The sequence below is a fragment of the Pontibacter populi genome, assembly GCF_040278685.1.
Lineage (GTDB): Bacteria > Bacteroidota > Bacteroidia > Cytophagales > Hymenobacteraceae > Pontibacter > Pontibacter populi.
On record NZ_JBEOKT010000010.1, the window covers coordinates 1 to 57,671 of the forward strand.

The 57,671-nt window shown below is 39.4% G+C and carries 49 protein-coding genes and 2 tRNA genes; 42 read left to right on the forward strand and 9 right to left on the reverse strand.

From position 1 onward, the window contains the following. The first annotated feature begins 30 nt into the window (after nt 1-30). From ABS362_RS12060 to ABS362_RS12085, 6 genes are all read left to right on the forward strand, one after another. Nucleotides 31-1,215 (forward strand): c-type cytochrome, encoded by a 1,185-nt coding sequence (locus tag ABS362_RS12060; RefSeq protein ID WP_434086524.1) that lies wholly within the window; start codon nt 31-33, stop codon nt 1,213-1,215. 272 nt (nt 1,216-1,487) lie between these two features. Further along, nucleotides 1,488-2,891 (forward strand): cytochrome c oxidase accessory protein CcoG, encoded by a 1,404-nt coding sequence (ccoG, locus tag ABS362_RS12065; protein ID WP_350412734.1) that lies wholly within the window; start codon nt 1,488-1,490, stop codon nt 2,889-2,891. A gap of 20 nt (nt 2,892-2,911) precedes the next feature. Beyond that, nucleotides 2,912-3,385, forward strand: coding sequence for a FixH family protein (locus tag ABS362_RS12070; protein ID WP_350412735.1), 474 nt, complete (start codon nt 2,912-2,914; stop codon nt 3,383-3,385). A 2-nt stretch (nt 3,386-3,387) separates the two neighbouring features. Continuing rightward, nucleotides 3,388-4,119 (forward strand): sulfite exporter TauE/SafE family protein, encoded by a 732-nt coding sequence (locus ABS362_RS12075; protein ID WP_350412736.1) that lies wholly within the window; start codon nt 3,388-3,390, stop codon nt 4,117-4,119. A gap of 338 nt (nt 4,120-4,457) precedes the next feature. After that, nucleotides 4,458-4,823 (forward strand): Crp/Fnr family transcriptional regulator, encoded by a 366-nt coding sequence (locus tag ABS362_RS12080; protein WP_350412737.1) that lies wholly within the window; start codon nt 4,458-4,460, stop codon nt 4,821-4,823. 126 nt (nt 4,824-4,949) lie between these two features. After that, on the forward strand, nt 4,950-5,777 hold the full coding sequence (locus tag ABS362_RS12085; protein WP_350412738.1) for an ion transporter: 828 nt from the start codon (nt 4,950-4,952) through the stop codon (nt 5,775-5,777). Between the two features lie 23 nt (nt 5,778-5,800). Here ABS362_RS12085 and ABS362_RS12090 read toward each other — a convergent pair whose 3' ends face one another. From ABS362_RS12090 to ABS362_RS12105, 4 genes are all read right to left on the reverse strand, one after another. Next, a complete protein-coding gene (locus ABS362_RS12090) occupies nt 5,801-10,102 on the reverse strand; it encodes a PAS domain S-box protein (protein ID WP_350412739.1) in 4,302 nt (1,433 codons plus the stop codon). A 251-nt stretch (nt 10,103-10,353) separates the two neighbouring features. Then, on the reverse strand, nt 10,354-11,712 hold the full coding sequence (locus tag ABS362_RS12095; protein ID WP_350412740.1) for a sigma-54-dependent transcriptional regulator: 1,359 nt from the start codon (nt 11,710-11,712) through the stop codon (nt 10,354-10,356). Nucleotides 11,713-11,941: 229 nt separating this feature from the next. Next, nucleotides 11,942-12,775: a DUF1206 domain-containing protein gene (locus tag ABS362_RS12100; RefSeq protein WP_350412741.1), complete on the reverse strand. Its 834-nt coding sequence runs from the start codon at nt 12,773-12,775 to the stop codon at nt 11,942-11,944. 55 nt (nt 12,776-12,830) lie between these two features. Further along, the gene (locus ABS362_RS12105) at nt 12,831-14,120 is read right to left on the reverse strand and encodes an acetyl-CoA hydrolase/transferase family protein (RefSeq protein WP_350412742.1); all 1,290 of its coding nucleotides are present in this window, start codon (nt 14,118-14,120) and stop codon (nt 12,831-12,833) included. A 196-nt stretch (nt 14,121-14,316) separates the two neighbouring features. Between ABS362_RS12105 and ABS362_RS12110 the strand changes: the two genes are divergently transcribed. Continuing rightward, on the forward strand, nt 14,317-14,901 hold the full coding sequence (locus ABS362_RS12110; protein WP_350412743.1) for a DUF4136 domain-containing protein: 585 nt from the start codon (nt 14,317-14,319) through the stop codon (nt 14,899-14,901). Nucleotides 14,902-14,925: 24 nt separating this feature from the next. Here the strand turns inward: ABS362_RS12110 and ABS362_RS12115 are convergent, their stop codons facing one another. Then, nucleotides 14,926-16,920, reverse strand: coding sequence for a monovalent cation:proton antiporter family protein (locus tag ABS362_RS12115; protein ID WP_350412744.1), 1,995 nt, complete (start codon nt 16,918-16,920; stop codon nt 14,926-14,928). Nucleotides 16,921-17,009: 89 nt separating this feature from the next. Then, nucleotides 17,010-17,666, reverse strand: a complete 657-nt coding sequence (locus tag ABS362_RS12120) for an HD domain-containing protein (RefSeq protein WP_350412745.1) — start codon at nt 17,664-17,666, stop codon at nt 17,010-17,012. A gap of 186 nt (nt 17,667-17,852) precedes the next feature. Here ABS362_RS12120 and ABS362_RS12125 point away from each other — a divergent pair, with 186 nt between their 5' ends. From ABS362_RS12125 to ABS362_RS12260, 28 genes are all read left to right on the forward strand, one after another. Next, on the forward strand, nt 17,853-18,641 hold the full coding sequence (locus tag ABS362_RS12125; protein ID WP_350412746.1) for a DUF481 domain-containing protein: 789 nt from the start codon (nt 17,853-17,855) through the stop codon (nt 18,639-18,641). Between the two features lie 133 nt (nt 18,642-18,774). Next, the gene (locus ABS362_RS12130) at nt 18,775-19,554 is read left to right on the forward strand and encodes a polysaccharide biosynthesis/export family protein (protein WP_350412747.1); all 780 of its coding nucleotides are present in this window, start codon (nt 18,775-18,777) and stop codon (nt 19,552-19,554) included. 27 nt (nt 19,555-19,581) lie between these two features. Continuing rightward, a complete protein-coding gene (locus ABS362_RS12135; protein ID WP_350412748.1) occupies nt 19,582-21,960 on the forward strand; it encodes a GumC family protein in 2,379 nt (792 codons plus the stop codon). 112 nt (nt 21,961-22,072) lie between these two features. Next, entirely contained in the window at nt 22,073-23,017 is a 945-nt protein-coding gene (gene fcl / locus ABS362_RS12140; RefSeq protein ID WP_350412749.1) for a GDP-L-fucose synthase, read from the forward strand. A gap of 103 nt (nt 23,018-23,120) precedes the next feature. Further along, the gene (gene gmd, locus ABS362_RS12145) at nt 23,121-24,233 is read left to right on the forward strand and encodes a GDP-mannose 4,6-dehydratase (protein ID WP_350412750.1); all 1,113 of its coding nucleotides are present in this window, start codon (nt 23,121-23,123) and stop codon (nt 24,231-24,233) included. A 115-nt stretch (nt 24,234-24,348) separates the two neighbouring features. Beyond that, nucleotides 24,349-25,203 (forward strand): ABC transporter permease, encoded by an 855-nt coding sequence (locus ABS362_RS12150; protein ID WP_350412751.1) that lies wholly within the window; start codon nt 24,349-24,351, stop codon nt 25,201-25,203. Nucleotides 25,204-25,284: 81 nt separating this feature from the next. Then, entirely contained in the window at nt 25,285-26,559 is a 1,275-nt protein-coding gene (locus ABS362_RS12155) for an ABC transporter ATP-binding protein (protein ID WP_350412752.1), read from the forward strand. Between the two features lie 160 nt (nt 26,560-26,719). Further along, nucleotides 26,720-27,697, forward strand: coding sequence for a hypothetical protein (locus tag ABS362_RS12160; protein ID WP_350412753.1), 978 nt, complete (start codon nt 26,720-26,722; stop codon nt 27,695-27,697). Then, entirely contained in the window at nt 27,694-28,932 is a 1,239-nt protein-coding gene (locus tag ABS362_RS12165; protein ID WP_350412754.1) for a glycosyltransferase, read from the forward strand. Before ABS362_RS12160 ends, ABS362_RS12165 begins: the two co-directional genes overlap by 4 nt. Nucleotides 28,933-28,956: 24 nt before the next feature. Continuing rightward, nucleotides 28,957-29,766: a glycosyltransferase family 2 protein gene (locus tag ABS362_RS12170; protein WP_350412755.1), complete on the forward strand. Its 810-nt coding sequence runs from the start codon at nt 28,957-28,959 to the stop codon at nt 29,764-29,766. Nucleotides 29,767-29,808: 42 nt separating this feature from the next. Beyond that, entirely contained in the window at nt 29,809-30,648 is an 840-nt protein-coding gene (locus ABS362_RS12175) for a glycosyltransferase family 2 protein (protein WP_350412756.1), read from the forward strand. Nucleotides 30,649-30,681: 33 nt separating this feature from the next. Then, on the forward strand, nt 30,682-31,812 hold the full coding sequence (locus ABS362_RS12180; RefSeq protein ID WP_350412757.1) for a glycoside hydrolase family 99-like domain-containing protein: 1,131 nt from the start codon (nt 30,682-30,684) through the stop codon (nt 31,810-31,812). A gap of 37 nt (nt 31,813-31,849) precedes the next feature. Further along, the gene (locus ABS362_RS12185) at nt 31,850-32,779 is read left to right on the forward strand and encodes a glycosyltransferase family 2 protein (RefSeq protein ID WP_350412758.1); all 930 of its coding nucleotides are present in this window, start codon (nt 31,850-31,852) and stop codon (nt 32,777-32,779) included. Continuing rightward, nucleotides 32,780-33,730 carry a nucleotide-diphospho-sugar transferase gene (locus tag ABS362_RS12190; RefSeq protein WP_350412759.1) on the forward strand — a complete coding sequence of 317 codons (951 nt, stop codon included), beginning with the start codon at nt 32,780-32,782 and terminating at the stop codon, nt 33,728-33,730. Next, the gene (locus ABS362_RS12195) at nt 33,727-34,581 is read left to right on the forward strand and encodes a glycosyltransferase family 2 protein (protein ID WP_350412760.1); all 855 of its coding nucleotides are present in this window, start codon (nt 33,727-33,729) and stop codon (nt 34,579-34,581) included. Before ABS362_RS12190 ends, ABS362_RS12195 begins: the two co-directional genes overlap by 4 nt. After that, nucleotides 34,560-35,465 carry a glycosyltransferase family 2 protein gene (locus ABS362_RS12200; protein ID WP_350412761.1) on the forward strand — a complete coding sequence of 302 codons (906 nt, stop codon included), beginning with the start codon at nt 34,560-34,562 and terminating at the stop codon, nt 35,463-35,465. Before ABS362_RS12195 ends, ABS362_RS12200 begins: the two co-directional genes overlap by 22 nt. Beyond that, nucleotides 35,462-36,622, forward strand: coding sequence for a glycosyltransferase family 4 protein (locus ABS362_RS12205; protein WP_350412762.1), 1,161 nt, complete (start codon nt 35,462-35,464; stop codon nt 36,620-36,622). The genes ABS362_RS12200 and ABS362_RS12205 overlap by 4 nt, the downstream gene beginning before the upstream one ends. 59 nt (nt 36,623-36,681) lie before the next feature. Continuing rightward, entirely contained in the window at nt 36,682-37,620 is a 939-nt protein-coding gene (locus tag ABS362_RS12210; RefSeq protein WP_350412763.1) for a glycosyltransferase family 2 protein, read from the forward strand. A 32-nt stretch (nt 37,621-37,652) separates the two neighbouring features. Then, the gene (locus tag ABS362_RS12215) at nt 37,653-38,600 is read left to right on the forward strand and encodes a glycosyltransferase family 2 protein (protein WP_350412764.1); all 948 of its coding nucleotides are present in this window, start codon (nt 37,653-37,655) and stop codon (nt 38,598-38,600) included. 2 nt (nt 38,601-38,602) lie between these two features. Next, nucleotides 38,603-39,820, forward strand: coding sequence for a glycosyltransferase family protein (locus tag ABS362_RS12220; protein WP_350412765.1), 1,218 nt, complete (start codon nt 38,603-38,605; stop codon nt 39,818-39,820). Beyond that, nucleotides 39,799-40,575: a class I SAM-dependent methyltransferase gene (locus ABS362_RS12225; protein ID WP_350412766.1), complete on the forward strand. Its 777-nt coding sequence runs from the start codon at nt 39,799-39,801 to the stop codon at nt 40,573-40,575. The genes ABS362_RS12220 and ABS362_RS12225 overlap by 22 nt, the downstream gene beginning before the upstream one ends. A 147-nt stretch (nt 40,576-40,722) precedes the next feature. Further along, complete coding sequence (locus ABS362_RS12230; protein WP_350412767.1) at nt 40,723-42,012, forward strand: glycosyltransferase family protein; 1,290 nt, start codon at nt 40,723-40,725, stop codon at nt 42,010-42,012. Beyond that, a complete protein-coding gene (locus ABS362_RS12235; RefSeq protein WP_350412768.1) occupies nt 42,005-43,162 on the forward strand; it encodes a glycosyltransferase family 4 protein in 1,158 nt (385 codons plus the stop codon). The genes ABS362_RS12230 and ABS362_RS12235 overlap by 8 nt, the downstream gene beginning before the upstream one ends. A gap of 12 nt (nt 43,163-43,174) precedes the next feature. Then, nucleotides 43,175-44,542, forward strand: a complete 1,368-nt coding sequence (locus ABS362_RS12240) for a hypothetical protein (protein WP_350412769.1) — start codon at nt 43,175-43,177, stop codon at nt 44,540-44,542. 9 nt (nt 44,543-44,551) lie between these two features. Further along, nucleotides 44,552-45,532: a glycosyltransferase family 4 protein gene (locus tag ABS362_RS12245; RefSeq protein WP_350412770.1), complete on the forward strand. Its 981-nt coding sequence runs from the start codon at nt 44,552-44,554 to the stop codon at nt 45,530-45,532. Continuing rightward, entirely contained in the window at nt 45,532-46,683 is a 1,152-nt protein-coding gene (locus tag ABS362_RS12250; RefSeq protein WP_350412771.1) for a glycosyltransferase family 4 protein, read from the forward strand. The genes ABS362_RS12245 and ABS362_RS12250 overlap by 1 nt, the downstream gene beginning before the upstream one ends. A gap of 7 nt (nt 46,684-46,690) precedes the next feature. Further along, nucleotides 46,691-47,254 (forward strand): WcaF family extracellular polysaccharide biosynthesis acetyltransferase, encoded by a 564-nt coding sequence (locus tag ABS362_RS12255; protein WP_350412864.1) that lies wholly within the window; start codon nt 46,691-46,693, stop codon nt 47,252-47,254. A gap of 17 nt (nt 47,255-47,271) precedes the next feature. Continuing rightward, nucleotides 47,272-48,015 (forward strand): glycosyltransferase family 2 protein, encoded by a 744-nt coding sequence (locus ABS362_RS12260; RefSeq protein WP_350412772.1) that lies wholly within the window; start codon nt 47,272-47,274, stop codon nt 48,013-48,015. Between the two features lie 121 nt (nt 48,016-48,136). On the opposite strand, the gene ABS362_RS12265 is transcribed toward ABS362_RS12260, so the two are convergent. Both ABS362_RS12265 and ABS362_RS12270 read right to left on the reverse strand, forming a co-directional pair. Then, nucleotides 48,137-48,210: transfer RNA gene (locus ABS362_RS12265), tRNA-Asp, on the reverse strand. A gap of 56 nt (nt 48,211-48,266) precedes the next feature. Next, a tRNA-Asp gene (locus tag ABS362_RS12270) sits at nt 48,267-48,340 on the reverse strand. 224 nt (nt 48,341-48,564) lie between these two features. Here ABS362_RS12270 and ABS362_RS12275 point away from each other — a divergent pair. The 6 genes from ABS362_RS12275 (at nt 48,565) to ABS362_RS12300 (ending at nt 53,118) form a co-directional block, all read left to right on the forward strand. After that, nucleotides 48,565-49,515, forward strand: a complete 951-nt coding sequence (locus ABS362_RS12275) for an acetyl-CoA carboxylase carboxyltransferase subunit alpha (RefSeq protein ID WP_350412773.1) — start codon at nt 48,565-48,567, stop codon at nt 49,513-49,515. 189 nt (nt 49,516-49,704) lie between these two features. Beyond that, nucleotides 49,705-50,547, forward strand: a complete 843-nt coding sequence (locus tag ABS362_RS12280) for an MBL fold metallo-hydrolase (RefSeq protein WP_350412774.1) — start codon at nt 49,705-49,707, stop codon at nt 50,545-50,547. Between the two features lie 3 nt (nt 50,548-50,550). Next, on the forward strand, nt 50,551-51,315 hold the full coding sequence (locus tag ABS362_RS12285) for a patatin-like phospholipase family protein (protein WP_350412775.1): 765 nt from the start codon (nt 50,551-50,553) through the stop codon (nt 51,313-51,315). A 149-nt stretch (nt 51,316-51,464) separates the two neighbouring features. Continuing rightward, complete coding sequence (locus tag ABS362_RS12290) at nt 51,465-52,091, forward strand: autotransporter domain-containing protein (RefSeq protein WP_350412776.1); 627 nt, start codon at nt 51,465-51,467, stop codon at nt 52,089-52,091. A 92-nt stretch (nt 52,092-52,183) separates the two neighbouring features. After that, entirely contained in the window at nt 52,184-52,735 is a 552-nt protein-coding gene (locus tag ABS362_RS12295) for a 1-acyl-sn-glycerol-3-phosphate acyltransferase (protein WP_350412777.1), read from the forward strand. A 32-nt stretch (nt 52,736-52,767) separates the two neighbouring features. After that, complete coding sequence (locus ABS362_RS12300) at nt 52,768-53,118, forward strand: MmcQ/YjbR family DNA-binding protein (RefSeq protein ID WP_350412778.1); 351 nt, start codon at nt 52,768-52,770, stop codon at nt 53,116-53,118. Nucleotides 53,119-53,360: 242 nt separating this feature from the next. On the opposite strand, the gene smc is transcribed toward ABS362_RS12300, so the two are convergent. Further along, nucleotides 53,361-56,882 (reverse strand): chromosome segregation protein SMC, encoded by a 3,522-nt coding sequence (gene smc / locus ABS362_RS12305; protein WP_350412779.1) that lies wholly within the window; start codon nt 56,880-56,882, stop codon nt 53,361-53,363. Nucleotides 56,883-57,061: 179 nt separating this feature from the next. On the opposite strand from smc, the gene ABS362_RS12310 reads away from it, so the two are divergent. Beyond that, entirely contained in the window at nt 57,062-57,562 is a 501-nt protein-coding gene (locus ABS362_RS12310; RefSeq protein WP_350412780.1) for a hypothetical protein, read from the forward strand. Nucleotides 57,563-57,671: the final 109 nt, after the last annotated feature.

Genomic DNA, 57,671 nt, shown 5'->3' on the forward strand with positions numbered 1-57,671 from the left:
AGGAGTAAGACAATGAGCTCTTTAAAGAAAATGATCAGAAACAGCAGCCTGGCATTTGTAGCCGGATTACTGCTGATGGGCAATGCCGCTCAGGCGCAGGATGCCATAGCCGGTAAAGCCATATTTGAAGGTAACTGTACAGCCTGCCACAGCATAGATGCTGATGTAGTTGGCCCGGCCCTGAAAGATGTTCACAAACGCCGTGGCGATGAATGGCTGGTGAAGTTTATTAAGAACTCCCAGGAACTGGTTCAGGCAGGCGATAAGGATGCCGTTGAGGTTTATGAGAAATTCAATAAAGTGCCGATGCCTGCTTTTGGAACGTCACTTTCTGATGAGGATGTTGCTAACGTAATTGCCTTTATTAAAGCAGAAAGCGAGAAGCCAGCTGAAGTAGTAGCTGAAGTCCCTGCAGCACCTGCCGCCGATGCCAACGCTGAAGCAGCTGCAGAAACCGAAGTAGCTTTTATGGATCTTCCTCCGGTTTTATTGTTCACATTCGCGCTGGCTGCTGTCATTATCCTGTTAACCATTTTGGTGTTGGTAATGATGTTCCGCCTGTTCGTGCCAATGCTGGGTGACTCTATTTATGATGAAGATTTCCGTTCTTCTTTTGCAGGCAGAGTATTGTTTTTAGTGCGCGGTGATGCTACATTAGTTACAGGTAAGGCTAAGAATGAGATACACTCAAACCACGATTTCGATGGTATACAAGAATATGACAACGATCTGCCGCCTTGGTGGAAAGCAATGTTCTATGTATCTATAGTTTTTGCGGTGGGATATATGCTGCACTACCATGTGTTTAAAACAGGTGCTTTGCAAACCGAAGAGTACGAAGTGGAAATGCAGGAAGCTGCCCTGATCGCTGCTAAAAATGTAGATGACCCGAATGCAGTAACCAATTATGAAGTATTAACGGAAGCTACGGCACTGGAGTCTGGTAAGGCGTTATTTAACACAAACTGTGCTGCCTGCCACGGCCAGGATGGACAGGGAACTGTAGGGCCTAACCTGACTGACGAATACTGGTTACATGGTGGTGACGTGAATGACATTTTTAAAACAATAAAGTATGGCGTGCCGGCTAAAGGTATGGTGCCTTGGCAAGGTAAGCTTACAAAAGACCAGATACTCGAGGTATCCAGCTACATCCTGAGCTTGCAGGGAACAAACCCGGCAGGTGCGAAGGAGCCGCAGGGAGAAAAGATGTAAGTATTGATTTGAAAACGAGAATTAAAAAGTCGCAGACACTTAAACGATAGTGTTTGCGACTTTTTAATTTCTGGTAGGCCTTGTAACCGCGGCTATAGTTAAATCAACAACTATAGTTGATTTCAATCACCATGGTTTATGACTTAAGTCATCTTTTTGCAGGGCTTGTTTTCGGAATTTTGTAAAAGCAGATTTAACAGATCTCTACAATAACTATATTTTTTATACATACATAACAGGCAGGACTAATCTCCGCACAAATTACCACTGCCATGGCACTTAAAACTAAACCAACCGATGAATTTCGGGACCACATCTCAACTGTAGATGACCAGGGAAAACGTATTTGGGTGTACCCCAGAAAACCGAAGGGCAAACTATACGACTACCGCAAATATGTAAGTTATCTGCTGCTGGCGCTTTTGTTTGCCGGACCTTTTATAAAAATTAATGGCTTGCCCCTGCTCATGCTGAATGTAGTGGAACGCAAGTTTGTGATCTTTGGCGTATTGTTTTGGCCCCAGGACTTCTTCATTCTTGTGGTAGCCTTCCTAACGCTGGTTGTCTTTATTATCCTCTTTACGGTGGTATACGGCCGCATCTTCTGCGGCTGGGTTTGTCCCCAAACCATTTTCCTGGAAATGGTCTTCCGCAGGATAGAATACGCCATAGAGGGAGATTATAATAAGCAGCGCGCCCTCGACAGGATGCCCTGGAACACAGAAAAGATATTAAAGAAGAGTGCAAAGACAGCCGTTTTTCTGCTGATCTCTTTTGTTATTTCGAACCTGTTCCTGGCGTATGTTATAGGGATTGACGAACTGCAGAAAGTCATAACCGAAGGACCATTAAACCACATGGTTGGCTTTGGTGCCCTGCTCGCATTTACTGGCGTATTTTACTGGGTATTTGCCTCGTTCCGGGAGCAGGTTTGTACTATAGTTTGCCCTTATGGCCGTTTGCAGGGTGTAATGCAGGATAAAAAGACTTTGGTTGTAGCCTACGACTACGGTCGTGGCGAACCGCGTGGTAAGTTAAGAAAAGGGCAGGAGCGCACTGAGGGTGACTGTATAGATTGTAACCAGTGTGTGCAGGTTTGCCCGACAGGTATCGACATCCGTAATGGTGCGCAGCAGCTGGAGTGCATTAATTGTACGGCCTGTATTGATGCTTGTAACGATATTATGCGCATGATCGATAAGCCCGAAGGTTTGATCAGGTATGAATCAGAAGAGGCAATTGAGACCGGTAAAAAGTGGACCTTCTTTACCTCGCGGGTTATGGGATATACTGCTGTGCTGGCAATACTTATGACAGCACTAACAACTTTGCTGTTAACCCGCGATGAAGCAGAAGCAACTATACTGCGCACACCGGGCCAGCTTTATCAGAAAACGGAGCAGGGCCATATTAAAAACCTTTATAACATTTCTGTTATCAATAAGACCAACCACGACATGCCGCTTACATTAAAGCTGCTGGATAAGAGTGGAACTATAAAAGTTATAGGTAACGAGCTGATATTGCCGGCTCAGGGTATTGCAGAGGGCGTTTTCTTTACGGAAATAGCGAATGAAGACCTGACGGGTATGAATTCTGAAATTGAGATCGGGGTGTATCACGGGGATGAGCTGATCACTACCACCGAAACCAAGTTCTTAGGGCCTGCAAATTAATTATCAAAGGAGATATCATAATGAAAGATACAGCTAATAATAAAAGTTTCACGCTTTGGCCTTATGCCATTGTGGTATGTATGATCTTATTTATGGCTTACATTGCCATGTTCGTGTACAAAGCTATGAAACAGGATGTTGGCCTTGTAAGCAAGGATTATTATGAGCAGGAAATTAAATACCAGGACCAGATAGAGCGTGTAAAACGTACACAGGCGCTCGGCGATGTGATGGTGAACTATAGCGCTGAAGACAAAACAGTGTTGCTGCAAATGCCCGCCACTTACAGAGAGAAAAACCTGACTGGCACCATTACACTTTTCCGCCCGTCAAACGACAAACTTGACAAGCAGTTACCACTGGAACTGGGACGTGACCAAAGCCAGTTGCTAGACACTAAAGACCTTGAAAGTGGCATATGGAAAGTACGTGTGAGCTTTAGTGACGGCGAAGAAACATTTTACTCAGAGAAAACAATCCAGATACAGGAATAGGCATGATCTGGGCTGGGTTCATATTCGGAATTGTAGGTAGTTTCCATTGTGTAGGGATGTGCGGCCCGATAGCAATGGCACTGCCCTTTGTCGGGAGTACCGGCTGGCAATACTATGCCGGCCGGCTCCTGTACAATAGCGGACGTATAGTTACATATGCGTTGCTTGGTGCATTAGCTGGTGCGTTCGGAGAATCGCTTCAAATGGCTGGTCTGCAACAAACTGTTTCTATTGTTTCTGGTATCCTGATTCTTTTACTACTGGTGCTTCCTGCTGCTATAAAAGGTAAATCTGCCAGCCTACTTGGTACGGATAAATTAATGATCTGGGTGAGACAAAAACTGGGATACTATTTCCAGAAGAACTCGCTGGGTGCTTTGTTTATGGTCGGTCTTTTAAATGGCCTGCTGCCGTGTGGTTTTGTTTATATTGCCTTAGCGGGAGCTATCAGTGCACCTGGCATTACCGGGGCTATGCTTTACATGGCTTTGTTTGGGTTAGGCACTTTTCCGTTAATGTTTCTGGTTTCTTTATCAGGTAAGCTCATAAGCCTGAAAGTGCGCGGAATGTTTAACCGGTCTGTCCCCTATATTGGCATGACGCTGGCTATCCTGTTTATAGTTCGCGGACTTGGGTTGGGTATCCCGTATCTGAGCCCTGAAGTGGTGGAAACCACTAACCATAAAACCGAAATGAGCTGCTGTACTAAACCGGTAGCTGCCAAAACGGAATAACGTAAAACCTTTTCTCTTCCATAATTTTTCATTTCAAACTACAGTTCCTAAACTGACATAAGTCACTCAGCCCGGTGACCTAACTCACTGCATGGCATATGCATGTGCAATACCTTTATAGCGTTAAACAGACGAAGTTTAGGGAGCCGGTTGCAGCACTACTGGACTAGCTATATTTTAGCCAGTATGTATAGACGTTAATGCGCATTGCCTTAAAGGAAAATCAGCTAAAGGCGATTGAAATGGTGCTTAGAAAGTAATTATACTTCTTAGTTAACCATTTTTATTTTTGTACCAGAATGGTAGATTGTTTTCGCATATTTTAATCAAAGCTGCATATGTTGTTCAGGAAGATGATAGAAGAAGGACAGGTGAGAGGTAACCTTAAAAAAGTAACTCCTGATACTTGCTTATTTGAATCCGGAAGCCCTAATAAAGAGCTTTATTACCTGATTACAGGTAGTGCGCAGGTTACGCCTGTAACGGGTGTGCCACGAAAAGTGCAGGCCGGAACCCTTCTTGGCTTGCCAGACCTGATGCGGGATAACTATAGCTACACAGTCGTAACTACAGAACCTACCGAAGTACTGTGTATCCCGAAAGAAGAGTTGCAGCAAATGTTACAGGTAGATCCTGCTTTACGCCTTTACCTGATACAACAGATGAGTAAGCACACCATGCTTACCTCCACATCATACGAATAGAAAACAAGTGCTGAATTTAATTGAAAGCCACTGTAATCGCAGTGGTTTTTTTGTGTTCTTAAGCTATAGTTGGCCTGTTTAAAAACCGGGCGTATAAAATTTAATAGTTTGCCGTATAAGGTGTTGATGAAGAAAAGACCAATATCACTTAGAAGTAAATTATACAGAATCATCTTCGAAGCTGAGACAACATCAGGAAGGTTATTCGATATATTGCTGTTGGTATTGATTCTTGCCAGTGTTACAGTAGTTGCCCTGGAAACCGTCGTTTATCTCAGGAGATCTCATCTGGCTTTATTTTACAAACTTGAATGGGCTTTTACCATATTGTTTACCATCGAGTATCTGCTCCGCATCTATAGTTCACCAAAGCCCCTTAAATATATCTTTTCTTTCTTTGGTCTTGTCGATCTGATCTCAATCATACCTACTTATATAAGTCTGTTTATTGTTGGGGCGCAATATCTGCTGGTAGTAAGGGTGCTAAGGTTGCTCCGTATAGCCCGAATATTTAAGCTAACACATTTTATTAACGAAGGCCAGGTGCTATCAAGGGCGCTAAAGGCAAGTTTAACCAAGATCTTCGTCTTTCTTGGAACAGTATTACTGGCTGTAGTTATAATTGGCTCTTTAATGTATATGGTTGAGGGCGCAGCCAGTGGTTTTACAAGCATACCTAAAAGCATTTACTGGACCATAGTTACCTTAACAACAGTAGGCTACGGAGACATTGCACCAGTAACCCCACTTGGGCAAATACTGGCAAGTTGTGTCATGATACTTGGTTATGGTATTATAGCCGTACCTACCGGTATAGTTACCGTAGAGATGTCCAAAACCGATAGGTCAATGACTAATACAAAAGTCTGCCCCAATTGCCACAAGGAGGGCCATGTGCCTAATGCCAGCTTCTGTTATAATTGCGGCTGGGAGTTAAACAACCACAACTTATAAAGCATGCCTCTACTTAAAGTATATCAGACGATGTCTTTGGCTATTTCTTTTATAATGAGTTTTATATGTTCGTCAACAAAGGCGATCTGATCAGACACCTGTTTCAGGTTTATGCTTTTCTTGGCGTCCATTTCAATTTGTCTTACCACCGGTTGTAGCTGCTCAATACGAAGCGTATCAATTGTTGATTTTAACTTATGAGCTGCCGCGCTTACACCTGCCCAGTCCTGTTGCTGTTCGCAGTTTTTCAGCGTCGTTACTGTTTCCGGTATGGTCTGAATAAAGAGCTGTATCGTTCTGTTTATAAAGGCCTGGTTTCCGCGGGCGAGTTTCTGCAGCGGTTGCAGGTCATAAAGTGGCTGCTCTACTATAGCTGGAGCTATTTGTTGCGCAGCAGACTTTATAGGTCTTTTCTTAACCTTATCCGGAACCAGCGCAAATATCTTTAAATACAATGAATCTTCCTGGAACGGCTTCGAGATATAGTCATTCATACCAGCTGCCAGGTACCTTTCAGCATCGCCTTTAAAAGCGTTGGCTGTCAGGGCTATGATCGGAACATCGGCAATCTTTTTATCAGGGTTAGCCCGAATGGCCAGTGTCGCATCAATTCCGCTCATTTCCGGCATCTGTATGTCCATTAATATAACATCGTATGTATTTGCAACAGCCATTTTAACTGCTTCGCTACCGTTTTGTGCTACATCAACCGTAAAATTCCATCCTTCCAGTATAGACTGTGCCAGGAAAATGTTGATCTCGTTGTCTTCAGCTATCAACACGTGCAATGGCTCCAGGCTGTCAAAATCAATTTCGGCGTTGTTATCGTTAACGCGCTGATTATCTTTTGCTTTGTCGTAGGTTAGTGTAAACTTAAATGAGCTGCCTTTTCCTTCTTCGCTCTCCACCCAAATATTTCCGCCCTGCATTTCAACCAGGTTTTTACAGATACTTAAGCCAAGGCCTGATCCGCCATATTTTCGGGTAATGCTGGAGTAAGCTTGTGTAAAGCCATCGAAAATAATATCCAGTTTATTTTCCGGTATGCCTATGCCGGTATCCGCAACTTCAACTTCTAAGGTCAGGTTGTCTATCGTCTCCTTCAGGAGTCTGCACTTGAGCGTTACGCTTCCTTCGTCTGTAAACTTAATAGCGTTGTTTAACAGGTTTAACAAAACCTGGTTAAGCCGGTAGGGGTCACCTATAACAACAGGGCATTGCTCGTGGTATGCCTCAAAACTATAGCCTATCTCTTTTTCTTCGGCTTTATAAGTAAGTGTCTGGAAGGTATTACGGATTGCATCTCCGAGGTGGAAAGGTATCTGCTCCAGGTCCAGCTTACCGGCTTCTATCTTAGCAACATCCAGAATATCATTAATAACAACCAGCAGGTTTTCAGCAGATTGCCTTATAATCTTAAGGAAGTTATTCTGTGCATCATCCAGGTTTGTTTTCTGCATCAGCCCTGCCATACCTAATATACCGTTCATCGGTGTCCGGATCTCGTGGCTCATGTTAGCCAGGAAATTCTCTTTTACTTTTGCAGATTCTTCGGCCGCTTCTTTGGCTCGCTTCAGTTCCTGTTCGGTTTCCAGGCGGTCGGTTATGTCCTGGGCCAGGCCAATGATGTAAGCTGGTATGCCAGGCTCTTCTACTTTATAGTTCTGGTAATACAAGTAGCGCTCTTGCTTTTCCTTATTCAGGATACAAAGTACCCCTTCAACATTATTCGAGTTTTTAAACTTATCAATATACTGGTTAAAGTTCTCGCGGTGCGCTTCCGGAAAGAACGATCGGAGCTGATTACCTACCATCTCTTCTTCGGTATAGCCTAACACGTTTAACAGGTATGGGTTCACGGAAAGGATGGTACCTTCCATGTCGTGGGCACAGATGTAGGCCTGGCTATAGTTTATCAGGTCACGATACTTCTTTTCACTGTGTTTCAAGGCTTCAGCATTTTCGCGGCGTGCGCTTATATCGCGGGCCGATGACTGAACCTTAACCACATTGCCATCTGTATCAAGCAAAGGTTTCAGGTTGGTTTCCACCCAAACAATGCCTCCGTCTTTACGGACCAGCCGGTGCTCTACGTTCGTGTTTATTTTTTTCTCCAGCACATCCCTGAAGCCAATACGCAGTTGTTCGTAATCATCCGCATGTATCAAACGTTTAGGCACATTACCGATAACATCAGAAACGGCATAGCCCAGCATTTCCTCCACAGCTTTTGAAATAAAGATATAACGACCACTCAGCTCATGCAGGCTAATCACATCTTTAGAGTTTTCTGACAGCAGACGGTATAGTTCTTCACTATCTTTAAGCTGTTTATTTGCCTGGCGCTGCGCAGTAATGTCTGTAGAAATGCCAAGCACATTTACCTGGCCATCGCTGGTTACGAGCGGGCGTTTAATGGTTTTAAACCATACTTCGCTTCCATCCCGTTTCGTAAAACGCTCTTCAACTATAATTTCACGGTTTTCAGTTATAACCAGGCGGTCATTCATTTCGAAGTACGCTCTGTCATCCGGGTCAGGAAATAACGTATCGTTGTCTTTTTCCAGTAACTCATGCAAGGGCAACCCAAACAGATCGGCAACGCCTTGATTAGCAAGCTTAAACCTGCTTTCGCCATCTTTCACATAGATCAAGCTTGGGCTGGAATCCATCACAAGCCTGATAAAGTCATTCTGCTCTTTTGCTGCCAGTGCCGCCTTACGCTCCTCGGTCGTATCACGGATGATAGCTAATACCTGGTCGGTATTGTATTTAATTATTCTGCCCTCATAGTAGTGCAGGCCATTTTCCAATTGCAGTTCGTATTCGGTCCGTTCCGGGTTACCTGTTTCGATCACCTTTTTAATAAGGGCGAATATCTGCTTGTAAACTGGCTCCGGGAGCAGGTTTTTGATGTGAGAGCCGATCACATTCTCTTTCGGAACAAGCAAATGTATCTGCTCCACATTTTTCATGTCCAGGTATATACCATCCTTATCTATGATGAAAATAAGGTCAGGTATTGCGGCCAGCATAGCTCTGTTCTTCTCTTCGCTCTTAATTATCTTTTCCTGAGCGGTCTTCAGGTCTGTTATGTTCAGGCCATGACCAATGATCATTTTCAGATCACCATTCGGGTCAACTACAGGGTTAAGCTTACGGATGTGATGTGATACTTCGCCGGTTCTGGATATGATCTGTTCTTCAAATGCGACATAATCTTTACTCGATCGGGCAAGTTCTAAATGATAGCTTCGGGTCTTTAAACGCTCAAGGGGTACATTTCTATACCTACAGTATTCCTCATTGGTCTTGCCAACTATCCATTTGCGTAAGGCTGGGTCGGAGACTGCTACAGGGTTTACAAACAGGTACTGCAGTTGGTTATTGTAAACAGCAATATCGGATGGTATGTGATTCAGGATTCCTTCATAGAATTCCTTTTGCTCTACAAGGGCTTTTGTTTGTTCACGTAGTTGTGTTACATCCTGAGCGGAACCTATCACTTTTGTAACCTGGCCGTTTTCTTTACGCTTAAAAACGCTCTCTCGGCAAAACAGGTTTTTTTTCTCACCTTTTTTAGACTGTACAATGTATTCAACTTCACGCACTTCGCCATCCTGCGCCTGCAGCATGCCATAGGTGTGTTCATACATTTTTGGCAACTCCTCGGGTAACAGCAATGACATAAATACATGCCCTTTCATTAGAGCGATGTCCTGCTGGTCGTAGCCTAGTACCGTTTCGATGTGATCGTTAAGATAAACAAAGCGATCCTTCTCCAGATCGTAGATATAAACTATGTTTGGTACAGTATGGGTTATGTTGCGAACAAAGTACTGGCTCTCCTCAAGAGCAAGTTCTGCTTCGCGGCGCTCTGTAATATCGTTCAGGTAGATGTTAACATAGCCCTTTTCTTTAAGAGGAACTATAAACAGCAGGAAGTGCTTGCCCAGTAAATGAGACTGAAGCGTAACTGGTTTCCCGGCTTTACGGGCAGCATTTGCTTTACTTAATAATAAACGGGTTACTGCCGGAAGACGTTCTGCGGATATAGTTTGCAGAAAGTGTGACCCAGCGGCATTCAGATAAAGTATTTCAGACTGATCGTTTACTCGAAGAACAGGATCAGGGTATTCTTCCTGAATTTCTGATTTTAGCTGTGAAGTGGCAAGCGTATTATTCGCACTAGCTGATGCTATTGCTAATTTTAAATCATGGAGTTCTTTTTTGTTCTTTTCCGCTGATTCTTCAGCGGCCTGCCGCGCCTTCCGTTCTTTCTCTAACAACCTGAGCAGGGTAGCTACGTCGTTTAAAACTTCCATCTTATAAAATTTACTGCAAGTTAGGGCTTTTTAACATCATATTATTACATTTCAACAAACCTGTTAAGAATTAGTTTATTTGTAAATGATATTAACTGTGTAACCCAATATATTATTACTTATTAAGTGAGTAGCAGTGTTTTTTGTTGAATGAAGGAATGAATTTTAAAAGGGAAATCAGTTAGTTTAAGTAGAAACTTGTCTTTAAGCTATGTTGGTATAATACTATTAATGATTTACTGGCTTATAGTTTATTTTACCTTCAGTTCATTACTCTGTATCATGCGATATATGGTGGATTTACCGATGTCGAGTTTTTCAGCTACAAGCAGCACGTTGTAGTCATATTTATCCAGGAAATACTGGATAATGCGGGTGGTGTAAACTTTCAACGATTGCTCTTTCGCCAGGAAGTCTTTATTAGAGTTGCCAACCGATAGATTGATGTCCTGTTCCTGAATCTCGTCATGATCAGCAAGTACCATAGCCAGTTCAACTATAGCTTTTAATTCACGAACGTTTCCGGGGAAGGCATAAGAAAGTATTTTTTCCTGTGCTTTTGCTGACAGGCTTTTACGTGGAATGTTATTCTCTTTGGCAAACTCATCCATAAAATGGCGTGCCAGCACTAAAATGTCAGTACCACGTTCGCGCAGAGGGGGCAGGTTTATTGGCAAGCCAAGTAAACGGTAATACAGGTCTTCGCGGAACGTGCCTTTGCTTACTTCCTGTGCCAGATTTTTATGGGTTGCCACTATGATCCTGACATCTACTGCCACTACAGAATTGCCACCAACCCGGGTTATTTCTTTCTCCTGGAGTACGCGCAGCAATTTAGCCTGTAAGCTAATATCCAGTTCACCTATCTCATCCAGGAAAATAGTGCCTTTGTTTGCTTCCTCAAACCTACCGATACGACGCGCGGTTGCCCCAGTAAAAGCTCCTTTTTCGTGTCCGAACAGTTCACTTTCAATCAGCTCTTTTGGTATAGCTGCAACATTTACTGCCACGTAAGGCTGTTTTTTGCGGATGCCGTTGTAATGTATGGCTTTGGCTACCAGTTCTTTACCTGTTCCTGTCTCACCATTTATAGAAACCGTGATGTTAGTTTTGGTAGCTTTGTCCATCAGCGAAAATACTTTTTTGATGGCTTCGCTATTCCCGATGATCACTTTGCCGAAATCATATTTCTGGCCTATCTCTTCGCGCAGGTGGTCTATCTCTTCGCGCAACGATACGTTTTCACGAATCTTATTAATAGTGTTCCAGAGCCTCTCTGCAGTTTCTTCGTCTTTTACAATGTAATCGTAAGCTCCCTGTTTAAGCAGGGCTACAGCTGTGGCTACATCTTCCTGGCCCGAGATGATGATCACTTGCGTGTCCGGGTTGCGTTCTTTCACTCTAGCCAGCACTTCACCACCATTTTTATCAGGTAGCGAATAGTCTACTGTCACTACATCGGGTCTCTCGTGTAAGCTGGCAAAAAAGTCTTTAGCAGAATGGAATTTCTTTATTTCGTAGTCGGGGTTAAGGGCAAGATGATACTCCAGCAATTCGCTGTACCACACGTCATCATCCAGAATGAAGATCTTAAAAGGGGTGTTCTTCATGTATCGTTTAGGTACTGGTATACATCATCGTCAAATATACTATACAGAACGTTCTGCCAAAAATAATTTTGACATTTGGGAATACTTAGACTGATGCTTTAAAATTTAAGTTGAAGGTGCTTTCAGGCAGATAATTATAGTTTCAGGTGAAATGTGTAAAATTTATTTCACCTGAAACTATAAGTTGAAAAGGAAACAGTTTGAATACTCTATAGTTTAAAACTATAGTTTAGTTTACATTAATGACCTGGAATTTGGCACGCATAAACATGAACACACCATAAAAGATAAGCCCGATGGCCACAGCACCAAGCATGTAAGAGCCATATGATGAGTTCTCGATAAACTGGAAAGCACTTCCGCTTCCACCAGCTTCCTGGGAGTTTGAGTTTAGGGCAGCTTTCAGAAACATGTAGGCGATAATTAACCATACGATACCACGTGCGATATACCCTATCTTTCCGGCCCTGATCATCATTGTTTCTGCTTCGTGCTTTAATCCGGCTCCCTGTACTTTCTTCTTGTATTTGTCTGATAAAGCCATGTAGATCTGGTGCAAACCTGCAATGGCTGTGCCAACTGCAACTATACCAACCAGCCATTGGCCAAATGGCTGCTGTAAAAGCTCGCGGGCAAGAGTTTCCCTGGAGTCTCCGTTGCCGCTACCACCATTACCAAGCACAAGTTTTGCTGCATAGTAAGCAAGCGCACCGTAAACCAGGCCACTAAACGCATACCTGATCCGGACACCCACACCTTTGGCATCGTCACCTTTATTTTCAGTGTCTTTAAAAGCCTGTATGAAACGCCAGATGGTATAGCATAACAAACCCAGTGCTATAATGGCCAGCAAAACGCGGCCAAACGATTGCTCTAATACAAACTTGAAAACTCCGGTTTTATCAGAACCCTGCTCAGATTTGCCTCCGATCTCGAATGCGGCCATAAAAGCCAGAATACCCACCAGACAATAAACTACACCTTTAGCAGTTAGCCCGAACCTGGCCATGTTTTTGACCCAGGCCGGTGGTGGAGTAGGAACGTGTTGTGCTACATCTATCATATATATAGTTGTTTTTTTATAGCATACACGTAACTCCGGCTTATAAGTTTGGCCCTTACATGTTTTTAAAACGGAGAGTGGCTTCTTTCATTAACCTTTCTCTGTGGTCCGGGTGCGCTATTTCTATCAATGCTTTGGCCCGCTGACGCAGGTTTTTGCCATATAGGTAAGCAACGCCATACTCTGTAACTACATAGTGCACGTGCGCTCTCGTAGTAACCACGCCACCTCCCGGATTCAGGAAAGGAGTGATGCGGGATACGCCCTTATGCGTAACAGAAGGCAATGCAATAATAGGCTTACCACCTTTAGATAAAGCAGCTCCACGAATAAAGTCCATCTGACCACCAACACCTGAAAACTGGTAGGTACCGATCGAGTCTGACACTACCTGGCCTGTCAGGTCTATTTCTATAGCGCTGTTTATAGCTGTAACTTTGTTGTTTGTTTTGATGACCGATACATCATTGGCAACATCAGTACTCAGCATAGTGATGAGTGGGTTATCATCCACATAGTCGTAGAGGTTGCGGTTACCGGCTATAAAGGCTGTAGCAATACGGCCTGGTAATACCTTTTTGTGTTCATTTGTAATAACCCCACTTTCAATGAGTGGTAATATGCCATTAGAGAACATTTCGGTATGAATACCAAGTCCTTTATGGTTGGTAAGGCTTTGCAATACCGCATCGGGAATAGCACCAATACCCATCTGCAGGGTGGCTTTATCTTCAACCAGTCCGGCTACATTCTGACCTATCTTTTTTTCCACTTCCGAAATGCGGGCAGAGTAGTCTACTTCTGGCAGCGGTTCATTTACCTCAACCAGGGCATCAAACCTACGGATATGGATAAGTGCATCGCCATGGGTACGAGGCATTTGGGGGTTAACCTGCGCAATAACGTGCTTAGCGCTTTTTACTGCCTGACGGGCAATGTCTACAGACACACCAAGCGAGCAATAACCATGTCTGTCTGGAGGCGACACATGCACGATGGCTACATCCAGCGGCATAATGCCTAAACGGAAAAGTTGTGGTATCTCGCTCAGGAATATAGGCACATAGTCACCGCGGCCGCTATTAACGGCATCGCGTACGTTAGCCGACACGAACAGCGAGTTGATGTAAAAAGATTCTGCATACTTCTCTTCGGCGCAGGGCATTTCACCGAAAGTACTTATACTTACCAGTTCTACATTACGAAGTTCGTCTGCACGTTCTACCAGTTTCTGGATCATGAATTGCGGGGTAGCGGCACTACCATGCAAAAAAACTCTGTCGCCTGATTTAATAATAGAGAGCGCCTCTTCAGCGGTGGTATAAATAGGAGTTGTAGGAGCCATGATTTATCTTTTGGTTAAAACTAGCTATACTTTATAGCTGAGTTTGTGGTTTTAAATATGGCTGCAAGCTATGCCTGCTAACTTATTTTTAAAATGATAATCATCATCTATGCAATATGATTCTTAAATTGCCAACTAAATGCGGCGAATAACTTATAGTACTGTTTCCCGCGTAATAGTTTAAAACTATAGACCTATGAAAAAACATACTCCTCTGCTGTTTTTATACCTGCTGTTTTTAAGTGCCTGTGTTGCCAGTTCGGTATCAAGCAGACCTAACAGCGTAACTGTTACAGGTGCAAATACGCTTAACTATAAAACTTACGCCTGGTTTCAGGACCAGCCTGTAGCACCCATTGCTTACGACGAAGATTATACAGGCAGCCTTAACAATCACATCAGGCAGGCAGTAGAGGAGGAGTTGCAGAAAAATGGATTTACGAAAGCTACAAATGGTACCCCTGATGTACTGGTTGCATATGATGTAAGTGTTTCTGTGCCAGAGGAGAAAGATATTGCAAATAACTATTTAAAAGGTTTTGGCTATAGTTATGCTTACATGTCGGGTTACAGGTATAATTATGGAAATGAGCAGTTACCCGGATACCGTGCCGTAGACCTGTACAAAAGCGGCACATTGATTATAGACCTGGTAAACCCTAAAACAAATGAGCTTGTTTGGAGAGGTTGGACAGAAGGCGCTATTTCTAATTTTAAAGCAGGCTATAATTCGGTGCGTAACGAAGTTGAAAAAGTACTGGAGCCGCTGAAAAAACGCTAGACTATAGTTCAATAGTGATCTTTATCATTCTTCTTTCAGTGCGTTCTCGAAACTATAGACATCGTCCGGCAAACCAACAACATAAACTACATCACCTTGCTGTAGTTTCGTTTTGCCATTAATGTCCAGTATAGTTTCTGTATCTCGTTTTATGGCCACTATAGTTATATTAAACCTCACGCGCAGGTTTGCTAATTCAAGCGTTTTATCAATTATAGTGTCGTCGGCTGTGTAAATGCGCAGGCTGGCTACTTCAATGTCGGGTAAGTCTTCACTGAGGTTATGTATTTTACTACCCGGCAGTTGCATACTGCGAAGCATTTCATAATTGTCTGACCTAATCTGGCGCGTAAAGTTTTCGATATCATCCTGGGGTAACAAGTATTTGTTCAGTACCCTGGTAAATATTTCGATGGATGTCTCAAACTCTTCGGGTATCACTTCGTTTGCGCCAAGTCTGTAGTTGTCCTGCATTTCCTCTACAAAACGTGTACGAACGATAATATGCACTTTATCACTTATTCCTCTTATTGCCGCTATAATACGCCTCGTTGAGTCAGGGTCAGAGATAGCAATTACAGCCACCCGCGCTTTATGGATGTTAACGTGAGATAAAATGGTGCCGTGCACAGCATCCCCGAAAAGTATAGGTTCTCCTTTTTGCCTTTCGTTCTTTACCGTCACGGCATTCATCTCAACTATAGTATAAGGTATATGCGCATAACGTGCTGCTTTGGCTACATTCCGTCCGTTTATGCCATACCCAATGATAACGATGTGATCTTCCATCTCCGGAAGTTCCTCCGGTTCATGTGAGTGGGCTTTTAACGCTTGCTTGGGTTCAAAGTCTTCAGGTAACTTCTGGCTGATAAAATTGGCGATCTGTTGTGAGTACTGTAAGGCAAAAGGAGTGAGGGCCATACTTAACAGCGATACAGACAGAAAATACTGATAGGTAATAGGAGTGAGCAACCCGTAGGAAATACCGGTTTTGGAAAGAATAAATGCAAACTCACCAACCTGGAACAAAGCAATACCAACTATAATGGCTGTGCGAAGCGGGTATTGCAGCATCCTGGCAGCCAGAGTTGCTACAAGTGTATTTACCACGAAGGTGGCTATAGTTAAGAGCAGTATAACAGGGAAATGCGCTACTAAAAAACTAATATCAAGCAGCATCCCGATGGATACAAAAAAGAAACTGGTAAAGATTTCGCGGAAAGGCAGAACATTACTGGTGGCCTGGTGACTGTACTCTGATTCGGAGATGATAAGGCCGGCCATAAAGGCACCAAGCGCCAGCGAAAGCCCTAGAACGGAAGTGAACCACGCTACCATAAAACAAATGGCAACTATAGATAATATGAACAGCTCTTTGCTTTTTGTCTGGGCAACAGAATAAAGTAGTTTAGGTACCAGATAACGCGCGCTCAAAAGTACAACCACTATAACCAGCAGGCCTTTCAGTAACATCAACAGCAACTTCAGGCCAATGTTCTCGACTTCACCGGTCAGGAGTGGGGTCAGCAGCATCATGGGCACAACTATAATATCCTGGAAAATAAGGATAGCCAGCACTACTTTACCATGCGGACTATTTATTTCTCCTTTATCCTGTAGTAATTTCAGAACGATAGCTGTGCTGCTCAGCGCTATAAGAAACCCGATAAAAACGGACTGCCCTAAACTATAATTGAACAGTTGCATGATGGCTGCTGCCAGAAAAATAGAGCCAAAGACCTGTGTAGCTCCGCCCAAAAGTATCGTTCGTTTTATTAACGCAAGCCTTTTAAGCGAGAACTCCATCCCTATAATGAACAACAACATGATAACACCGATCTCGGCCAACATCTCGATGTTATGCATATCATGCACCAAACTTAAACCGTGTGGTCCGGCAATTACACCTGTAATTAAGAAGCCAAGTATGGTAGGTAGCTTAAATCGCTGAAACAACAGAATAACAACCACGGCCAGCCCGAGTATGATCACGACATCATTAAGTAAGGGCATTTCCATAGTTTATGCTGCGTTATGTGGGTTGTTATTTATGGTTTGTTTTATAATTGTTTGGGCGATAGGTAGATAGTGTGGGTATGTTGGGAATTTTATTTAAGGCCATTCCATTCATCGAAAAACTGCTCTAGGTAAGCTTCCATGTATTCATGCCTTTGTTGTGCCATACGTTTAGCAGTTTGGGTATGCATACGGTCTTTAAGCAATAAAAGCTTCTCGTAAAAGTGATTTATAGTTGGAGCAGTGCTGTTTTTGTAAGCTTCAAAGGTGTCATGCATTTCAGGTGAGATCGTAGGGTTATACATTTCCCGGCTCTTATGTCCGCCGTAAGCGAACGACCGCGCAATCCCAATAGCACCAATGGCATCCAGTCGGTCTGCATCCTGTACTATACGGCCTTCTATACTGCTCATATCCGAAGTTGTGCCAGCACCTTTAAATGATAACTCTTTAATTATAGTACAGATAAGATCTATAGTTTCATTCTGTACTTTTAGTGATCCAAGCCATTCCGCAGCCATGCGTGGTCCAATTGTTTCATCGCCGTTATGGAATTTATGGTCGCCGATGTCATGCAGTAAAGCCGCCAGTTCAACTATAAAAAGATCCGTATTTTCGGAGGCTGCTATTGTTTTCGCATTATTCCAGACCCGCAAAATGTGCCACCAGTCGTGCCCAGAGCCTTCGCCAGAGAGCAGTTCTTTAACATAAGCAGCGGTCTTTTCAATTATCTCTTCTTTTGTAAGCATAAGTTTCGTTTGTCCAAAACTGCGGAATTATAGCTTCCTGTACAAGTTTAACCAGCAACTATAACCTGTTTTTTTGGAGGTCTAGGAATTATGCATTAGACTTGAAAGATGATTTTCAGCATACCACATTTAACACCAGAATTTAAGTTTTCATTGCAATTTAAACCGGCTGTACTTGCCACATCAATGATTTTGTTAGTAAGTATAGCTGCCAATGCCCAGATCCTGAATATTGAACGTGCAAGAGTAGAGCAGGACTCGAGTAACTATTTTACCGGAAGGGCTGACTTTAATTTCTCGATGTTCAACCGTAATGCCGGCAAGAATAACCCGAATAATTTTTTGCAGCTCACATTCAACAGCGATGCCGCTTATATTTCTGAGAAGCATAGTTACCTGCTGCTTACCTACTATAACTACCTCCTGATTAACTATGACAGTCAAACAGAGCGGAACACGATTGCAAGTAACGGCTATGCCCATTTCAGGGTAAACCTTCACCGCCAAAGGCGATTATCTTATGAGTTATTTACGCAAGCTCAATCAGACAGAGCACGCGGCCTTGAACTGAGAGGTCTGGCAGGAGCAGGGTTGCGTTTTGCCATCCTTCGCAAAGAAAATACGAACTTATTTATAGGCTCAGGTGTCATGCACGAATATGAAAAATGGCAATCGCCTGAAGAAGGTGAAGGCATCCTGATTTCCAACTTACCAAAGCTCACAAACTATATCAGCAACAAATCAGTATTGAACAGCCATGTAACCACAGAGGCTATAGTTTACTACCAGACAGGTTATGATAATAAGATAGATGCTTTAAGGAATAGGGTTAGCGGAGATGCCAACCTGGTATTTAAACTCAATAATACGCTTTCATTCAGAACTGGTTTTAACTGTACTTTCGAAGATAAACCTATCGTGCCGGTAACCCGATTTGTCTATGCTATTACTAACGGAGTGCAGGTGAATTTTTAAGACGATTATTATATTTAAGTAACTATAGCATAATTAAAAGAGATTTTTTAGTAATTTCACAGACTGTAATTTAACCTGTCGTATTGCGTTAAATACATTTCTGTTCCAAACCGTTCGTGTATAAGCACTTAAAATGCGTAACACCCTTACTATAGTTTACAGCTTGATTTGTCTTCTGTTGGTCGCTTCGTGCGTGCCACAAAAAAGACTTGTTCTGTTACAGGATAAGCCTGACAAAGCAGACCAGGCAAATGCTGATGCTCTTTTAAAATCATTTGACTTGCAACGGCCGGTTTATACGTTGAAGCCTGGTGATGTATTGTCATTAAAAGTACAGACAACTACCCCCGCAGAGTATAACTTTTTAGGCCAGGCCACAACCGCTACCACTAGTTCTGATCCGGTACTGGAAGGCTATACTATAGATGCTGAGGGTAATATACTTATACCAACCGTTGGGAAAGTAAACCTGCAGGGGTTAACATTAGCGGAAGCTAGGCTAAAGGTGACAGAAGCCTTAAAGCCTTACCTTACTGATCCTACTGTAAACATGCGTTTTCTGACATTCCGTTTTTCTGTGATAGGAGAAGTTTCAAAACAAGGCCAGTTTACGACTTATCAGGATGACATAAACTTGATGGAGGCAATTGCCAATGCAGGTGGCTTTTCTCCTTATGCTAATCGTGGTCAAATAAAATTAGTACGCTACGAATCTGGAAAGGCAAAACTATATACGTTCAGTTTATTGGACGATAATACTATAGCCCAAGCTAACTTTTATCTGCAACCTAATGATATGATCGTAGTTGATCCGCTTCCGGCTAGAAACATCCGCGAGAATCTGATAGCAAATGTGAGTTTGACACTTTCTCTCATAACTACGATAAGTCTATTATTATCAAGGTTTTTATAGTTTTAGCGTCACAAAATTCTTCTCCACTTGGAAAATAAGCAACTAGTTCAAACCGGTACTTTTGATCTGCAGAACCTCCTTCTAAAGGTTCTGAGATATTGGTATTGGGTTTTGGCCTCATTAATTCTTGCTCTAATCGCTGCTTTCTTAGTTAACCGATATACGGTACCCAGTTTTGAAGTAAGCTCCTCTGTGATGATCGTGAAGCCGGTAGAGCAGGGGGCTTCTGCTTCTGCCTTACTTTATGGCGATGAAATGTTCCAGGGATCCCGGGGGCTTACGAACGAATCCGTATTAATTAAAACCAAAGAACTTGTAAAACAAACTTTGGAAAAGCTTGATTTTGATGTAAGCTACTTCCAGCAGGGAACAATAAAGTTAACAGAAGTCTACAAAGCTTTGTCACCATTTACTGTTTCTTTTGATACTGCTTCTACCAACGTACCTTATGGTGTTTTATTTAAAGTAACACCTTCCGAGAATGGTGCATACACTTTAAGTACAGAAAACTTACACTTGAATAAACTTATAGGTGCTAAAAACTTTATTTCGGAGCGCCCTTATAATATTAATGGCTTTAGGTTTACCGTAACCCTTAAACACGATAATGCTGGTGATATTCCCAACGAACTGCTTTTCAGAATAAATAACCCTGATGATCTGGCAGGGAGTTATGCCGGACGGTTGGATGTTTCACCGATGCAGGGTGGCGCTTCGGCTCTAATTCTTAAGATGGGAGGCACCACTCCCGAAAAAGAAAAGGAATTTTTGAATGCTCACATGGAGACATATCGGGAGAACAACCTCTATATCAAAAACTCCAATGCCATCAACACGCTTGAATTTATTGATGAGCAACTGCAGCAAATAAGTGATTCCTTATACTTTATAGAAAGTAGGCTGGAGGATTTTAAAAAAAGTAATGCAAAGATCAACATCAGTAGAGAAGGTAATCAGTTTGCGCAGCAGCTTACGCAACTGGAAGAAAGCAAGTCCTTACTGCTGGTTAATCAGAAGTACTATGATTACTTAAGAACTTATCTGAGACAAGGCAAAGCTCTTGATAAACTGGTAGTACCTTCAAACCTTGGTATTCAAGATCCGGTATTAAATAGTCTTATCGGAAATATTATTGAGCTACAGAGCGAGGTGGAAACACTGAGCCAACAGGATATTCAGTCAAACCCGATAGTGGCAAATCAGTTGCGAGTGAAAAGGCAGCAGGTTTCCGATCTAAGTTCTAATATTCTTGAGAATCTGCGAAACATTGAGGCTGCAAACGAGATCGCTATTAGGGAACTGAATAGCAGAATTGGTCAGGCATCCGGTCAGCTTCAGAAGTTACCTACTGCTGAACGCCAGCTGATCAATATTCAACGGCTGTATAATTTAAGCGAAAATCTTTATGTTTTCCTGATGGAGAAGCGTGCCGAAGCTGGAATTGCCAAAGCAGCGAATACGTCGGATGTTACGATATTAAGTGAGGCCTATGTTTCAGCACAAACTGCACCTAATACTTCCAAGAACTACATTACAGCATTTATATTAGGGTTGGCTTTACCTATAGGGCTGATCTTTCTTAAAGATTTTTTTAACAATAAAGTAAGTAATCAGGAAGATATTAAACGTCTTACTACACTGCCTATATTGGGTATGGTAGGACATAACAAGAAAGATACTTCTAGCCTTATTGATCAAAGTCCAAAATCGGCGATGGCAGAAGCTTTCCGAACGGTGCGCTCTAATCTGCGTTTTATGACAAATGCTGAAAATAGTTCCGGGAAGATTTTTGTAATAACATCTTCCATAAGCGGAGAAGGGAAGACATTTTCAGCTAAAAATCTGGCATATATCTTCTCCATTTCGGGGGAGCGAACGATACTAATAAATGCCGACATGCGAAAGCCAAATAATAACACTGACTTTGGCGTAACGAGCCGGATTGGTTTGAGCAATTACCTGGCTGGTTATACAGCTTTAGATGATGTTGTTCATCTAACTATACAGGAAAACTTATTTATACTTCCTTCTGGTGATATTCCACCAAACCCTTCGGAATTGCTATTAAACAAACGGATGGAGGAATTACTGAACAGACTGCGACGGGAATTTGATTACATCATAATTGATACACCACCGGTTGGTATCTTGTCTGATGGCTTGGAACTGATGCAACTGTCAGACGCGAATATTTTTATGGTGCGCCAGGATTATACTATGAAATCATTCCTAACAAATATACAGCACCAAAACGAGTCAGGTAAAATACGAAATACGGCCATTTTATTTAACGACGTAGATTACCGCAAGCTGAATTATGGATACGGCTATGGCTACGGTTATGGATACGGCTACTATTCCGATGACCTAGAACAACAGCCTTGGTACAAGCAGTTTAAATTTTAGCTGCTTTAGTTGATGTACCTAAATTGAGCCTTCTGCGTAAGGGTGTCTAAACGTAATGTTAAATTATCTAATCAATAGAGTTTAGTGCACTTCTATTTACTTTACCTTCACTATGAATAAAGAAGCAAAAATATATGTAGCCGGCCATCGTGGCATGGTTGGCTCAGCCATTTGCCGCCGCTTGAAAGCTAACGGTTACAATAATATCATTATACGTACTTCCTCCGAACTTGACCTTCGTAACCAACAGGCAGTACAGGAGTTTTTTGCAAACGAGAGACCAGATTATGTATTCCTGGCTGCAGCAAAAGTAGGGGGTATACATGCCAATAATACCTTTCGCGCAGAATTTCTGTATGACAATCTGATGATAGAAGCCAACATCATCCATACGGCTTATCTGCATCAGGTTACCAAACTGATGTTCTTGGGATCCTCTTGCATTTATCCGAAACTGGCGCCGCAGCCCCTCCGAGAAGATTATCTGTTGACTGGTCCGCTGGAACAAACAAATGAGCCTTATGCTATTGCCAAGATTGCAGGTATCAAACTATGCGAGGCTTACCGAGATCAGTATAGCTGCAACTTCATAAGCGTGATGCCGACTAATTTGTATGGCTACAACGATAATTACGACCTGAACAACTCGCATGTATTACCGGCGCTTATCCGCAAGTTTCATGAAGCTAAGGAAAATGGATCAAATGAAGTAGTTGTATGGGGTACTGGTAGTCCGATGCGCGAGTTCCTGTTTGCTGATGACCTGGCTGATGCCTGCCTGTACCTGATGGAAAACTATAACGAGCGCGAATTGGTGAACATTGGCACCGGCGAAGACATATCTATCAAAGAACTGGCCCTGCTGGTAAAAGAGGTAACTGGTTTTGAAGGAGAACTGGTTTTTGACTCTACCAAACCAGATGGCACTCCGCGTAAGTTAATGGATGTAAGCAAGTTGCATAACACAGGATTTAAGCATAAAGTGGAACTGCGCGAAGGAATAAAACTGGCTTATGAAGATTTTAAACAGAAACACACAGTCCCGGCGCTTTCTTAGTTTAAAGAAAGTGTAACATAATTGTAACAAAAGTATAGGGTATAAGTATAGAGCATCTGAAATATACTTATCTCTATTTACAATACCAATCATTTTAATTATAATGAAGACAGCCCTTATAACCGGTGTAACAGGCCAGGACGGTGCTTATTTGGCAGAACTGCTTTTAAGCAAAGGATACAAAGTGCATGGCGTAAAGCGTCGTAGTTCTCTATTCAATACCGATCGTATCGATCACCTGTACCAGGACCCTCACGAAAAAAATATAAATTTTAAGCTGCATTACGGCGACCTGACAGATTCCACTAACATCATCCGTATCATCCAGGAAACACAGCCAGATGAGATCTATAACCTGGCTGCTATGAGCCATGTGAAAGTGAGCTTTGATACTCCGGAATATACTGCAAATGCCGACGGAATAGGTACGCTACGTATTTTAGAAGCAATCCGTATACTTGGTCTTACCGAAAAAACCCGCATTTATCAGGCATCCACTTCTGAGCTTTACGGGTTAGTACAGGCGGTGCCGCAATCAGAAACTACGCCTTTCTACCCACGTTCTCCTTATGCCGTAGCCAAATTATACGCATACTGGATCACAGTGAACTATAGAGAAGCTTACAACATGTTTGCCTGCAATGGTATCTTGTTTAACCATGAGTCGCCACTACGTGGTGAAACATTTGTTACTCGTAAAATAACACGGGCTGCAGCACGGATTGCATTAAACCTTCAAGATAAATTATACTTAGGTAACCTGGATGCTAAGCGTGACTGGGGCCACGCGAAAGACTACGTGGAGGCTATGTGGCGCATCCTGCAGCAGGACACTCCGGAGGATTTTGTAATAGCCACCGGCGTAACAACTACTGTACGCGATTTCGTAAAAATGTCGTTTGCTCATGTAGGCATTGATGTTGAATTTAAAGGAGAAGGTGTTGAAGAAAAAGGGTATATAGCGGCTTGCAATAATCCAGAATACCAGTTGGATTTAGGCAGAGAAGTTGTTTGCGTTGACCCTAACTATTTCCGCCCAACGGAGGTGGAATTGCTTATTGGTGATCCTTCAAAATCAAATACGAAACTTGGCTGGAAACCAAAATATGATTTGGCAGCATTAGTAAATGATATGATGCAATCTGATCTTGAACTGTTCAAGCGTGATACCTACCTAATGGAAGGCGGTCACCGAGTATTGAATTATCACGAATAGATATTAAGTTAAAATAATATTTAATCTGCATTTTTTATACCTCAAAAGGAATTGCTAAATTTATAGCACCTTTTGGGGTATATTTTTTAATGAACAACTAACTAACATTTCTTTTATGAAAGAAAAAGAGGAAGACTGGACACTGGTCATCAAACCAAGTTCCGGTCTTTTTGATTTACAGTTAAAAGAAGTCTGGCAGTACCGTGATTTGTTATTTTTGTTTGTGAAGCGTGATTTTGTTGCCGCTTATAAGCAAACTATACTAGGACCTTTATGGCACTTTATACAACCTTTATTTACAACTATAGTTTTCTTAATTGTATATAGTAAAATTGCTGATATACCAACAGATGGAATTCATCCCATTCTTTTTTACATGAGTGGTATTGCAATTTGGAATTACTTTTCCAGTTGCTTAACGGCTACATCCAATACTTTCTCTGCTAATGCAAATATATTTGGTAAAGTATACTTCCCCAGATTAGTATTACCGCTTTCAGTTGTTTTATCTAATGTTGTAAAGTTTGGTATACAATTTCTATTGTTGTTATCAGTAATGCTTTACTATCTAACAAAGGGCGAACATATACATTTTGGGTTGAGTTGGTTATGGATACCAGTGTTAATCTTACTGTTGGCTACTCTAGGGTTAGGATTAGGGATAATCATTTCCTCCTTAACGACTAAATATCGAGATTTTAAGGTATTAATTGGATTTGCTACACAGCTATTGATGTATGCAACTCCCGTAGTTTACCCGTTATCTTTTTTAATTAATAAAAGTTATGGTTGGTTGATAACCTGGAATCCATTAACACCTATTGTAGAAGCTTTCAGGTATGCTTTATTTGAAAAAGGCACTTTTTCGCCATATTCTCTTTTGTATAGTTTAGGCTTTATAACTATTATCTTTATCATTGGCCTTATTACTTTTAACAAAGTAGAGAGGTCATTTATGGACACAGTTTAATTTAAATTTATTAATCACTGTTATTTCATTTTCTAGTAACTCATTTTAAATAATTTGCAAGTCTTAGAGCATAGAGGCAATATGGGAAATGTTATTCAAGTAGAAAGTCTCTCAAAGCAGTACCGTCTTGGTACTATTGGTACTGGAACTTTGGCACATGACTTAAATCGTTGGTGGCATACAGTACGTGGTAAAGAAGATCCTTACCTGAAGATAGGTGAAGAAAATGACCGATCAAGAAAAGGATCTAGTGATTACGTATGGGCATTGCGTGATATAAATTTTAATGTTAAAGAAGGTGAAGTTCTAGGCATAATAGGTAAAAATGGTGCTGGTAAATCTACACTTTTGAAATTACTTAGTCGGACAACTTCTCCTACTACTGGATCTATAAAAATGAAAGGTAGGATAGCAAGTCTTTTGGAAGTAGGTACAGGTTTTCATCCTGAATTAAGTGGAAGAAATAACATTTATTTAAATGGTGCTATTCTCGGAATGACTCGACAGGAGGTAAAACACAAATTTGATGAAATTGTTGATTTTTCAGGCATTGAACGTTATGTAGATACACCTGTTAAGCGTTATAGTTCAGGCATGTATGTTCGTTTAGCATTTGCTGTTGCTGCACATTTAGAACCTGACATATTAATTGTTGATGAAGTTTTAGCAGTAGGTGATGCAGAGTTTCAAAAGAAAGCGATAGGCAAAATGCAGGATGTTAGCAAAGGCGAAAATAGAACCGTTTTGTTTGTAAGCCATAATATGGGTGCGGTTAAAGAACTTTGTAATCGGGGGCTTCTGCTTGAAAATGGTTGTGTTAAATTTTTAGGAGACATTAATGATGTTGTAAACCGTTATTTACATGATTCTTTTAACAATACGAGTAACCCAGTGTACTTTGCAACACAGACTAATAAAGACTTTCAATTGGTTTCGGCTTATTTACAAAATGAAAGTGGGGTTTTAGCACAAGATTATGAATGTGAAAGTGATATTTTTTTATTTCTAAAATGTTGTGTACGAAATAGAATTCCAGGCTTGTATGGGTACGTTACAATTACTAAAAGTGATGGTACGATTTTGATTGAAAGTGATACCTTCGATATCCTACCTAATACATTAGATAATTTGAACTTAGGGGAACATATTTTTAGAATAATAATCCCTAGAAGAACTCTATCTATAGGCGAATATGTAGTATATATCAATTTTACAAGTTCCTATAATTTTGGTGGATTTAATGTGGATTCACCTGGAGAAATACTTAAATTTTATGTAAATGATACTGCTACTAAAAGGGGAAATACTAGAAGATCACAACTTAGTACCATCTTAAAGTGGGAGTCTGTAATTTAATTAGATGTGACTAAGTATTGATTAGAATTAAATACTATTAGCTTAAAGTTTAACAAAATAGATTTGTTAATTATATATATCTTATTTTTTTAAACTATTAAAAAAATAAGATATATATAATTATGGGTTTAAATAGGTACTATGTGCTTTCCCTTAGAAAATGACATACCAATATTTATATAATCAGGAAAATTTAGAAAGTATTTGTAAAGATAGACCTCTAATAACTTCTGAAAGACATGAAGTAAACGATTTTTATGGACAAGCATATGTTTTGAAAAGGTATTGTGGATTGAGTGAATACAAGTCTCTAAAATTAGTATATGAACATTCTTTAAAACTTCACAGTGAAATTTGGGAAGAAGATCTTAAAGCTCCCTTTAATACAGCGTTTACTAGTTCAAGAAGTAGATATAAGTGTTTCAAAAAAACAAATAAATTTAAGTTTGTATTTCCAATTGGCCCCCCATTATTGTATGCTAAAGATATAGTTGAACAGCGACTTAAAAAAAAAGATTTAGATATAAGTTGTGAAAGGAGAGGTACGATAGTATTTCCTAGCCATTCTACTCATCATATTTCTGCCGAATTTGACACTTTATCATTTATTAATTCCTTATTAAAATTTAGTGAAGAATTTAAGCCAATCACTATATGTATTTATTGGAAAGATTATTTACAAGGGAAACACCTATTATATGAACAATATGGTTTCAAAGTGATAAGTGCGGGGCATATTTTTGACAAATATTTTTTGCTGCGTTTTTATGATATATGTCGACAATTTAAATATTCATATGCAAATAATATTGGTTCAGATCTTTTTTATTCTTCATTATGTGGATGCCAATATTTCTGCGACTATAATATAAAGATAGAGCATAAAAACCCCAATAAATTTGAATTGCATTTTGATAATTCTGAACTTCTTAAAAACAAAAACATAGCTCAAAAATTATTTAAATTCCCATCTGAATTAACTTCTGAAAAAGTTGATTTTATAGAGACTATAGCTGGTACAGGATATAAGCGTGATAAAAAAACATTATTATTTCTAATACTATCTGCAGAGTTTATATGGAAGATGAGAGGCATAAAAGCTAGGGGCAAAAAGTATCTTTATAATCTCCTTAAATGAGAGTTCTACATATATCCACATCTGATTCAGGAGGAGCAGGTATTGCTGCACTAAGAACACATATTGCTCTTCTTGAATCAGGTACCAAATCTAAATTTCTTTGTTTGTATAAAAGTACTACTTCTGTCCCTGAAGTGTATCAGTTTCATAAATCTAATAAAAGGTCATTAAAGAAAGAGATTCTTAATCGTTTTGGTTTAAAATTACCAAATGCTGTATTAAATAAACGAAGTATAATAGGTAGAAAAGGTGAATATGAAATCTTCACCTTTCCGAGAACGGACCTTAGAGTCCATGACCATAAGCTGGTTAAAGAAGCTGATATAATTCAACTTCATTGGATTGCTGATTTTATAGATTACCCGTCTTTTTTTGCAAACATTAATAAGCCCATTGTCTGGACGCTTCATGATATGAATCCTTTTCAAGGAGGTTTTCATTATCTAAATGATAAGGAAACCAATTCCGTAATATGGAGTGATATCGAGAATGATTTTATTAAACTGAAGAAAGAGAGTGTTGATATGGTACCTAATCTTCACGTAGTTACTCCGTCTAATTGGTTAGGTGAATCAGCGAAGAGATCAACAATTTTTAGAGACAGGCCCATTCATGGCAATTTCTATTATGGTATTGATTTTGAAGTATTTAAACCGATAAAACAGGAAATTGCCTGTGAAATATTGGGCATTCCAGTGGATGGAATTAAAATTCTCTTTTCAGCAGATAATTTACTGAATAAGAGAAAAGGTTTTGATTTATTACTTGCAGCACTAGACCTTTTAGATAAAAATCTTAAGCTTACACTTATAACAATTGGTAGCACTTTCAATAATCAAGTTTTAAGCCATTTCACTTGTTATAACCTGGGTTTAATAAAAGACGAGAGACTTATTAATATAATTTACAATGCTGCAGATTGCTTTGTGTTGCCAAGCAGAGAAGATAACTTCCCTAATGTTATGTTAGAGGCTTTAGCTTGTGGTTTACCTATTATTAGTTTTCCTGTAGGAGGTATGGCAGAAGTTATTCAAACTGGTGAGAATGGGATATTAGCTAAAGACTTAACCCCCGAAAGTTTAGCAGAAGCTATTCAGGGTTTTATAGAAAATAAGTATTTTTTTCAGAGTGAGAAAATTAGGGCAGAGGCGATGTCTCTGTTTAATAAAAAGCGACATGCCAAAAAGTATTTAAACCTTTATAATGAAATGCTCACATCAATTAATTGTCCCTAAAATATTATATAGATTTCTTTACAAATGAGGATAAGTATAATATCAATTAATTATAATAATACAGAAGGTCTGGAACAAACAATTAAAAGTGTTCTTGCTCAGACTTATGATAATATTGAGTACATAGTTGTTGATGGTGGATCTACTGATGGTAGTATAGATATTATAAATAGGCATTCAGACTTCATTTCATATTGGGTAAGTGAAAAAGATAGAGGTGTTTATAATGCCATGAATAAAGGTATTGAACAGGCACATGGAGATTATTTAATGTTTTTAAATTCTGGTGACACCTTTTATAATAATCAAGTTTTAGAACATGTAAATAAATATTTTTCATTAAAGAACGAGATTATATACGGTGATTTAAACGTGGTACGCAATGGTTGTGAAGAGTTTATTAATTATCCAGATCAATTAAGCTTTCGCCACTTATTTAATGGTAATATTTGTCATCAAGCTATTTTCTACCAAAAGGACCTTTTCAAAAAAGTTGGTATTTATTTAGAAGACTACACTATAACAGCTGATTGGGTACACTTAGTAACAGCAATCTTTAAATATAATTGTTCTTATATTCATATCCCTGTTATTATCTCAACTTATCCATTGAATGGTATTTCTGAAGATCCTAATAATCTTGAGACTCTAATTACTGAAAGAGAAAGATTTCTTAACTCTGAATTTTCTTTATTTACAGATGATTATAAGGAGCTGGAAAGGCTGAATATGGAAAACAAAAAGCTTGAGAAGTCAAACGCTCTTTTAAAGAATTCAAAACTATATAAGGCTAATTATAAATTAAGATCCTTATTTAATAAGTTTATTAAATAAAAACCCGATTGGAATTTTCTTTCACTACTTCATGCTTACATAATGCCTGTTGTTTCAATTATCGTACCTTGCTTTAACCAGGGCCAGTATTTGCGCGGAGCTTTAGATTCTATATTTTCACAATCTTATGATCAGTGGGAATGTATCATTGTGAACGATAGTTCTACGGACGAAACAGAGCTAGTTGCAAAAAGTTACATAAAGAAAGACAATAGGTTTAAATATATAAAAACAGCTGGCATAGGTGTTTCAGCTGTGCGAAATGAAGGTATTAAAGTAGCTTCCGGACAATATATACTTCCTCTTGATGGTGATGATAAAATAGCGCCTATTTATCTGGAAAAGGCCATAGAAGCATTTCGTAAGTTCCCAGACTTATCTTTAGTTTATGGTGAAGCAGAGTTTTTTGGTGAAAGATCTGGTGTATGGAATTTACCCAACTATAACTATTATGATTTGTTGTTTAATAATCTGATGTACTGCTCAGCAATATTTAAGCGGGAGGATTTCAATAAAATTGGTGGCTATTCAACAGAAATGGTTCACGGTTTAGAAGATTGGGATCTATGGTTAAGGTTATTAAATAAAAAATCGAAAGTACTAAAGTTGCCTGAAGTAGTCTTTTACTATAGAATAAAATCTTTGTCAAGATCTACCGAACTATTAAAAGAGGGGAAGATGGCACAAACCAGGAAACAGTTACTTAATCGTAATTTAGATATTTATAATGACTACTTATTTAAAATACTTGAGGATTTGAGTAACTGCAAAAGCGAAAAAATAAGAATAGAGAAACAATTAATATCTTTAAAGAACAGTCGTACCCACAAAATAGTATCATTACTTAAATCAGTAGCAAACAAATTCAAATTTAACCTATAGCAGGGTTCTTAAATCAAACAATTCAAGGGAAGCATGCTCAACAAAACTTTACGCCCTATTGCCATATATCTACCCCAATTTCATCCTATACCAGAGAATGATGACTGGTGGGGTAAAGGTTTTACCGAATGGACAAATGTGAGTAAGGCTAAACCATTATTTAAGGGGCATTATCAACCTCATTTGCCTTCAGAATTAGGCTTCTATGATCTTCGTGTACCTGAAGTGCGTGAACAGCAGGCTCAATTAGCAAGGGAGCACGGAATTTATGGTTTTTGTTATTACCACTATTGGTTTAATGGAAAGAGGGTGCTGGAGCGGCCATTTAATGAAGTTTTGGCTTCTGGTAAGCCTGACTTTCCTTTTATGTTATGCTGGGCAAATGAAAATTGGACTCGTGTTTGGGATGGTGGGGAGAAACACATTTTGTTAGAGCAAAACTATTCGGAAGAAGATGATATTGCACATATAAAATCTCTTATTCCTGCCTTCAAAGATTCTCGCTACATAAAAGTAGATGGCAAGCCAGTTTTTGCAATTTACAGATCTACACGTATACCTGATGTAAAAGCAACAATAAAAAGGTGGCGCAACGAAGCAAAAAAAGAAGGTTTAGAGCTTTACCTATGCCGGATGGAAAGCTTTGGTGAGAGCGGCGAACATTATCTGCAGGATGGTTTTGATGCAGCTATTGAGTTTGAACCATCATCTAATCGTTTGTTTCATAGTTTCACACACCAGGTAAGAATGAAACTACTTAGAAATAAACTAAGTACCTGGTATGCAAATTATAAACTATCTGATAGCGAAACCAAGAAAGCTATCCTGCATGATGTGAGGAGTATTCTTGATTATAGTGACTACGTTAACTTTCTTAAAAAATATCCTAAAAACCCTTATAAGTATTTCCCAGGTGTAACACCGATGTGGGATAACAGCGCAAGAAGAAAGAATAACTATTTTATATTTAAGAACTCTACTCCTGAAAAATATCGAGAATGGCTTCAACATGAGATTGAGAATTTTAAGCCATACAGTGTAGAAGAAAACTTTATTTTTATTAATGCCTGGAATGAATGGGCAGAGGGTAACCATTTAGAACCCTGCAGAAAATGGGGTAGGGCTTATTTAGAAGCTACTAGAACAGCCTTTTGGCACAGGTAATAGCTTTTGAATTAATTAAATTTTATAACAACCATTTATGGTTTCTGTTATTGTTCCTAATTATAATCATGAAAAGTTCTTAAAAAAGAGATTAGACTCTATTTTAGAACAAACCTATAAGGATATTGAAGTTATTCTACTGGATGATTGTAGCAGTGATAGAAGTTATCATATTTTGATGGAATATGCTAATCATCCAAAAGTTAAGATTGTAGAAAGAAATGACGTAAACAGTGGGAGTACCTTCAAACAATGGTTGAAAGGTATAAATATAGCAACAGGCGAATATGTTTGGATTGCTGAAAGTGATGATTTTTCTGATCCATTTTTTCTAGAAAGAATGGTGCATTACATGAAGCTACATTCAGATGCAATCCTAAGTTTCTGTAATTCTGTTGTAATAGGTGAAGATCAGCAAGTAATAACAAACTCAAAAAACTGGTCCTCCGTTTATACAAGACATCTTAAAGCATCGGGTAAATATGACGGGCAGTATTTCTGCGAAAACTTTTTGATAAACCATTGTGTAATTCCTAATGCTAGTGCTGTTCTGATGAGAAATAGTGAACTGCGCCAATATATATTAGAATCACAAAATTATAAGGTAAGTGGTGATTGGTATTTATGGTTTAAGCTGCTGATAAACAAAAACTTTGTGTTTGTAGATGAGAACTTAAATTATTTTAGGACCCATAATAACACAGTACGTAGCCAAAAATTAAATCTTATAAAGGAGGAAAGTTTAAAGTTACTTGAAATTTTTTATAAAGATTTAGTTAAATACAAGTTAAGCTTAAATGGCTTTAATGAAAGTTATTTTGATTGGAATTTCAAGAGCTTACAATGGAGTACAGTATATAAATTGAATTTTAAAAACTTTGAGTCCTACTTTAGTAAGTATAAGTTAGTCAACGTAAAGTTTTTCTGTTACAAAATGCCAAGAGTACTTTATCTAAAAATGAGATAAATGTTTGAGACACCAATATTGTTTATTGTTTTTAATAGGCCACAAAAGACTCAACAGGTTTTTGAAAAAATAAGAGAAATAAAACCTACCAAACTTTATGTTGCTGCTGATGGACCGCGGCTAAATAATAATCAAGATGCTCTGTTTTGTGAGGAGGTAAGGTCTCTTATCAAAGTAGATTGGGATTGTTCTTTAGTTATTAAGTATCGTGACAATAATGCAGGTTGTAAAATAAATGTTAGTGAAGCTATAACATGGTTCTTTCAAAATGAAGAGTATGGTATAATCTTAGAAGACGATTGTCTTCCTGATACATCTTTTTTTTCATATTGTGAAAACCTTTTACACCGTTATAAGGATGATGACAAGGTATTCAGTATAAGTGGGTGTAATTTCGGTTATAGTGCCAAAGGCAGTGATGATTATTTTTTCTCACCGATTTTCAATATGTGGGGCTGGGCCACTTGGCGAAGATCTTCTGATTTGGTTGACTATAATTTAAATGATTGGAAAAGCTTAACTTATCTTGAGAAACTTTTCTTTATTGTTAGAAAGCTGGGACGGCCATATCATATTAATTTTGATTGGGGGTGGTTCCAATATTGGATTAACATATTGAATAATGTAGCAAAAGGTGATTTAGATACATGGGATTATCAATGGGCATACGCTCAGATGAAATGGGGACAATTAACTATTTTTCCTGAAATTAATCTAATTGAGAATTTAGGTTTTGATTTGGATGCTACACATACAAAGTCAACTAATAAATATAGGAAGTTTACAAGTAATCAGTATACTGGACTACAAAACCCAACTTTTAAACCAAAGTTAGATTTCGATTTCTATGATTTTTATCAAAAAAAGGTTTGGGCTTACTATCATAGACAACCTTTCCTGTTCCATTTGAAAAATTACTTACTCAAAGCTTGTGGGATTTATGGCAAATGAAAATCAGTATTTTAACACCATCCTTTAACTCCGGAGCTTATCTAGAGCGAGCAATATTATCTGTTTTGAACCAAAATTATGACAATATAGAACATGTTGTCGTTGATGGAGGATCTAAAGATAATACGGTTGAAATTTTAAGAAAATACCAGCATATTAAATGGGTTTCAGAAAAAGATGAAGGTCAGTCAGATGCTATGAATAAAGCATTTAGCATGAGTACTGGCGATATACTAGTTTACTTAAATGCAGATGATTACTTTGAACCAGGTGTTTTTCATACTGTAGTTACTTATTTCAAAAGGAATCCAGAATGTGAAATATTGGTCGGCAACTTATATCATGAAACAGAATCAACAGGGGAAAAGAGGTTGATGAAGTATGCGCATGAGTACAAAAAAATACTGTTACATTTTAAGTACGGTTTCCCATTCAATCCAGTAGCATACTTTTACAAAAGGAATGTTCAGGAGAAAATAGGTAAGTTCCCGGTTGAAGAGCACTACGCGATGGATTACTGGTTTTTGCTTAATGCTTTCAAAGTCTCTGAAGTATTTAAAATAGATAAGGTCTTTGGTACATTTTGCAAAACTGGTGATAACAAAACCTCTGATTCAGATTCAAAAGAAATTTGTAAAGGAATAGCAATGCAACATATTGGTAAAGCAAATAGGAAGATTTTGTATAATTATAATTTTCACTATCTCTTAGACAAAGTATTCATGGTTAAGTACTATTACAAACAGCCTGTTAAATTATTTGCATTTTACTTATTTTTTAATAAAAGTATTTCTTATAAAGAATACAATAAGATAGGTTTTAAAGCGGCTTGGGGGAAGAAGATCAAATAAATATGACAGAAAAACCTTTGGTTAGTGTCTTAATGACAGCTTATAACAGGGAAAAATACATTTCAGAAGCAATAGAAAGTGTATTAGCTTCATCATATGATAATTTCGAATTAATTATTGTAGATGACCAGTCAAAAGATAATACAGTTGTAGTTGCAGAAAAGTATGCAAAGGTAGACCCCAGAATCATAATTTATATAAATGAAATAAATTTAGGGGATTACCCTAATAGAAATAAAGCTGCTTCTTATGCTGTGGGTAAATACTTAAAGTATGTAGATGCTGATGATAAGATCAATACAGACTGTATTGAAATAATGGTTAAAATGATGGAGGAGTTCCCAGAAGCAGGATATGGTATTTGCCCTGCCGAGAAAAATCCTGATAAGAATTTCCCTTATGAATTAACGCCTGTTGAAGCTTACACATATCAATATTTTAGAAATATTGGGGTTTTTAATCGTTCACCATTATGCGCCATTATAAATAGGAAGGCTTTTGAATTAGTAGGAGGGTTTATCAATAAGAGAATGGTTGGAGATTATGAGATGTGGCATAAACTATCATTACATTATTCTGTAGTAATCATACCACAAGGTTTAGTATGGTATCGTAATCATGATGAGCAAGAACAAAACCACTTAAATTTGTTTCTTTTAGATTACCTTATTATAGCAGAAAAAAAAGTGTTAAAATCACCTCTTAGTAATGAGCAAAGACAAATAGTATTAAATAAACTTAGAAGGAACATGTTCATGAAGTTACTTAAGAATCCTATGGACATGAGCTTTAAAGAGCGGTGGAAGTTTTATTTAAATTCATCTATAAACATAAGTAAATTACTTCATAATACTGATTTTTTTAATCTAAGAAGTAAGATATGAAAATTCTCTTTATTTCACATGAGGCATCTATAACAGGTGCTCCATTGTATTTATTACATCTCTGTAAGCATTTAAAAGTAGAAACAGATTGGCAATTATACTTTTTATTGAAAAGTGATGGGCCTCTAAGTACTGAATTTTCAAAGGTTGGTACAACATTTTTTTATAACACTCAAACCTCAGATAATCTATTTACAAAAATTGCAAATAGATTACAAAAATTTTCTTTCTTTAGAAAAACTAGGCATCGTTTGTTAAAGAATAGAATTCGTTCTTTAAAACTGGATTTAATATATTCTAATACAGCAACAAATGGTAATATAATAGCGTTTTTGGCTGATTTGAATATCAAAATTATAACTCATGTTCATGAATTGGAAGGTTCTATTAATTACTATGGTAAACAAAATCTACAACTTGTAAAGAAATATAGTAAAGCATTTGTTAGTACTTCCAAATCAGTAACAGCTTATCTTGAATATAATCTTGGTATAAACACAGATAAGATATTACGGCTAAACTGTACCCCTATACATAATCTCCCCGAAAATATAGATAAAGCTTCTTTAAAATTATCTTTAGGAATACCGGATAATGCTTTTATCGTTGGGACTTCAGGAACTGTTCAGTGGAGGAAAGGTTGGGACCTTTTCATAAGATTAGCACAAAATGTCAATCATTTGGATAAAGAAAGAGATTTCTATTTTGTTTGGGTAGGTAAATTTATAGATACCAATCTTATAAAATTGATAGAAAATGAATTGATAATCACTAACCTTAAAGAAAGGGTGTTTTTTATTGGTGAAAGAATTAACCCTATGCAACACTATGCATTATTTGATACTTTTTGCTTGATGTCTAGGGAGGAAGCATTCGGCATTGTGGCTATCGAATGTGCTTTATTTGGCATACCTATAAACTGCTTTGACGCAGCTGAAGGATTATGTGATTTTATTAAAAATGACGCTGGATTTATTATTCCAAACTTAGATACATATGAAATGGCAAAGGCAATAGTCATTTTAGCTAATGAAAAAGAAATTTATAAAAGGATGGGGGATAATGCACGTGATAGAGTTTTAAAAGAATATAATGTTCCAATCCAATTAGATAAATTCTGTCATTTTGCTAAATCAATATTATTTATAGAAAATTGATCAGGACATTCTTTTAGAAAAAATTAAAACCGTTTCATAATATTATTGTCTTAAACTTTATGTTGAGAGCCGCAGCTATAATCGTTTGCTATAATGGTGAAAAATATATTGAAGAGTGTTTGAATACACTTATTTTAGATAAATCGATTACCAATATTATCGTGGTCGACAATAATTCAAAAGATAATTCAATAAGCATCATTAAGAATAAGTTTCCTGAAGTTACTGTTATCGCATTAGATAAAAACGTTGGGTTTGGGCAGGCTAATAATTTAGGAATTGAAATAGGACTCAAAGAAGACTGCAATTTCTTCTTTCTTTTAAATCAAGATGCATATTGTCAACCTAATTGCGTTTCAAGGTTAATTGAAATTAATGAACGTAATAAAGACTATGGAATTGTTGCACCTGTACAGCTTAATGGAAAAGGGGATCGTGTTGATGTAAAATTCTATAATTACCTTTTTTCTCAAAATGAAGAGTTAGCGTATGATCTTATCAGAAAGAACATAAAGGATATTTATAAAGTTAATTTTGTTAATGCAGCTGCTTGGTTGATTTCAAAAGAATGTATATTAAAAATTGGAGGATTTGATCCTGTTTTTTTTCATACAGGAGAAGATGATGATTACGTGCAACGCGTTAAGTATTGTGGCTATAAAATTGGTATTGCTCCGAATATAAATGTAAGACACGACAGACCACAGTTAAACTGGTCGCATAGTTCAACGGATAAACGCAGGCAAATTACCCTTAATATATTAAAGCTTAAGAATATAGATAAGCCGGTTATGTATAATGTCTATAAACTTATCAAAAAGAATATTTATTATATTGGCTATGATTTAATAAAGATGCGATTTAAATCAGCAATGATAAAGTTTTTATCATTGATAAACACTTTAGGAATGTTCCCCATAATTGTAAAGTCAAGAAAGGAAAGCTTTGCAGATTTTGCTTTTCTAAAATATCAATCAGTATGTCAGGCTGCAGATTAATTTATACATTTTAATCTTAAAATATGATTTAGATGAGCACTAAATTAGTTTCTGTGGTTATTCCAAACTTCAATAATGCTATATGGCTTCCTGCTTGTATTGAAAGTTGTCTGCAGCAAAAATCAATTTTAGAAATTATTGTCGTCGATGATCATTCTACTGATGAAAGTTGGCAGGTTTTAGCATCTTACAAGAAGATGTACCCTTCGCTCATTAAAATTTATCAAAATCCAGATAAAGGGGCGAATTATGCTCGTAATTATGGATTTGAACAAACATATGGTGAATTCATTCAATGGCTAGATTCTGATGATGTACTTTTAAATGATAAATTCTCCAATCAAATTGCTCAACTAGAGGCCCAAGGAGCAGATATTGCTTACTCTGACTTTCGCATTGATGAATATAAAAAGGGGGGGCTGATCAATCAAACCATTAAAGCCTATGGACCTTTTGAAGACTTTACAGAAGAGCTTTTAAAAGATAATTGGACTTGTCCAAATAATTATTTAGTCCGTAGGAACATTGCTGTGAAATTAGCTAATGGTATAGGCTGGAACAACAACACTAAAATTGGTCAAGATCGCGAGTATTTTACTGTGGCAGCTCTACTTGGTGCAAAGTTTATATATGTAGAAGGGTGTTTTGCTGTTTACAATCGCTGGAGTGAGGGTACTATTTCAGGAATGAGCTTTAAAAGGAGGTTGGAGCTGAATCAAATTATTGAAAAAAGATTTAAAAGCATGATTCTCGAAAGTAATTTTCCAGAGTATAAAAAGAAAAATTATTTAAGAATACTAAATACACACAAATTAAAGGCCTGCTTTTATAATCCTTCTATTAAGGTTGACGATTTATTCTTTTTATCAGAGATTAGATGGGACCTAATACATTACAAGATGAAGGTTATACTTCCGTTTGTATATTTTAATCAAACCTTGATCTTTATTTTTAATAAAATTAGACTTTGTTTTAGATAAATTTGAAGAGTATCCTATTTATTACAAGTAACAGCTTAGCTACAAATCCGAGGCTAGTCAAGGAAATTGACTTGGCTAGGCATCGTTATAAATGCACAGTTGTTAGTTTTCAATTAAATAGTTGGTCTGATAAAATTGATGATGAGATCGCATTAAAGTATCCAGAAGTTAGTTTTCTTTTTGTTTCTGGAGGAAAGCAACAGTATGTTCAATGGCTCATCAGTTCTATGCTGGAGAAAATAACCAGAAAGGTATATTACTGCTTTGAAAACAACTTGCTAATAAGTGCTATTGCTCATTCTAAAAGAACAATAATTCTTTTAAAAAAGCTGAAGCATTTGAAAAGGCATGACATGGTTATAGCTCATAATTTAGCAGCTTTGTATCCTGCATATACTTTCACAACTAGGCATAATATTAAGTTAGCTTTTGATGTGGAAGATTTTCATCCTGGTGAGGTAGTTGCTGAAGATAACTATAATGAAATTAAAAGGAGAAAATTTATATTAACATCTATTTTACCACATTGTTCTTATTTGTCTTTTTCAAGCCCTTTAATTTGTAAAAAAATTATTGACTTAGTTCCTGGGATAGAACAGTGTAAAAAAGAGATAATTAATAATTCCTTTCTTTCAAGTGAATTTCTTGCACCTGTAAATGCAAAATCAGATTTTAAAATCAAACTAGTTTGGTTTTCCCAGAAGATATCTACTGGTCGAGGGTTGGAGCTAATAATTCCTGCACTTCATAAATGTAAAGATAAAATAGAACTTACTTTGATTGGGAGTCTAGATTTGACTTTTTATCAAAAATACATTAAGCCTAATAGTGAATTCATTCAGGCTGTAAAACCTTTAAGCCAGATAAAATTACATAAATTGTTATCTGATTATGATGTCGGATTAGCATTAGAACTTGAATCAGCAGATATTAATCGAGATATTTGTCTAACAAATAAAATTTTTGCTTATACTCAGGCTGGTTTATTTGTTTTAGCAACTAGTACCCAAGCTCAATCAAAGTTTGTATGTGACTTTCCTTGGGTTGGCCAACTTGTAGGTCAATCTCCAATTGAGTTGGATCAAGCTATTGAAAGTATTATAAAACTAAAACAGGAAATTAGGTCTAGCTCAAACCAAAGATACATCAATGCTCTTAACCTTTCATGGGAAAAAGAAAGCACTAAACTACTTAAAATATGGGATCAGCATCTACACTAAACCTTGATGAAATTCTTAATAACATTCATAATGAAAAGATTATTAAGGATGAGCTTGGTAATGATGTAATATTAAAGGATAATATTGATCGGGAAGAAGGAATGCTTTTAGAACGCCTTATTAGTGTTAATGGACTTTCTAGGAGTATTGAGGTGGGATGTGCTTATGGTATTTCCTCGCTTTATATTTGCGGGGCTGTTACTAAGCACCACGGTCATCACACTATTGTAGACCCCTTTCAAACTACTGATTGGAATAATATAGGCATTACACAACTTAGAAATGCAGGTTTTGAAAACTTCACCTTGCTAGAGGAAAGATCGGAAATTGCATTACCAAAACTAGTAGAGCAAGGAGCAAAGTTTGATTTCGCATTCATAGATGGCTGGCATACTTTTGATCATACATTATTGGATATGTATTATATGAACAGATTACTTTGTGTGGGAGGTATAATGGTTATTGATGATGTAGGTATGACAGGAGTTGAGAAAGCAGTAAATTACTTTCTTAATTATCCTTCCTATAAATTTCTGGATGGTATCAAAGTTTCAGAGGTTACAAAGGAACGTCAGTTTTTTATGAATTTTATAATTAGTCCTCTGAGAATTGCTGCGAAACTTTTACCTAAAAAAATAAGTGAGGAAATATTTTCGGATAAGGTTTCTGGTAGTGGAATTAGTGGATATTCCATGGTTGCGCTGAAGAAGATTAAAGAAGATGAACGTCCTTGGAATTGGTATCATAATTTTTGAAGTTAATACACATCTTTTAAGTAATCAGTTTTAATTATATTTATTAAATAATATTTCTGTTAAAACTCCAACTAGAGATTAAAGGATTTAAAAATAAAAACACTAGTTTTAATTGAATTTTATGAATTAAGCTACGGCAGTTTTGCTATGAAGAAGGTAATAATTGTATCACCCCATTTCCCACCTTCAAACCTGGCTGCTGTACATCGTGCCAGGCTGTTTGCCAAACATTTACCTGCTTTTGGTTGGAAGCCCATAGTGCTAACAGTTCACCACAAACATTACGAAGAAGCACTGGACTGGAACCTAAACAAGCTTGTTGACCCGGATCTCCAGGTGAATACGGCTGAAGCTTTCCAGACAGGACCAGTACGCATCATAGGGGATATCGGAATAAGAGGGGGTTATTACTTGTACAAAAAGCTAATTCAACTCATTAGTGATGAAAAGCCAGATTTTTTGTATATCACCATTCCGTCCTTTTACGGGGCTTTGCTTGGCAGAGCTGCTCATGCTAAAACAGGTATACCCTACGGCATAGATTATATAGATCCCTGGGTGCATACGTTTGCGGGTAGTGAGAATGTATTTTCAAGGCACTGGTTCAGCACGAAGCTGTCCCGAATACTGGAACCTATTGCTATAAAATATGTTCGTTTGATCACTGGTGTGGCCGAAGGCTACTATAAACCTGTACTGGAGCGTAATCCGCATCTGCAGCAGCAGGCGGTGCATGCTGCGATGCCCTATGGCGGTGAAAAGGAAGATCATCAGGCGCTTAAATCCCTTAACCTTATACCTTATCTTTTTAAGCCTATAGCTGACAAACTACAGTTGGTTTATGCAGGAGCGATGCTACCTAAGGCTTACCAACCATTAGAATTTATATTTAAATGGTTACAAGAAAATAAAGATATGGTAGCTCTGGAATTTCACTTTATTGGAACCGGCAGCAGGGCGAATGATGAGAACAGTTATACAATCAAGCCTTTGGCCTTAAAGTATGGTTTGTGGCAAACTATAGTTTATGAATATCCAAAGCGGATTCCGTACCTGGATGTTCTGACACACTTGGATGCAGCAAATGGTGTCTTTGTACTTGGAAGTACAGAACCACACTATACACCGTCTAAAGTATATCAGGGTATTCTTTCGCAGAAACCTGTTTTTGCTGTCTTGCACAGTGCCAGTTCAGCCGGGAAGGTTATTGAAGAGGCAAGGGCTGGCGTTGTGTTGAAATTTGATGGAGAGTCAGATCTTGATACGGTTCATAAGTCTTTATCTGAGAAAATGGCTGTTTATAAAGCTTTCGTTAATTCTTTTAATCCTACAGAAGTGGATCACACTGCATTTGATCAATATTCGGCTTATAATGTAACCAAAATACTGGCGGAAAACCTTGATAAGGCATTGGCGAACAGCTTATCTTATGCGTAAATTAGCGATTTTAACGTCACATCCGATTCAGTATAATGCACCACTTTTCAGGTTGCTTGCGCAAAACAGTAGCTTTGCTGTTAAAGTGTTTTATACATTAGGCAAAGAATCTTCGGGATTTGTAGATCCCGGTTTTAAAAAAACGATCTCCTGGGATGTTCCTTTGCTGAAAGGTTACGATTATACATTCGTCAAGAACACTTCATCAAACCCAACAACTTCAGCTTTTAACGGAATTATTAACCCAACCCTAATTAAAGAGATAGAGGATTTTGGCGCGACACATATTTTAATTTATGGCTGGAGCTTTCAAAGTCATTTAAAAGTATTGCGCCATTTTCGTGGCAAGGTGAAACTACTCTTCAGGGGAGACTCTACTTTGCTGGATGAAAAACCCGGTATTAAAACTATTGCCCGAAGGATCGTACTCCGCTGGGTATACAAGCACATAGATGTTGCGCTCTATGTAGGAACAAATAACAAACAGTATTATTTAAAACATGCTGTGCCGGAGCATAAGCTGGTTTTTGCCCCACATGCCATAGATAACGACAGGTTTAGTCAAGATTCCTATTACCAGAAAGCTTTAGAGCTTAAACAGCAGTTAAATATAGCTCTTGACAAAAAAGTGTTTTTGTTTGCAGGTAAGTTTGAAAGGAAGAAGAACCCATTGCTTTTAGTGGAAGCTTTCCTTAAACTTAATGCAAAAGACACGGTGTTAGTGATGGTAGGAAATGGCGCTTTTGAAACAGAGTTGAAGGCATTGGCGCAAGGTTGTGAACGTATAAAGTTTCTTCCTTTCCAGAATCAGTCTGTAATGCCGGCGTTTTACAGAGTAGGGGACATTCTTGTCTTACCATCAAAAGGGCCGGGAGAGACTTGGGGGTTATGTATGAATGAAGCAATGGCATGTGGGTTAGGTATTGTTGCCAGTGATAAGGTTGGTGGTGCTAAAGACTTGATAGAGAATGACAGCAACGGACGTATATTTAAATCAGGCAACCTTAATTTCCTTACAGAAGCCCTTGCAGCATTAGCTCAATTAACTAAAGAACAACTAAAGGATATGGGGAGACAATCCCAGGCAAAAGTGAGTGACTGGAGCTATCAAAATACCGCTTCAGCTATAAAAAACTGTGTTCTAGACTAATTAAAAAACAAAATGGACGAATTCCAGCAAAATAAAGTAGCATACCAGGTTGGTATATTAACCAGCCTGGTAATCCTATTGCTGGCTTTCACCAGTTTGTCTTTATGGGCCATAGCAGGAGCTGTCTTTTTTTGCTATGTTTTTATTAACCTATTATTCGGTTTCGGAGAAGGCATACCAGTAAACTTAGTAATTAGCTTTATTGCATCCCTGCAATGGATTATTGGCCCAATCCTGAGTTATTATACCGGTATTAATCATCCCTTTTATGGAATGAATATTCCGGAGGAGACATATTTTAGTTACATTATACCCGGTACTATACTTTATTATATCGGATTATCGCTGCCTGTTCTTCATGCTCAAAACGTTTCTCTTACTCAACTTGGAAAAATAGAAGAAGCCACCACAGCCAGAAAACAGGGCGCATATTATTTACTTGGAATTGGTTTTGCAGCCAGTTTATTGTCAGCTTTTGCGCCTCCAGCTCTTTACTTTTTTCTGTATCTCTTGTCTCATTTGAAATACTTAGGTGCTTTTTACCTGTATCTCAGCAAGGACAGTAGTAAAATTGTTCTCTATTTTGTTTTTGGTTTTCTTTTGCTTGAAGTATTAGCGTCTGCAATTTTTCATGACCTTATACTTTGGGGTTTATTTTTTGCTTTTGTTTATTCTATAAAAATCTATATTAGTATGCCTAAAAAACTGGCTTATGTAGTAGCTGGTTTTTTCATGCTCTTGGTGTTACAGTCTGTTAAGTACCAATATCGTAACATTGCGTGGTCTAATGCATCTTTAAGTTCATTTGCACGTACCGAGCTCTTTACTTCCATGGTCCTCTCATCTTTTATATCACCAGGAGAACTTTTTGAAGCTAAGAAAAATGAATTGACGATTACGCGTTTAAATCAAGGCTGGATTATTGCTCGTGTAATGAACTACGTGCCTTACAGACAACCTTATGCAAATGGTGAAACTATTGAGAATGCTTTTGTGGCTTCCTTGTTACCGCGTTTTATAGTTGAGTCAAAAGCCACAGCAGGAGGGCGGGAAAATATGTTCCGGTTTACTGGTATAGAATTACAATATGGTACGAGTATGAATATAAGTATCATTGGAGAAGCCTATGCCAACTATGGGCGTAGTGGGGGCATGGTATTTATGTTCTTTATTGGGTTGGTCTTTAGTTTTATCCTTCGTTTTATTCTTCTCAAAAGCCGTGAAAATACTACGTTACTCTTGTGGATACCTTTCTTGTTTCTGCAGGTTATTAAAGCGGAAACAGATCTGATTACAACATTGAATTATGTCGTAAAAGCTTCGATCGCAATGTTTATAGTGTTCTGGAGTTTCAAAAATATTCTGAAAGTAGAAATCTAAGCTTTTCTGATGCATATCACTTACTTCTTCCGAAAGTTACGTCCGGGCGCTTTCAGTATTGAGAACCTATTTCTCAATTTTCAAATGGAACTTCCTGTTGGTATTAAGTATACCAACCACTTCCTAAGCAGACAAAGTGACGGATTTTTGAACAGGATAAAACTCGTTTGGGAAACGTTTAGAAAGAGGGGAGAGGTCAACCACATAACAGGTGATGTTAATTTTATAGTGCTTCTGTTACCGAAGGGTAAAACAATCCTTACGATACATGATATCGAGTCGCTTAATCGGAATAACCGGTTAACTAATTTTTTATTGCAGTTATTCTGGTTGCGTATGCCGGTTGCCAGGGTAAAATATGTAACGGTAGTTTCCCAAACCACTAAAGATAAGCTGTTAAAAGCGTTAACAGTTAACCCAGATAAAGTGGTTGTAATCCCCAATGCTATCTCTCCTGAGTTTACTTATCAGCCAAAGTCTTTTAACAAAGTGAACCCTACAATTTTACAGGTCGGTACAAAGTACAATAAGAACCTGGAGCGTACTATAGAAGCCCTGGCTGGTATAGCGTGCACCTTCATGATTGTCGGGCAACTAACTCACGAGCAGGAAAAGTTGCTGATAAAGTATAAGATCAATTATAAGAATCATGTTGGCATCACAAATGAGGAATTGCGGACGTTATATGCTCAGGCAGATATCGTAACCTTCGTTTCTTTGTTTGAGGGTTTTGGAGTGCCAATTCTCGAAGCGCAGGCTACTGGTAGGCCAGTGATTACAAGTAACTGTAGCTCGATGCCGGAAGTAGCCGGCAGCGGAGCTTTACTGGTTGATCCTATTAATGTATCTGAGATCAGAGATGGAATTTTAAAGCTGCTACAAGATGATGAACTTCGTACAAACCTGATCGCTGCTGGGCTTGAAAATTGTAAACGTTATAGCAATAAAGCCATCGCGCAACAATATATTGATCTTTACAAAAAACTCTGATGTCCAAACCCCGCATCCTCATTTTCATAGACTGGTTCTTGCCTGGTTACAAAGCTGGTGGACCAATTCAGTCGTGTGCGAATTTGGTAGAGCATCTAAAAAATGATTTTGATTTCTGGGTAATCACGAGAGATACTGACTATTGTGAAACAGAACCTTACTCTTCGGTAAAATCAGATACCTGGAACCAATTGGCGCCACATCTGCAGGTCTTTTATAGTTCGGCTGGTAATTTGAAATATAGTACACTTACAAAAGCTGCCAAGGAAGCGAAGGCTGATGTGCTATTTGTAAATGGGGTTTATTCATTTTACTTTTCAATTATGCCTTTAAGAATCGCAAAGAAGCTTAGCTATAAGACTATAGTTTCGGCAAGGGGTATGCTGGCACCGAGCGCAATACAGGTAAAAGGAGGCAAAAAGAAGATATTCCTGAAGATGTCTCAATTGTTGGGACTTTACAAGGGTGTAAGTTTTCATGCTACCAACGAAGCAGAAAAAGAGCATATCAAAGCTGTTTTTGGTAGTAAGCAGGAAATCAAGGTTGCACCTAATTTCCCTAAAACTGCAACTATAGTTAGCAATAAACAACATATTAAGGAGCAGGAGAGTTTACGGTTGGTTTATATCGCTCGTATATCCCCCGAAAAGAATACTTTATATGCTTTAGAAGTTCTCAAAGAGTATACTTACAATGGTAATATTGTTTTTGACATTTATGGGCCAATTTACAATGAGAGCTATTGGTCTGGGTGTGAACAGCTAATTAAAGCTTTACCTTCAAATATAGAAGTAAACTATAAAGGCAGCCTGGAAAGCCAACGCGTACATGAAACACTTCAGGATTATCATGCATTATTTATGCCAACGCGTGGCGAAAATTTTGGACATGTGATACTGGAAAGCTTGTCTGCCGGACGACCAGTAATTATCAGTGATCAGACGCCATGGAAGGAATTAGAAGGTTTAGGAGTCGGGTTTGATATTTCACTCTCTGAGCCATATACTTTTGCAAATAAGATACAATACATGTTGGACCATACGCAGCAAGATTATAATATTATTTCGGAGGCTGCGTATCTTTATGCAAAACAATATGTGCAGGATAGTGAGGCCGTGGCCCAAAATCTAAAATTATTTAAAATAGATTAATCTGGTGATAACAGAAGAAAAGAATACTGTTAGATTAAGCAACTATAATAATGATTGGTACAACCCTGGCGCAGGTCCGGTGAAGCGTGTGCTGTGGTATTTTGTGAACGTAATTTTCCTCATCAACCCTCTTAACCCAATTAGTAGTGTAAAAGTGTGGTTGCTACGGCTGTTCGGTGCTAAAATAGGGCAGGGAGTGGTTATTAAACCAGCTGTCAATATAAAATACCCCTGGTTGCTCGAGGTCGGTAATTTTGTCTGGGTAGGGGAGAATGTCTGGATCGATAACCTTACTCATGTATGTATAAAAGATAATGTAACGCTTTCGCAGGGGGCTATGCTGCTTACTGGTAGCCATAACTATAAAAAGTCAACCTTTGATTTACTAGTTAGTGGAATAACTTTAGAAGAAGGATGTTGGATAGGTGCGAAAGCTATAGTTTGTCCTGGTGTTACCTGTCGTTCGCATAGTGTGCTTGCTGCCTCTTCTGTCGCCACCCAGGAATTGGAAACTTATACCATTTATCAAGGCAACCCTGCCATTCCTAAACGTGAACGCCAAATTAGCTAAACAATAAGTAGTAGCTCTTGAAAGTATCCATCATTACCATCGTCTACAACAACCGCGAAACTATAGCTGATGCGGTAGCATCTGTACTGGAGCAAACTTACCCTGACATCGAGTACATTGTTGTGGATGGTTTGTCTACAGATGGAACAATTGAGATACTGAATCAGTATGGCGATAAAATTAGCAGGTTTGTTTCGGAGAAGGATGGCGGATTGTATGACGCCATAAATAAAGGTATAAAGCTAGCAACTGGTGATGTAATTGGTTTCTTACATTCTGACGACATATTCTACTCCCCAAATAGTATAGCCTTGGTTGCTGAAGCTTTTGAAGCTAAGAATACTGATAGTGTTTATGGTGACCTTTTATATGTACAGAGAGCAAATACAGAGAAAGTAGTGCGTAACTGGGTGTCAGGGGACTACAATAGGCAAAGCTTTTTGTATGGCTGGATGCCGCCTCACCCCACTTTTTATGTAAAACGTGAAGTATATCAAAGGCTAGGTCTTTACAACACAGAGTTCAAAAGTGCTGCTGATTATGAGTTAATGCTACGTTACCTGTATAAGCACCAGATCACCACTACCTATATTCCTGAAAAGCTTGTGAAAATGCGGGTTGGTGGCAAGAGTAATGTAACACTCAAGAATCGTATGCGGGCAAACCAGGAAGACTATAATGCCTGGCGCATCAATGGCCTGAATCCACCTTTCTACACACGCTTTCTAAAACCACTCCGCAAGCTCGTGCAATTTATTTAGGTTTATACTATAAACTTTTAATGTAAATATCCTTAAATCTTCAGAGAACCGATAATAATTGGATAGGTACAAACAACAAAAGAGCCCTTGAAAATTAATTCAAGGGCTCTTTTGTTAAGAGCGGTCCGGACGGGACTCGAACCCGCGACCTCCGCCGTGACAGGGCGGCATTCTAACCAACTGAACTACCGGACCAATAAATTGAAATAACAGAGCCTTTTGCTCTACAAGCGATGACCGCAGATAATCTGCGGTCCGGACGGGACTCGAACCCGCGACCTCCGCCGTGACAGGGCGGCATTCTAACCAACTGAACTACCGGACCAACTTTGTTTTCCCTAACGCTGTTCGTTAAAGTGATACAAAAGTATAGTGTTAATTTTGATTCTGCAAGTGCTAAGCATATTTTTCATACTATATTTTAGTTGCTAAAACCTAATTTGCTGTAATACACCACATTTATTTTTCAATTACACTATATTTTCTCTACTTACTTACCTGTAATAACATAATCTGTTAAATTTGTAGCGAATTACTAGCGAAGAAAATATGCTTTTAGATTTCGAACAGCCAATTGCTGCCTTAGAAGGCAAACTGCAGGAAATGAAAAAACTGGCCAGCGAGAGCCAGGTAGATGTTTCGGAGGCGGTAAAGGCTCTGGAAGAGAAAATAAAGAACCTGAAAAAGGAAACGTATGCCAACCTTACCCGCTGGCAGCGTGTACAGCTTTCCCGTCACCCGGACAGGCCGTATACATTAGACTATATCAACGGTATCACTGATAAGTTCGTGGAACTACACGGTGACCGTACTGTTGGTGATGACAAAGCGATGGTTGGTGGTTTTGGTGAAGTAGAAGGCCGCAGCATCATGTTTATTGGTCAGCAGAAGGGGCGCAATACCAAGCAGCGTCAGATGCGCAATTTTGGTATGGCTAATCCGGAAGGCTACCGAAAAGCTCTTCGCCTGATGAAAATGGCCGAGAAGTTTAGCAAACCTATCGTTACGCTTATTGATACGCCAGGTGCATTCCCTGGACTGGAAGCTGAGGAGCGCGGACAGGGTGAAGCGATTGCGCGTAACCTGAAAGAAATGTTCATGCTGAAGGTTCCTGTTATCTGTATCATAATAGGTGAAGGTGCGTCGGGAGGGGCATTGGGTATTGCTATTGGCGACCGCGTGATGATGCTGGAAAACACCTGGTATTCGGTTATTTCTCCGGAATCCTGCTCCTCCATACTATGGCGCAGCTGGAACTATAAGGAGCAGGCAGCTGAGGCATTAAAGTTAACAGCAAAAGATATGTTGCAACATAAGCTGATAGACGGTATCATTAAAGAGCCTCTTGGTGGTGCTCACACAGAGCCAGACAAGATGATGAAAACTATGAAACGAGAGATCATCAAATTGTTGGACGAACTGGAGGCTTTAGATACAGAAGATCGCATCATGCAGCGTATCGACAAATTCTCGGATATGGGAGTGGTTCTTGAGAGTTAGAAATTATAGAAGTTAAAAAGTTAGAAAGGTAATAAAGCTGCATAGGCTTTGTTACCTTTTTTTGTTTTAATATATTAGCCACTGTTAGTTTTATGGAGTTGTTTATGTAGCGTGTTGAATTAAGTGATTTTATCATTCTTAACTCATGCTAACTTTCTAACTTCCAAACTTTTTAACTTTCTAACTATTATGAATCTTCACGTTATAGATACAGGTTTTTTTAAGCTGGATGGAGGGGCCATGTTTGGTGTAGTGCCTAAAACACTCTGGCAACGCACTAATCCGGCTGATGAGAATAACCTTTGTACATGGGCCATGCGCTGTTTGCTGATTGAGGACGGAGACAGACTGATACTGATTGATAATGGGATAGGAGATAAGCAGGATGCGCGTTTTTTCAGTCATTATTACTTACACGGCGATGCAACTTTGCATGGTTCGCTCAAAGCTGCCGGTTTTGCCCCTGAAGATGTAACTGATATGTTTTTGACGCACCTGCATTTTGATCATTGTGGTGGTGGCGTAAAGTATAAAAATGGTAATGGAGATTTGGAGTTAGTATTCCCGAACGCTACATATTGGTCTAATGCAGACCATTGGAAATGGGCTACAGAGCCAAACCCGCGTGAAAAAGTTTCTTTTCTGAAAGAGAATATTCTTCCGATGCAGGAAAGTGGACATTTAAAGTTCATTGATCCGTCTCAGCCTTCCCCAATACCGCAGTTTGATATCATTTACGTGGATGGACACACCGATAAAATGATGCTGCCAGTTATTAACTATAAAGGGAATAAACTGGTTTATATGGCTGATCTGTTGCCTTCTGCTGGACATATTCCGTTGCCTTATGTGATGGGTTATGATACACGCCCGCTTATAACGATGGAAGAGAAAGCTGCTTTCCTGGACAAGGCTGCCTCCGAAAACTATATCCTGTTTTTTGAACATGATGCGGTGAATGAATGCTGTACCGTGCAGCAAACCGAAAAAGGCGTCCGGTTAAAAGATACGTTTAGCCTAAACGAACTATAGCCTGTGAAGATAGGACTTGCTTTGTCGGGAGGTGGGGCCCGGGGTATTGCGCATTTGGGTGTATTAAAGGCATTGGATGAGCTGGGTATAAAAGTATCTATTTTATCGGGGGTAAGCTCCGGAGCTATTGCCAGCGTTTTTTATGCAGCAGGTTATTCCCCAGAAGAGATATTGAAGCTGATAAGAGAGCTTAGTGTATTTAAGATCATTCGTCCAGCTTTTGGTAAGATCGGTTTTCTGCATCTGGATGAAGTAGAGAAATTATACGAAAAGTACCTTGGGAAAAATGCCTGCTTTGAGGATCTGAAAATCCCGGTTATAGTTAGTGCCACCGAGATGAACGAAGGCGTGAGTGTTTACTTTTCAACTGGCGAACTCATCAAACCCCTTATAGCTTCATCAGCAGTTCCAATTCTTTACCATCCGATCGCTTACCAGGGTAAATTGCTTAACGATGGTGGACTGCTGAATAATATGCCGGTTGACCCATTGCACCAGAATTGTGATATAAAGATAGGCGTGCATGTAAATCCTATTAACCACCAGGCAAAAATTACCACCTTGCGGAGCATGGTAGAGCGAACGGCGCACCTGGCTATCAATAACAATGTGAAGATGCGCCTGCATCTCTGTGATTTTTTAATAGAACCACCTGAACTTAAGTATTACCGCCTGATGAGTTTTCGGAAAGCAGATGAGATTTTTGACATTGGCTACCGCTATACCCTGCATTTAGAAAAGCACCTGAAGCAGCTGATTATTGACTAATCTTTCACAAATTAATTGTACTGAAATATAGACTAACTATAGTTTACAAAAGCAGGCTTATTTATTAAATTAAAAAAAATATAGTTATAGTGTAAACGTTTTTAATATCAAACGTACATATGCATATTTAGCCCACACCCTTTATGCATATGAAAAAAATTCTACTTCTATTTTTAGTACTCCCTTCATTAGTTATTGCCCAGGAAAACGAGAGTTTCATGTTTAAAGCAAAAGTAAAGCACGGCTCTATTTTAGTTGGGGGCTCTCTGAGTGGCTTTGCTTACAAGACTTCGGATAACCTGCATTCGATAAACGGACAACAGGAAGAAGGAAGAAGAATACAGGCGAATCTGCAATCTAAGAACGGCTATTTTGTTACCAATGATTTTGCAGTAGGTTTAAACCTCAACTTGTTTCACGAGAATACCAAAGTAACTTCTGATCCGGAACAGGAACCGTTTAAAGAGACTTACTTTATGGCTGGTCCCTTTGTGCGTTACTACCTCGATAATGGTGTTTTTGGTGAAACCGGGGTAAGCGTAGGCAAGCATAATTTTTCAGATGGTTTTCAGTCAAATCTACTAGATGCATCTGTAGGCGTAGGATATGCTTTTTTCTTTAACGAAAAGTTCTCCATAGAGCCGATGCTTTCTTTCCGTTATTTCCGTCAGAAGAAAGACGACCAGACCTATACTACTTTCGGACCAATGGTAGGAGTAGGTTTCCAGGCATACCTTCTGCGTAAACGCGCGCACGTTATCAAAATCGGTTTGTAAAAAAGCTTTATTGTGCGTATTTATACACTTTGAATCTAATCTTATAAGCAAGTCTAACTATAGGCTGCTTAACCGGATGTATAAACACCCACATGATCGCTAAATTTTTATCTAATCTCCTTTTCAAAGTTTCCGGCTGGAAACTGAACGGCACTCTTACGCCCGAGAACCGACGTTGTGTCATGATCGCTGCACCACACACCAGTAACTGGGACTTTGTTTACGCCCGTGCAGCATTTTACCTCATGGATGCCCCTATACGCTATACTATTAAAAAAGAATTTATGAGGTTTCCGTTTGGCGGCCTGCTACGTTCTATGGGTGCCCTGCCTGTCGACAGATCAAAAAACACAAAGATGGTGGACGCCATGATCCGGATATTTAAAGAAACGCCAGGCGATATGTGCGTGATGGTAACACCGGAAGGCACCCGTAAATACCAGCCTCGTTGGAGACGCGGTTTTTATTATGTAGCAGAGGGTGCAGGCGTGCCTATTGTTTTAGGTTACCTGGACTACGCTAAAAAGGAAGCTGGCATCGGACCAACCATTTACCCAACCGGCGATATTGAAGCTGACATGGAAAAGATAATGGCCTTCTATAGAACTAAAACGGGTAAGTACCCGGATCAGGGAGTAAGGTAAGTTAAAAAGTCTGTAAGTTAAAAAGTTAGAAAGTGAATATTGAAGCGCTACGTGAACTATGCCTGGGCTTGCCAGGTGTAACAGAGGATATTAAGTGGGGCGCTGACCTCTGCTTTTTAGTAGGAGAGAAGATGTTCTGTGTAACCAGCATTGATGCACCACACTCTGTTTCGTTTAAAGTTACTGATGAGCAGTTTGATGAAATGGTAGGACGGCCAACTATAGTTCCGGCTCCGTACATGGCCCGCAATAAATGGGTGAATGTGCAGGAATGGAGCGGGCTGAATGATACAGAGTGGGAAACTTATGTTAAGCAGAGCTATGGTTTGGTAAAATCAAAGCTCACTAAAAAGCTGCAAAAAGAGATCGATGCTATAGTTTAGACTATAGATAACACATCTAATATTCCGCCAGTTTGAGCGCAGCGGTAACTGGTGGTTAAATTTGCCGGCAGTTTGTAACTGCCGAAACTATAAAACCTAAAAAACGCCAGTTACAAACTGGCCCCATGTACAGTCACAAGTTGCACTGTCGCTAAACTTGCAACATAATAAAACATAAAATCAAAAAAGCTCCTGAACTATAGAATTCAGGAGCTTTTTTGTTATATAATTTAAGCTATTGTTTACGCTATCTGCCGCAGGTCTACAGGAATTACTCTGGAGATACCGGCTTCGATCATCGTAATGCCATACATTACGTCGGTAGAGGCCATGGTGCGCTTGTTGTGCGTTACAACTATAAACTGCGACTCGTTGGAGAACGTGCGGATGATGTTGTTGAACTTGTCAATATTAGCATCATCAAGCGGGGCATCTACCTCATCAAAAATACAGAACGGCGCAGGTTTAAGCAGATAAATAGCGAAAAGCAGCGATATGGCCGTAAGCGTTTTCTCGCCACCAGACAACTGGTTTATAGTTAACGGACGCTTGCCTTTTGGCTGGGCCATGATCTCGATCTTAGATTCCAGCGGGTTGCTCGGGTCAGTAATCACCAGGTCGCAGTTATCTTCTTCGGTAAAGAGGCTGCGGAACACGCGTATAAAGTTGCCCTTGATCTCGTTGAACGACTCCAGGAATTTCTCCTTAGCTACCGTGTCGATCTCGTTAATAGTTTCGATCAGGGTATTCTTGGCGTTAACAAGGTCGTTACGCTGCGTTGTAATGAAGTTATTACGCTCTTCAATCTCAACGTACGCCTCGGCAGCCATCGCGTTCACAGGGCCCATTCTATCGATTGTAGAGCGCAAGCCGGAAATATAGTTGCTCAATTCGTCCGTTGGCATTTCTATAGTTTCGTCAGCTGGTAAAGCGAGGTCTGTTGTTTCGATGTTGAATTCCACTGCAAGTCTTTCCTGCACCGATACCAGTTTAATCTTTGTATCGTTCAGTGCCTGCTGCATGCGCATTAAAAGCTCATCAGCATTCTGACGTTTGCGTTGCAGTTCGCGTATGGTTTTGTCTTTCTCGTCGAGCTCACCGCGCAGGGTAAAATATTTCTTCTCGATAGCTTCCAGTTCATAACCAAACTCGCGACGGGCTTCGGTCATCTGCTCCACTATAGCTTCATTTTCTTCTATAAAGTCATTGGCTATAGTTGTTTCCTCTTCGGCCTTGGCCATTTCCTGCTTCAGGTTCTCAATGCGTTCCTGGTTGCTTTCAACGGTTTTCTGCTTATAGCTGATCTCCTGTTGTAAACTGGCAAAGCGGTTCTTTAGCTGGTGGAACTGGATGTTCTCCTGGTTATACATGCCGTTGATGACAGCGATCTGTTCCTGCTGGCGGTTCAGTTGGGATGTAAATACGGCTATTTCTTCTTCCAGCCGCTTCAGTTCCTGCTGGTCGGTTTCCGCTACCGGCGACATCTCCAGGAACAGCTTGCTCAGTTCATCTTTGCGCTGCAGCAGCTCTTCTTTTTTCTGGGTATAGTTGTGGCGGTTCTGCTGGTGCTGCTCGTGTTTGATGCGTATAGTTAGCAGTTCCTGTTGCTGTTTTGCTGTTTCTCGCTCCAGCTCCTTAATACGCTCTTTCTGCGATTCACCTTTATAGTTCAGCAGGATCTGTTGCTGCGCATTTACACGGCTTTGCATCAGATCAGCCTGCTTTACCAATTCTTCAACTTCCTTAGCCAGCGTTTCCAGGTTCTGTTTACGGCCAAGTCTGTTACCATCGAGCACTCCAACAGATCCGCCTGATAAACTCAGCGGCTTTTTAATAGCCGAGCCGTCTTTCAGCAAAATAGTTTTATAGTCTGTGTCGTACAGGTTTACTTCTTCGCTGATGTATACATTCCGGAGCATGTACTTTAGCAGTTCGCTGTACTTCTTGTCGGCTTTTACCACTTCGTAAGCAGCTTTCAGGTCGCCTTCGGAGTAAGTGGCGGTTGGTTCGAGTTCTTCAATCTCAGAAAGGATAATAAAGCTGGCGCGGCCTTTATTCTGACTCTTCAGCAACTCTACTGCATCTAAAGCCTCTTGTAGTTCATCCACCACAAAAAAGTTCATGTAAGGCTCCAAATAGGCTTCAATAAGCCCTTTATAATCAGGCTCGCAAACTATAATATCCGAAAGGAGAGGAGCGGGCTTCTGCCAGGTATCGGTCTGAGAAAGGAATTTGATAGCTTCCGGGAAGCCTTCCATATTCTCAACCAGCGCTTTGGTCAGGTTGTACTGATTCTGCTTCGCGTCGCGGGTACGGTTCAGGTCAACGAGCTGCTCTTTCAAGGCTTCAATGTCCTGTTCGGTTTTCTCGATGTTCTGCAGAAGTGTTTCTTCTTTAGCCTGCAGGCTTACCAGTTCTGTAGTGGTGTTTTCAAGCAGTTCCTGGGCTTCCTGTAGTTGCTCTGCCAATAGCTCGGCATCTTCATCAGCGGTTAGTTGCTGCTGTTCCATGCGGTCCAGGTCAGAAACTATACTTTGTATCTGCACATTGCTGATCTCAAGTTGCTTGTGGTGCTGGAAAACGGCATTCTGCTTGTCGCGGTGCTGCAGGCTCAGGTCCTGGAAAGAATCCTGTAAGGTCTGCTTTTGCTCGTTAGCGTCCTGTAGTTGCTCTTTCAGCGTCTGTACCTGTTCTTCGGCAGCGCCAAATTGTTCCTGCACGGTTGCGAGTTCATCGCGCAGCTCTACTATACTTTCCTGTATGTGCTCTACATTCGACGAGTCCTGGCTTATCTGCTGGCGAAGCTGCGTAATACGCTCCTTAAGATAAGTGCTGCGTTCTGCTTTTAGTTTGATATCGTTTTCCAGCTGGCGCAGTTTTGAGGTCTGCACCTGCATGGTTTTCTGCATCTCACCGAGTTGTTCCTGAGTGCGGTTCAGCTCTTCTTTCTGGTCGGCGATGGCGTCTTCAGCTTCTGTTACGGCGCCCACATAATCTTCCTTCAAAGCTGTTTCGCGCTGCACGTCCTGCTCCAGGCGCTCCATGGTTTGCTGGTACTGGCTTATGTTGCGGCGGGCAAACTCCAGGCTATGCTTTTTATAGTCTTCCTTTAACTGGAAATACTTAATAGCTTGTTTTGCTTGCCTTTCCAGCGTTTTCATATTCTTGCCGATCTCGAACAACACGTCTTCAACGCGCTCCAGGTCGGCATCCGTTTCTTCCAGCTTTTTTAGCGTCTGCTTTTTACGGACTCTGAACTTAGAGATACCAGCAGCTTCTTCGAACAACAGTCGGCGCGAGTTTTCCTTATCGTTCAGTATCTCGTCCACCATCTTTAGCTCGATGATTGCGTAGCTGTCGGAGCCTATACCGGTGTCCAGGAAAAGTTCGTTGATGTCTTTTAAACGGCAGGGCACGCCATTCAGCAGGTATTCGCTGTCGCCAGAGCGATGGTAGCGGCGGGTAACCGTAACCTGCGAATATTCAGTTGGCAGTACGCCTCGGTTGTTATCGAAGGTGATAGATACTTCGGCCATCTGCACCGGCTTGCGGGTTTTGGAGCCGTTAAATATCACGTTCTCCATTTTGTCGGAGCGGAGGTTACGGGTCTTCTGTTCGCCCAGCACCCAACGGATGGCATCCACCACATTGGATTTACCGCAGCCGTTCGGCCCTACAATTCCTGTTATACCTTCGTCGAAGTTGATGACCACGCGGTCGCCGAAACTCTTGAAGCCTTTGATCTCTAATCTTGATACTTGCATTCGCTAAAAGCAGAAATTCTGAATTCTAATCTCAAAAATAAGACTATTTCTCGTATCTAAGACAGTGTAACAGCGGATTAAACTATAGTTTTTATGATTTCTATAGTTTGCCTAACTATAGCTATAGTTGCAGAGGATTTATACTATAAAATTGCTATATTTGATAATACGACGAACAGATGGAAGATTTTAAGGTCATATTTTACATACTGCTGGCAGTTGGGTATTTCCTGTTCACCTTTTTTAGGAAGTATTTTAAGGAAGACAACAACCAGCCGAAAAAGTTCAGGGATGAGAACGAGCCTCCTGTGCAGCGTCCTCAAACCCAGAGCAGGCCAGCTGTGCCTGTAACGTCTTTTGAGGATATTCTGCGCGAACTGCAGCCTAAAATGGAGCAGGCAAAAGCGCAAACAAGGGAAGTGATCTATGAGAAACCTGTTAAGCAGTTCAATACAGTTGAAACTCCTAAAGTAAGTGTTTATGAGCACCAGGCACCGGCAGCCGTATCTTTAGAGAGAACTATACCGAAACGTAAGCCGATTGAAAGAACAGCGTCTTTTGAGCATTACGAAGTAAAGCCCAAAGTTGCCCTTCGAGCATTTGATCCTTCTATACTCAGGAACCCAACTACAGCCCGCGACGCATTTATTTTGTCTGAGATCTTTAACAGGAAGTATTAATTGCTGATTGTTAAATTGCCAGATGGAATAAGGGCCCTAACAGAGATGATTTAACGCCATTGCTGTGTGTTTCGTGAGCAGGCAAATGGAACCTTATAGTTGGATTGTT

Bases quoted from the DNA above. Each gene is read 5' to 3' on its own strand.
- ABS362_RS12175 (WP_350412756.1), top strand. From the start codon at position 29,809: ATGCCTGTTGTTTCAATTATCGTACCTTGCTTTAACCAGGGCCAGTAT.
- ABS362_RS12060 (WP_434086524.1), top strand. From the start codon at position 31: ATGATCAGAAACAGCAGCCTGGCATTTGTAGCCGGATTACTGCTGATG.
- ABS362_RS12150 (WP_350412751.1), top strand. From the start codon at position 24,349: ATGAAAGAAAAAGAGGAAGACTGGACACTGGTCATCAAACCAAGTTCC.
- ABS362_RS12185 (WP_350412758.1), top strand. From the start codon at position 31,850: ATGGTTTCTGTTATTGTTCCTAATTATAATCATGAAAAGTTCTTAAAA.
- ABS362_RS12100 (WP_350412741.1), bottom strand. From the start codon at position 12,775: ATGATAGATGTAGCACAACACGTTCCTACTCCACCACCGGCCTGGGTC.
- gmd (WP_350412750.1), top strand. From the start codon at position 23,121: ATGAAGACAGCCCTTATAACCGGTGTAACAGGCCAGGACGGTGCTTAT.
- ABS362_RS12115 (WP_350412744.1), bottom strand. From the start codon at position 16,920: ATGGAAATGCCCTTACTTAATGATGTCGTGATCATACTCGGGCTGGCC.
- ABS362_RS12210 (WP_350412763.1), top strand. From the start codon at position 36,682: ATGTTGAGAGCCGCAGCTATAATCGTTTGCTATAATGGTGAAAAATAT.
- ABS362_RS12160 (WP_350412753.1), top strand. From the start codon at position 26,720: ATGACATACCAATATTTATATAATCAGGAAAATTTAGAAAGTATTTGT.
- ABS362_RS12310 (WP_350412780.1), top strand. From the start codon at position 57,062: ATGGAAGATTTTAAGGTCATATTTTACATACTGCTGGCAGTTGGGTAT.
- ABS362_RS12230 (WP_350412767.1), top strand. From the start codon at position 40,723: ATGAAGAAGGTAATAATTGTATCACCCCATTTCCCACCTTCAAACCTG.
- ABS362_RS12195 (WP_350412760.1), top strand. From the start codon at position 33,727: ATGAAAATCAGTATTTTAACACCATCCTTTAACTCCGGAGCTTATCTA.
- ABS362_RS12180 (WP_350412757.1), top strand. From the start codon at position 30,682: ATGCTCAACAAAACTTTACGCCCTATTGCCATATATCTACCCCAATTT.
- ABS362_RS12295 (WP_350412777.1), top strand. From the start codon at position 52,184: ATGATCGCTAAATTTTTATCTAATCTCCTTTTCAAAGTTTCCGGCTGG.
- ABS362_RS12080 (WP_350412737.1), top strand. From the start codon at position 4,458: ATGTTGTTCAGGAAGATGATAGAAGAAGGACAGGTGAGAGGTAACCTT.
- ABS362_RS12165 (WP_350412754.1), top strand. From the start codon at position 27,694: ATGAGAGTTCTACATATATCCACATCTGATTCAGGAGGAGCAGGTATT.
- ABS362_RS12075 (WP_350412736.1), top strand. From the start codon at position 3,388: ATGATCTGGGCTGGGTTCATATTCGGAATTGTAGGTAGTTTCCATTGT.
- ABS362_RS12235 (WP_350412768.1), top strand. From the start codon at position 42,005: ATGCGTAAATTAGCGATTTTAACGTCACATCCGATTCAGTATAATGCA.
- ABS362_RS12275 (WP_350412773.1), top strand. From the start codon at position 48,565: ATGCTTTTAGATTTCGAACAGCCAATTGCTGCCTTAGAAGGCAAACTG.
- ABS362_RS12085 (WP_350412738.1), top strand. From the start codon at position 4,950: ATGAAGAAAAGACCAATATCACTTAGAAGTAAATTATACAGAATCATC.
- ABS362_RS12250 (WP_350412771.1), top strand. From the start codon at position 45,532: ATGTCCAAACCCCGCATCCTCATTTTCATAGACTGGTTCTTGCCTGGT.
- ABS362_RS12125 (WP_350412746.1), top strand. From the start codon at position 17,853: ATGATTTTGTTAGTAAGTATAGCTGCCAATGCCCAGATCCTGAATATT.
- ABS362_RS12095 (WP_350412740.1), bottom strand. From the start codon at position 11,712: ATGAAGAACACCCCTTTTAAGATCTTCATTCTGGATGATGACGTGTGG.
- fcl (WP_350412749.1), top strand. From the start codon at position 22,073: ATGAATAAAGAAGCAAAAATATATGTAGCCGGCCATCGTGGCATGGTT.
- ABS362_RS12130 (WP_350412747.1), top strand. From the start codon at position 18,775: ATGCGTAACACCCTTACTATAGTTTACAGCTTGATTTGTCTTCTGTTG.
- ABS362_RS12155 (WP_350412752.1), top strand. From the start codon at position 25,285: ATGGGAAATGTTATTCAAGTAGAAAGTCTCTCAAAGCAGTACCGTCTT.
- ABS362_RS12215 (WP_350412764.1), top strand. From the start codon at position 37,653: ATGAGCACTAAATTAGTTTCTGTGGTTATTCCAAACTTCAATAATGCT.
- ABS362_RS12070 (WP_350412735.1), top strand. From the start codon at position 2,912: ATGAAAGATACAGCTAATAATAAAAGTTTCACGCTTTGGCCTTATGCC.
- ABS362_RS12290 (WP_350412776.1), top strand. From the start codon at position 51,465: ATGAAAAAAATTCTACTTCTATTTTTAGTACTCCCTTCATTAGTTATT.
- ccoG (WP_350412734.1), top strand. From the start codon at position 1,488: ATGGCACTTAAAACTAAACCAACCGATGAATTTCGGGACCACATCTCA.
- smc (WP_350412779.1), bottom strand. From the start codon at position 56,882: ATGCAAGTATCAAGATTAGAGATCAAAGGCTTCAAGAGTTTCGGCGAC.
- ABS362_RS12090 (WP_350412739.1), bottom strand. From the start codon at position 10,102: ATGGAAGTTTTAAACGACGTAGCTACCCTGCTCAGGTTGTTAGAGAAA.
- ABS362_RS12205 (WP_350412762.1), top strand. From the start codon at position 35,462: ATGAAAATTCTCTTTATTTCACATGAGGCATCTATAACAGGTGCTCCA.
- ABS362_RS12190 (WP_350412759.1), top strand. From the start codon at position 32,780: ATGTTTGAGACACCAATATTGTTTATTGTTTTTAATAGGCCACAAAAG.
- ABS362_RS12120 (WP_350412745.1), bottom strand. From the start codon at position 17,666: ATGCTTACAAAAGAAGAGATAATTGAAAAGACCGCTGCTTATGTTAAA.
- ABS362_RS12110 (WP_350412743.1), top strand. From the start codon at position 14,317: ATGAAAAAACATACTCCTCTGCTGTTTTTATACCTGCTGTTTTTAAGT.
- ABS362_RS12105 (WP_350412742.1), bottom strand. From the start codon at position 14,120: ATGGCTCCTACAACTCCTATTTATACCACCGCTGAAGAGGCGCTCTCT.
- ABS362_RS12170 (WP_350412755.1), top strand. From the start codon at position 28,957: ATGAGGATAAGTATAATATCAATTAATTATAATAATACAGAAGGTCTG.
- ABS362_RS12225 (WP_350412766.1), top strand. From the start codon at position 39,799: ATGGGATCAGCATCTACACTAAACCTTGATGAAATTCTTAATAACATT.
- ABS362_RS12240 (WP_350412769.1), top strand. From the start codon at position 43,175: ATGGACGAATTCCAGCAAAATAAAGTAGCATACCAGGTTGGTATATTA.
- ABS362_RS12280 (WP_350412774.1), top strand. From the start codon at position 49,705: ATGAATCTTCACGTTATAGATACAGGTTTTTTTAAGCTGGATGGAGGG.
- ABS362_RS12245 (WP_350412770.1), top strand. From the start codon at position 44,552: ATGCATATCACTTACTTCTTCCGAAAGTTACGTCCGGGCGCTTTCAGT.